We start from the raw sequence: 57671 nt of genomic DNA on the forward strand, positions 1-57671 counted from the left end.
AAGCGACTCATACGCGGGGAGCATTTCACCGACCAAAATGGTCTGCGAACTGCCATCCAAAATATCCGAATAGCGAATCCGGCTGTTCAGAAATAAGAGTCCGTTGTTATCCTCGTCGATCGGGGTTTCGGTGGAATGATGGCAACCGGCGTAGTCACTCAGCCCGACATGTGCCATTCCTTCACCCGGTTCTGCCGCCACCTTGACTCCGATATCCACCCACGGGCTCGATGGACACCGATACGTTGGTATCTGCAACGCTCGAACCGGGGCATTGACCGAAGCATAAACCCCCGCCTTTTGATCAAACCGTTTGTAGGCGGCTGTTTGTTCAAGGAAAGGCAAGATTTGAAGGGTCCAACTGACGTGCGTCCCGATCGGTTCGTTACGGATCGGTCCCGTATCATTGGTGACTCCCGACGGCAAGCGTTCATGGCTAAATTCATGATTGTGCATGGCCAATCCAATCTGAACGCTGTTGTTCAGACAGCTCGAGCGGCGAGCTGCTTCGCGAGCCGCTTGGACGGCTGGTAACAGCAACCCAACCAATACGCCAATGATCGCGATCACGACTAACAACTCGACCAAAGTAAATGCCAAAGGGGCACGTCTCATTCTTTCTCTATTCGGACTTTGCATCTTTGGATGACTCCAGTTTTGGGGATGCGGACAAGGTAAAGGTGTGACTTCGCTGAGTTCGGCTGGCTTGTGGCGTAAAACGATCGTCCGATGCGGCGGACAACCTGGCCGTGACGTGAACCCGGTAATCCTCGGACGTTTCCGTAGGGTCGACGACGATTTCCGCTTCAGCGATGGGCCATCGTTCGGTGAGCTCTGTGGCAATCCAAGTTTCGCCTCGGTACTCGGGTGATTGTTCCATCCGGCGAACCGCTCGGTGGACAGCTGCATCGAGCAGCCATTCCGTTTGCAACATCTGCTTGCGCATTTGCAACTCTCGTTGTGCCACTCTCGCAGAGCGAACCGCTGCCACCGCCAAACTGGTGGAAACAAGCAAGCAAACCATCGCAGCGATCAGGAAAGAGCCCTTGGGGGAAGACGATCTCATCGGGGCTTCTCCGCTGGTGTCATACGATCGGCCAATCGCCCCACGTTAGCGATTCCACGTCGATCGATTCTCGGCTTCTCGTTTTCGAAAACACATTGAATGACCACTTCCGCTTGCTGCTGGTCCGACGTCACGGCAAATGCTGCCGCAAAGGACTTGGCCAGCAGGTAGGATTCACGCCGGACTCGGCCATCAGGTCGAGTTTCCATGCGGTCGACCTGCTCGGTTTCCACCAAGTAAGTGATTTGCTGTTCGTCGGGCGTAATGATCTTCATCCCGTTGGCAACCGTTTCGATCGATCGGGCATGATGGACGTCGTCGCGGAAATGCTGGATCAATCGCTGTGTGGTCCGGTTTTGATCCGATCGTTCGTCCGAGATCGACTTGATCCTCATCGATTGATGGACCAAACCGACGGCCAAAACCATCAAGGAAGTGCCAACGGACATCGATACGACCATCTCAATCAACGTATGACCGAGGCAAGCTTTGGTGGTCACTGGGGCGTCTCCATGGTTGGAGTCGATTCGTCAAGGGTCTCGACCCATCCGGTCAGTCGAATCGGCTCGGGGTCGCCCATGCGATGCCAATCGATGGAAACCTGGATGCAGCAGGGTTGACGAGATTCGCCCAAAACTTCAGCTTGGACGATCACTTCCGGTAATCGGCCAAGGACCAAGTCGGATGCCGTCACCTTGCTGACTTCGGTCACCAACTCGTCGACGGGTAGGCGGACGAGGTGTTCAAGATGGTTGGATAGTTCGTCGAGAGCGAGTTGATGCTCTCGAGTCTGCATCCACGTTTGGCCACTGCGCACTGCCAACGGCGCGGCGACCGCCATCCCTGTGACCACGAGTGTCGCGGCAACAAGCAACTCGGTAAGGGTAGAACCTGATCGACACTTCATGGTTTGGCCAAGCTTTCAATCAAGTGGGTTAGAAACTGGAAATAGGAAAATCCGATCCAAAGGACGATGGCTGCCAATAGCAGCACGACCGCAGGTTGTACAAGTTGGGACCGTTTCTCGCGCGATCGGCCCACTTGTTCGCTTTTCCACGCCGCCAAATGGCGAAGGGTCCAAACGCGGTCGGGTTGAGTGTTCATTTTTTCGATCGCAATCGATTCGGCATCTGTAATCAGGTTTGCATCCGCCAAACTTGCCCAGGGCGGCGTTCCCTGTTCGACTTCGTTGCGAGCAAGTAGCAACTTTTGTCGGACACTCGAATCAAAGTGATAGCGGCCAAGGGTCGAAAGAGATCCGGCGATGGGGCGACCGGCTTCAAGGCTGTCGGCTAACAAACTCATCAGTCTCGCGGAACGCACTCTGGCGATGGAACCGACCCATCGTGAAGCAACGACGCGGCGTAGGTAGCGGCGAATCGGCCCCGCAAACAAAAGGATGCCCAATGCCACTGCGACGACGACGACGACATGAGCGTAGTTGACAAGGTACTCGCACGTCGCGACGAGCGATCGAAACGCCCACGGAAGTCGGGGATCTGGACTTTCATCGAGAATTTCGGAATTCAATTCTTCCATGACCGGTGTGATAAATGTCATCAAGAACACCAGAATCAATGCAGCGATCGCCGTGATCGCTGCCCCATAGATCATCGATTGACGAAGTCCAAGTTGTAGGCGGTTCTCCGTATCGTCGCGTTGATCGACCAAACGCTCGAGGGTTGGTTCGATCGTGCCGCATTGAGTGGCAAAGCGGATCGCTAAGACCGTGTCGTCATCGAGCACGTCGGGAGTCTGCTCCAGTGCATCGATCAGTGACATTCCTTCACCGAGTCGATTGGCAAGCCGTTTGAGTTGACGGCGGTAACCCCCTCGATGTTCCTCAGCCAAATTGCCAACCAATACCGCCGTGTCCAGTCGCTGCTTCCACGCGACGAAAAGGACTCGTAGCAGGGCTCGATGCTGTGCCACGCGAGTGTCGCCAGAGAACCGTGTCGAGATCCTCCAGCGGGGACAGAGTCGATGTTGCAATTCTGTGATGCTGGGAAAGTAATGGGTGAAGATGTCGGACATTAGCTCAACCCCGAAACGAGACTGACGAGCGGCGCAAACAGCGAGATGATGACAAAGAAGACGACCAAACCGACCACAAGGGTTGCAAGGTGAGAAGCAAATCCTCCCGTCCAGGCTGCTCGATAGGCGAGTCGCTCGCGATACATCGCGGATAGCTCTCTCAATAGCGGCACGCTGGGTTCGCCGCAGGGTCCCGCGTTGATGGCATGAATCACGTTCGCGGGCAACTGTTTGGCCCAAGTCGCATCCGAGATGGGGTCATGGGTGGTTTGGCAATGGTTTGCGAGTCGATAGGAAAGAGTGCGGTAGTAACGGTGCCCACACTGATCGCCAGCAAACCGAAACGCCTCGTCGGTTGACGCTCCGAGGTCGAACATGTCAGCCAACATTGCCGTCATGCTGGCCATCGCTCGGACACTCGAGGAGTTCCCAACGAAGAAAAAGCCCAGCAAACCACTCGACAATGCGTAGTGGTTCCACACTCGCACCGCGAAATAGGTGATCGCGGATGCCGCGGCCATTCCCACCAGGGTGACAAGCGGGGCGTCACTCAATTGACTTGATATCCACAGCAACAACTGTGTCGACGCTGGCAAACGAATGCCAAACTCTTCAAACATGGAACGAAAACTGGGTACGATCATCACACTGATGGCGGTCAGGACCAAGAAGGCCAAGACGATCACGGTGATCGGATAGACCCAAACACGTTGACGTTGAGTGCGAAGCTGTGTTTCCTCGGCCGCATGACGAATCGCATCGCTAAGCGTTGCGGAAACCTTCTCGCCGCTTGCGACACTTGCCAAATGGGGAAGCCACGCCAGCGTCGACGGGTCTTGTACGAGCTCCGCTACGGTCGTGCCACCTTCCAGCCGTTTGGCGAGTGCTTGCAGTTCGCGACGACTACTGCCGCTTGGGACTTCATCTGCCAGGGCGAGCAACGCAGGCACAAGTGATTGACGGTGGGTCAACACTCGTGAGGCATGGGCTTCAATGGCAGAGGACATGGGATGGGACCTAAGCGGGACGGCAAGTGGTGGTGTAAGAAAAGCTTCGAGAGTTCAAGACTCACGTCAATGCTTCGAGGAAGTGCAGCCAAGGCAGAAACAACGCTAACGCATAGGCGAGGACGATAGCGCCACCAACAACGGAAGCAGCCACCGCGGGGACGACAAACCGCCAGAGCGTGGCAATGTATGCCGCTTTTTGCTGATAGGTTTTCGCAACAAACTGCAGGGCTCGGTCACGAGGTTCGCCTTCAAGATCACCTTGTACCGCCCATCGCAGCAGTGGAGGCATCGAGTCGGTGGTACGACCTGACATCAGCAATGCGTCATCAAGTGAAATCTCTCGTTGCATGAGATTTGCAAGGTGACTCGCCGTGTCCGCGTTGTCGCAGGCGTCTTGGTACCGTTTTCCACCCGGAAAGACACTCCAGACGATCTGGTTTGCGTGCTTTCGCCAAAGCCAAACTGCAGCAGCAAATCCTGCTATCAGCAGCAAGAGCCAGCCCCAAAACGTTTCCCGTGCGAAGGTCAAAAAGGCTAACGGTCCATCGCTCAGACCCAACGACCCAAAGTACGCTCGTATTCGTGGTGCGGCGGCAAAAATCAAGTAGATGAAACCAAGCAGCGCAAGTGCAAAAACTAAGCCTACCTGGAAGAACCATCGCGATAGATTCATCGTCAGTTCGCGTTGTGTTCGAGCGGGTGTGGTCAGCATGTCGAGGGGCACCGTCGCATCCGCCGTGCGCAGCAGGGTCAACGCAGCTTGTCGATAACGGTCTGGGATCAGGGCTTCATGTTCGATAGCGTGTGCGACCGTTTGCCCCCGAGCGACCGCGAGCGTCAAGGCTGCATTGATCTTCTCGACAGAACTCGTGACCGATTCTGATGCCGAAGCGCCGCCAAAATCAATCGGGATCCCCGCAGCGGACAATCCGAGAAGTTGGTCGTTCCATGTCAGAATGCGATCGAGGGGTTTCGAGGTGGTCTGCATTGTGTTGCGAAGTTGGGGAGGCCGGTTTGGCGATCAACGCCAGGATCAAACACTCGGTTTGGCTACTCACCCGAACAATGCTTCGGCGGCAAGGATTTGTCTAACAAAACGAAAAAGAAAAGCAACCAATCACGCTGACTAACTGGACAGCGCGCGTTTTGTGAGCGGCAAGGCGCTAGCCGCCGGTTATGCCCACGAAATACCGGCGGCTATCGCCTTGCCGCTCAGTCCGAGATTGATTCGTAAGATTACGGAAAATCGCCACACTAAGTGGCGCTGGTCAATTAAGCCTTGAGCGGTGACAAGAAAACCAATAGCACACATCAAAGCCACCGCATCCAAGGGATGTGGCACAAGCCAAGACATCCGAGTTAGGGAGCGGTTCCAAATTGCTCGGCCTGGTCCCTGCGCCATTGGCTAAATGCTTCGTACATGCCCCATTGCGGCCCCACATTCGCTTGCAGGGAAAACGCGGATGCTTTTTGTTGCAATTCCGATGAGGTCGGTCCCTGGAATCGCGGCCGGTAGGTGTCAAGAAACCCCAACACGGGAACGCTGACCAAAAACAGCAGCATGGCGCAAGCAAAGAACCTTCCCAGCGTTTCTTGAGCCTTCAGGTTCTCGCATTGTTGCTGGGCAGCCTCGAGCGTGCGCGGGCGATGGTCTTCACTCGGGTGAACGTACCGACCCGCCGATTGGATTAACCGTTCCAACTCGGTCGGTGCCTCGTGGTGATGGCTGAACCGCTCGGGTCGATGAGAATCACTCATGGATCACCTCCGCGTCCGAAGAACGCAGTTTGCCCGAGAGTTTCTCGATCGCGTAGCGGTAGCGACTTGCGGCGGTTGAGGGGCTCACTTCCAGCACTTCCGAAATCTGAGCAAACGTCATGTCTTCCCAGATTTTCAGTACCACCACTTCGCTTTGCTCGGTCGGCAGCGATCGCAGTGCGGACCAGACGGCTCGTTGCTGGTCTTCGATTTCGATCGGGTCGCTTGAACGCCGAGTCAATAAGTCTGAAAGGTCACCCAGCAACGACCATCGTTTCTTTTTCCGCAGAATCAAGAGCGACTCATTTCGGACCATTCGCAGCAGGTAGGCCCACGGACGTTCCGCTCGGCACAACAATCGCGGCTCTCGGGCCACCCGTACCAAGGCCGCCGAGACAGCGTCTTCGGCATCGTGCTGGTTTGCGGTGATCGTCGTCGCGTAGCGCACTAACCGCTGGGCGGTTAAATCATACAACCCCGCAAGTGCGGCAGCACTGCTTTCGGCAATCCGTTCGGCGCGACGTCGAACTTGGTCGGAAAAACTGTCAAAGGTGGCCATTAACCGTTAGAATGCGCCACGGAAGCCGGTTTGTCTAACCATTTGAACCTTTTTGACCAACTTTTCGTAGATCTTTGCACGATCCTCCGAACCTACTCGCTTCCCCCCCCCTGTTCTGCATATCTTTCGGAAAACGATCCATGGCCCCGAGCTCTGCAACGGATACAAGACCAGCGGTAAAAAAAAAGAAATATGTTCGCGCCGTAGGACCTCGGTTGCGAAAACTGTTGTACGTGGTGTTCGTTCTCGTCGCATTGTTGTTTGCGAATTCAGGCTACCTCGCCAGCATCACGCTGATGGAGTGGTCTCGTAACGAAACCTATCAAGACTATTACTACCAGTACATGTTTCTTGCACATCTTGTGATGGGCTTGTTGCTGGTTTTGCCCTTGGTGGTTTTTGGCTTCATCCATATGTGGAACACCCGCAACCGCCGCAATCGGCGTGCACTGCGTATTGGTTATGCGCTGTTTGCGGTCAGTGTGACGGTGTTGGCGACGGGGATTTTGTTGATGCGGGTGAGCGGTTTCGATTTGAAGCAACCGATGGCACGCAGTACCGTTTACTGGTTGCACGTCGCTTGCCCACTTGCGGCCATTTGGTTGTATTGGCTGCATCGCCTCGTCGGTCCGAAGATCAAATGGAAGGTTGGCTTCGGGTTTGCTGGCGTCGCCGCGGCATCGATTTTAGGTCTCGTCGTGATGCAAATGCAGGATCCTCGACAATGGAACGCGGTGGGGCCCGAATCGGGGTCAGAGTACTTTAAGCCTTCGTTGGCCAGGACATCGTCGGGAAACTTCATTCCGGCGAAGACGTTGATGCAAGATCAATACTGCATAAAATGCCACGCCGACGTTCACCAGCAGTGGAGTGACAGCGTTCATCGTTTCAGTTCGTTTAACAATCCACCCTACTTGGCGAGTGTCATCGATACTCGAGCGGTGTCGATGCAACGCGATGGGAATGTCAAGGGAGCACGCTTTTGTGCCGGTTGTCATGATCCGGTCCCCTTCTTTTCTGGGGCGTTTGATGATCCTGACTTTGATTTGTTGAATCATGACACGGCCACCGCCGGGATCACTTGCACGGCTTGCCATGCGATCACCCATGTCAACGGTGTCCGCGGCAATGGTGACTACACCATCGAAGAACCACTGCATTACCCGTTTGCCTATAGCGACAACTCGGTGCTGCAGTGGATCAACAACCAGTTGGTCAAGGCCAAACCGTCATTTCACAAAAAGACCTTTCTGAAGCCGCTGCACAAGACGGCCGAGTTCTGTTCGACGTGTCACAAAGTCCATTTGCCCTACGCGTTGAACCACTACAAAGAGTTTCTTAGAGGTCAAAACCACTACGATTCGTATTTGTTTAGCGGCGTATCAGGCCATGGCGCAAGAAGTTTTTACTACCCCGCTCAGGCAGAGCACAATTGCAACCAATGCCACATGCCCTTGAAGGAGTCAGACGATTTTGGAGCACAGAGGTTTGCCGGTTCCCATTCGTTGAGTGTTCACGATCACTTGTTTCCGTCAGCCAATACGGGCATCTCGTGGTTGAGAGATCGTAAGGAAGTGACGGCGGCCCACCAAGCTTTTCTGAAAGATAACTTACGAGTTGACATCTTTGGACTTCGCGAAGGGGGTGAAATTGATGGGAAACGGATCGCGCCGCTGCGTCCCGCTGTCCCCATGCTGAAGCCGGGAAGCAAGTATTTGCTCGATGCGGTCGTACGGACCCTGAAACTTGGCCATCATTTTACCCAGGGAACGACGGATTCGAACGAGATTTGGATTGATGTGAAGGTGAGTGTGGGGGACCGTGTCATTGGACGTAGCGGAGAAGTGAATGCCGACAAGCAGAACGAAGTGGACCCGTGGTCCCATTTCTTGAACGTGTTCATGCTCGACAAGAACGGACGACGTATCGACCGACGTAATGCGGAGGACATTTTCACGCCCTTGTACAATCACCAAATTCCACCGGGGGCGGCCCAGACGGTTCACTATGAACTTGAAGTCCCCGTTGACGTCGACGCGCCGGTGAAGGTCGAAGTGAAAGTGTTGTACCGCAAGTTCGATCAGTTCTATATGAACTTCGTTGCCGAGAAGATGCAGACACTTGGTCAATCGATTCGCGGCCAACAACCAGGAAAACCCTATCTCAACCAACTGCCGATTACGACCCTTGCCAGCGATTCAATCCTATTTCCCGTGGAGGGCGTTGCGGAAACCGTCGAAAACGCGGACAGTGAAATCCCCGTTTGGCAACGCTGGAACGACTACGGGATCGGTTTGCTGCTGAAAGGGAAAGCGGAACTGCGGCAAGCTGAGGAAGCTTTTCTCGAAGTTGAAAAACTCGATCGTTGGGATGGCCCGTTGAATTTGGCGAGAGTCTTCAATACCGAAGGGCGATTGGATGACGCGGTCGATGCGCTGAACCGAGCCACTCGGTTTCGTGAGCAGGCAGGGTTTCCGCGTTGGACTTGGGCATGGTTGTCGGGCGCGGTCAATGCCCAACAAGGCCGACTCGAAGAGGCCGAATTGAACCTTCGCAGTGTGCTCGAGGATCGCACCGAAGAGATGCAGCGACGCGGCTTCGACTTCAGTTTGGATATCGAAGTGATCAACCTGCTGGGCCGAACGCTTTTTGATCTCGGCAACGTTCGCGCTCGGCAAGATCGTGCTGACCAGGCAGAAGCTTACTACGGAGAAGCGGTTTCGCGGTTTGAACGGACGCTGGCGATTGATCCCGAAAATGTCTCCGCTCATCACAACCTGCAACAGTTGTACGAAAAGCTCGGTGACGAGGAAAGGTCCGCGTTCCATCGCCAAGCTCACTTAAAGTACAAACCCGATGACAATGCACAGGGACGGGCGATCCGCTTGGCGCGAGAGCGATACCCCGCGGCGAATCATGCGGCCGAAGCGGTGGTGAAGTACTCGCTGACACGCTCTATCGCTCAGCCCTAAGTCGACCTCTTTTGAAATGGCACGTTGGCTTGTACCTGACTCACATGGAAAGTATCGAATCGTGAATCCCAATCCTGACCACGATCCACGAGACCTCGAAACCGAACATCATGATGATGCTGTGATCGGACGAGCGTTCCGGAGTTCGCTTGCGGCGATCGTGGCATTGTTTGCAGTGGGAGGGGGGATCGCCTATTTGGTTTCCCGCCCCGAACCGCCACCGGAGCTGAAGCAGACACGGTTGGCTCCGGTGCGAATCCGTGAAATGCCAAAGGTAGAGATACCGACGGTCTCGTTCACCGACGTAACGAAGGAAGTCGGGATCGACTTTGTCCATAATAACGGTGCGACGGGGGAAAAGTTGCTGCCTGAGACGATGGGTGGCGGCTGCGCGGCCTTCGATTTTGATAACGATGGCGATCAAGATATCTTGTTCGTCAACTCGAAGGATTGGCCTCAGACGCCATCGGGGAATCCGCCGAGCACGATGGGGCTCTATCGGAACGACGGCGGGAAATTTACCAACGTGACGGTTGGCTCAGGTCTGGATGTTTCGTGCTACGGAATGGGAACTGCGGTCGGCGACTATGACAATGACGGTTGGGTCGACGTCTTCATCACCGCGCTGGGGCCCAACCACTTGTTTCGAAATCTTGGTGATGGCCATTTTGAAGAAGTCACGTCAACGGCAGGGTTGGCCGGCGCTGACGATGCATGGAGCTGCGGCGCAGGGTGGTTTGATTATGACAACGATAGTGATCTGGACTTGTTCGTTGGCAACTATGTCAAATGGACTCGCGATTATGATGTCTCGCAGAACTTCCAACTCGTTGGTGGGGGCCGTGCCTATGGCCGACCTCAAAATTTCGAGGGTGTGTTTCCATACTTTTATCGCAACGACGGTGGCGGGAAGTTCAGCGATATCTCCGAGCAAGCGGGCGTCCAAGTTCGCAATCCGGCAACGGGGGTCGAGCAACCCAAATCGCTGGGCGTGACGATTTGCGACGTCGACGATAATGGGACACTTGATTTGATCGTCGCCAACGATACCGTGCAAAACCTGTTGTTCAACAACACCGGCGACGGCAAATTTCAAGAGTATGGCGTGTTGTCGGGGATCGCCTTCGATTCAGGCGGAAATGCGCGTGGTGCGATGGGGATCGATGTGACCCCGTTTCGTGACAACAAGGCAATCGCGATAGCGATAGGAAACTTTGCCAACGAAATGACAGCGATGTTTGTTTCGCGGAAAGGAAAAATGCAGTTCTTCGATGAAGCCGTTTCGACGGGGCTCGGGCCGAGTACGCGACTCGAACTGACGTTTGGTATCTTCTACTTCGACTACGATCTGGATGGCCGGGTGGACTTGTTCTGTGCCAATGGACATCTCGAAGACGAGATCAACCGAGTGCAGCCGAGTCAACACTACGAACAACCGCCTCAGTTGTTTTGGAACGCGGGTGCGCAATACGGCACGGAGTTTTTAAAAGTGAATCGGGAACATTGCGGAGACGATTTACTTCAGCCGATGGTGGGACGTGGTGCGGTTTATCTGGACTATGATCTCGATGGGGATCTGGATGTCTTGATCACATCGGTTGGACGCAAGCCGCGTCTGCTGCGCAACGAATTGACGCCGGGTCAGCATTGGTTGCGATTGAAATTGGTGGGCGATGGCTCAGCGGTCAACCGTGATGCTATCGGTGCCTGGGCCGAGGTGATCGTCGGGGAAAAGACGTACCGTAAACAAGTGATGCCAACTCGCAGCTATTTGTCGCAAGTCGAGTTGCCCGTCACGTTTGGGCTCGGTGACACGGATCAAGTGGAGAATGTCGTGGTGCAATGGCCCGATGGCCGGCGGCAAGAATTTGGGCCACTGCAGGTGGATCAGGTTCACCGCTTGGTGCGGTGATGCACTCAGACCATTAACAGGTTTTCGGCGACATTCCAGGTGATGGATGCCATTTGCGAAACGGGAACTCGCATTTGTGGGATCCCAGGAACCGCCAACGGGCGAGCGATCTGGTTTTCCTGCACCGTGGCATCCAATCGTTCTCCGTCAGCGTCGACCAAGACGGGTGCCGCGTAATTATCGGGCGATCGGCGAATCACGGTCGCTTGCTGTCCACTACGCAACTCGACCAAACTGCCGAGCGGAAACATGGATTCGGTCTTGAGGAAAGCGCGAATGACTTGCGGATCGAAGATCCCGCGTCCCGCATGATGCAAAATTAATCCAAGCGCATCGTGAGGCAAGATCGCACAGCGGTTGCTTGCGGGAGTCGTCAACTGCAAGTAGGCGTCGACCACGTTGAGCACCCTGGCGTACAAGTGAATCCGTGGCCCTCGCAAAGCCCGTGGAAATCCCGATCCATCAAACTGTTCATGAACTTGTTGGATCGCTAACTGCACACTATGGGGAATGTCTCGCAGATTCGCGATGCTGTCCTTCGAGATGAGCGGGTGCTTTTCATATTCCCAGCGATCCTCAGACGACAAGTTTGAACTTGGATCACGAAGCTTTGGATCCATGACCAGCAAACCGATGTCATGCAAGAGTCCCGTGAGACCAATTTCGAGCGTCGTTGGACCATCGAGTCCCATCTCGGTTCCCACGGCCATGCCGAGCACTGCAAACCGTACGGATCGGCGCGTCAAATCGTGATTTGCGTCCGGGCCACCAATCACACCAACGGTTTGGTCGTGGTCGTCAAGCATGGCTCGAGCGTAGGCTTCGGAGATCGTGGTGATCGGATTGATGGAATGAGCGTCATGGTCGAGCAACATTTGTTGGAGTTGATCGAAGCGCGCTCGCGCGCCGACGAGACCTCGTTGCAAGGATGCGGTCCGCTTCTCACTGAGTGGCTCGTCAAAACGATTGATCAGAAACTCTTTCAGCGCCACGTTCGGCTCCCAAACACCTGTAAACCCTGACGGGGTTTCTCGCTGGGGTTTCGCCGCTGCCTTGGCTCCCGAGCGTGGGTTCCCCGTCAGCGCTGCGAGGTCGCTTGGGTGGACTTCGATCGAGCTAACGTTCCGGTCGAGTAATCCGGCGATCACTTGTTCGGTGATGCGTGTACCGGAACCGAGCAGCAGGATGCCGGCGTCATCTTCGATCGCATGGCTACAGGTTACGCCGGGACGTAACTGATCCACCGAAACAGAAACTGACCCCATAGTTGACATCGCCCTCATGTCCTACGCGTGGATTGCAACAAGCTCTTGTGGGACAGCGTGCTGTCCAGCTATCAAAACCTAAGTCGCGTTCGAATCCTTGCCAAACGTCGTCTTGCTACGGGGCTCGGGTTCGCCGGTAATTGAGGCGTTTTAGCCGGTCGTTCCGATCAAATGGAGGGGAGTCGTGAGGGTCATGACGATGGCGCCAGCCGAATCGGGTGCGGCGTGGAGTGCGGGGTGCCAAAGCGAGGCCCTGTTTTCTAGAATGGAAAAATGATGGCAACAGGAAAATCGCAGCGAGCAACAGCCGACGTGGTCGTGGTCGGTGGCGGGATCGTCGGCTTGGCAACGGCGATGCAGTTGATTCAGCGCCATGGCGCATTGTCCGTGACGGTGGTCGAAGCAGAATCACGCGTCGCAGGACACCAAAGCGGCCACAACTCGGGGGTGCTGCATTCGGGGATTTACTACAAACCGGGTTCGAATAAGGCGAAAACCTGCCGCGCGGGCAAGGCGGCGATGGAAGCGTTTTGCGACGACTCTGGCATCATGTGGGATCGCTGCGGCAAGGTGGTCGTTGCAACCAGCGAGTTGGAACTTGCTGGACTCAATCGCATTGCGGAAAACGCGACGGCCAATGGCGTCGAGTTCGAACGCATCGATACCGACCAGCTTCGACAACTTGAACCTGCTGCTGCCGGAATTGCGGCCTTGCATGTGCCAGCGACGGGGATCGTCAATTATGTCGACGTCTGTGCCGCCATGCATCGATGGATTGTCGATCACGGAGGCAAGGTGGTCTTAGGATTCCGGGTTGCCAAGATCCATCCGACAAAACGATCGATTCGTGTTTCAAGTTCGTTAGGGTCTGAGATGGATTGCGGCCGTCTTATCAATTGTGCGGGGCTGCAAAGTGATCGGGTCTTACAATTGGCCGGTGGCCAACCGAGCGTTCGGATTGTTCCGTTTCGTGGCGAGTACTACGAATTGAACCAAGGCAGAGAGTCGTTGTGTCGCAACCTAATCTACCCGGTGCCTGATCCCGCTTTCCCCTTCCTCGGTGTCCACTTTACTCGGATGATTGGTGGTGGAGTCGAGTGTGGCCCCAATGCGGTGTTAGCCCTATCGCGACACGGATATGACTGGAAGACCATGAATCCGAAGGACCTGGCGGGGACGCTTCTGTACCCTGGTTTCCTAAGGATGGCGAAAACCCATTGGCGGATGGGGGTCGGTGAAATCCATCGCTCGCTCCGCAAGACTGCTTTTGTGCGAGCGTTGCAAAGGTTAATTCCTTCGGTGAACGCGGCCGACCTGAAACCGGGACGCGCGGGGGTTCGTGCACAAGCTGTCGCACCGGAGGGCGGGTTACTGGACGATTTTTTGATCGAACCGACGGAGCATGCCATTCATGTGCTGAATGCTCCCTCGCCGGCCGCGACCGCGTCGATCGCGATCGCGGATCAAATTGTTGATCACTTTGAAGCGATGTGAGCAGGCACCTAGATGTCGATACAGGTCTCGAGGAATCGGGCCAGTTTGTGGAAGTCGCTGTTGAGTTCGATGTAGCGTACTTTTGTTACCAAAGTTTGCGGATCCACCAGCTGCTCGAATGGCACGAAGTGAAGATCAAGTTGTCCTGAGACGGACACCATGACGCCATTGAGCTTTTCTTCGACGAGTGCTCGATAGGCACCGACGCCGAGCTGAGCGCCGAGCATCACGTCGTAAGCGTGGGGCGGTGCGCATCTTGCTTCGTATCCGAGCTGCAAGCCGTTGACTTTACGCGTGCGGCCGGTCCGTTCGTTGTAGCGATGCGAAATGAGCTTTGCGATCAACGCGGAAAGATTGATCGACGAGATGTTGATGTGGCCATGATCATCACGTTCAACCCCCTCGAGGTAGATTGCCGGCAAATATTCTGCCAAACCCTCGGCGACCACGATCGTTCCGTATTCGCGGCCTTCGCGTTCTCGGGCGATCATCATGTCGACCATGCGGTCGATCACGCGGTCGAGCGCCATGATCTTCTTTGTTTCACCGGTATCTTGATTGACGATTTCTTCTTCCGCTAACGCACCGGTGATGTCTTCGACACTCAGCACCATGCTTGCTTCACCTGCGATCGCCGCGCCATAAGCGAGCCAACCAGCACTTCGGCCCATTGCCTCGCAGAGGAAATAGGCGCGACTGGCGGCGGCGTCAAAGTTGAGGTTGCGAATTTCTTCGGCCAACGTCTCCACTGCGGTGAAGAAGCCAAAGGTGAAGTCGATGCCGGAATAATCGTTGTCGATCGTTTTCGGCAAGTGCACGACCGGAAACCGCCGGGCATCCGCAGGTAAGTTGTCCTGGAACATCTTCAGCTTGTTGGCGGTTTTTAGCGTGTCATCGCCGCCGATCGAAATCAACGCATCCACCTCTAAGGAGCAGAGACCTTCGTAGACGCGGCGCAAGGGAGCGACCAGTTCGGGGTTCTTCAAATGGTCAGGCGAACAGACGTGCTTCCCAGGATTGGTTCGTGCCGTTCCGATCATGATGCCGCGGCTGCTGCGCGCATTCGTCAAGGAATCCTGCGTGAAATTGATGTAGTCGACACCTTCTTGAAGCGGGCCCGCAGCGGTGTATTCTACCAATCGGCTGTAGCCATGCTTGATTCCAAAGACCTGAGCCCCCTCTTCGAGGAACGAGAAAGCGGCGGTTGAGATCACCGCATTCGCAGCCGGTGCAGGACCGCCAGCAAACAAGATGGCGATGCGTTTGATGTCGTGGGGCTGTCTATTTGGCATGGGGGGTCATGTGATTGGGAAAGAAGGAACGAGCCTATCGGAGTCGACGATTCTAGGGATCTGTCGGCTGACGCCAAGATGGCGATCTTATTCATAGGTCAACGCTTCCTCGATCGCCGATTCGTACTGCGGGTCGGTCAGCTCCAAGAGTTCTTTCATTTGGGTCAAGATCGCCAACTGCTCGGTCCCCAACTCGCCAGTGGCCGATGCGGCTAAGAACATGGCCTGCAACGCTTTACGCTTCTGAGGCTGACTCCAACGACGCGAAATCGTGAGCACATAGTTGGTCGCCTTGACTCGATTCTCGGCCGCGATTGAACTCAATCGTCCCAGCGTCTCGCGGTCGGTGGGCGTTTCCAGCAGCCCACTGGCAATCTGCAGCAGCGCCGCGATTTCCTGTTCGGAAACGTGACCGTCCGCCAGCACGATCAGCACGCACGCGCGCAGGGCCTCCTCACGAAACTGCTCTTCCTGGACCCTCTCGTGGCCTTTCTGGTCCATTTCAAGCACGCTGAGATCCCACGTGCTGCGACATCCATCGCATTGAACGAAGGCTTCCGCCGACCCGATCGGCACCGTGGGAATGAAGTAGATCGTCAAGAACGGTCGTCGGGTGCGCAAGCGGTAAGACTGCGGCGTCCGGCACGTGGGGCAGTAGAAATTGCCACGATCGCGAGTGCGCGTCAAATTCATGGTGCCAATCAAGATCATTTCCAATACTCAAAGAGGTGGGCGGCTGTCGACTTCCTCGCGGGCCAGGTCGCCGCAGGGATTGCGTGACCATGGTTGTTTGTTCTCATTTTAGAGAAAGCCTGCCATTTGAAACGTTTACTGACGCCGATTATTCCGATCACGGTGGTTTTTCTGGCGCCGCACCCGCCACGGACCCGATAATCACTTTATCCGTTTTCTCGTCCGAATCCTTTCGCCGACGGCTCCCGAGCAGCGTTATGTCACTATTGCCTGTTTCTGCGAATCGGACCAGTTCGGCGTTGACGACTCAGCGTCTACTGTACCAATTGTCATCCGATCAATTGGCGATTCAGAAGCAATACGATCAGCTGTCCTCTGGGCGGCGAGTGTTGCGGCTCTCGGATGACCCGGCAGCAGCCAATCGCGCCCTGGGGCTGAATCGCTCGATTGACCGTGGCGAACAATTGGTCCGCAATGCGAACTCGGTCAGTGGTTTCTATGATTCGTCGGATGATGCCTTGTCGAGGATTGATAACGCCTTGATCCAAGCACGTGGCGCGGCGGTCGAGGGAGTTGAGACCGTTATTTCCGACGATGTGCGGACGGCGATTGCAACGACGGTGCGAGAAGCCATCCAGAGCGTTTTTGCAGCCGGCAACGCGATGTTTCGCGACCAACAACTGCTCGGTGGAATCCTTAATTCCGACGCAGCATTTCAATACGACGGCAACGAAATCGTTTACGGTGGCAACAGCGCGGTGGGCCGCACCGAAGTGGGGCTCGGGACGCCATCGTCGATCAATGTCACCGCAGCGGAATCGTTAGGCGCCTATTCGATGATTCTTGAGGGCGACCCGCTGAACGCGTCGCTTGACCATGCCACGCGGCTCGTCGACATGCGTGGTGGAAAAGGCGTCACGCCGGGAGTCATTCGGATTTCGGGCGGCGCTGAATACACCACGGTCGATCTACGCACCGCAGGCACGATAGGCGACGTGGCCGATGTGTTATCGTCCCTCGAAATCAGCGGACGAAAGTTGGACGTGACCTTGCTGGATGATTCGATTCGAGTTGCTTATGCCGATGGATTGGCCGGGACCTTGGCGATTGAGGACTCCGCGGGTAGCACGTTGGCGCACGACCTTTCGATCGAAAATCCAGGTGGTTTTTCGGCTCCGCCCATCATTGGCGACAAGTTGATGCCTCGTGTGACCACGAGCACGAAGATCGAAGATTTGGATTATGGAGCGGGGGTCGATCTTAGCAGCGGCATCACCATCCAACAGGGCCAGCAAACCTTCAACATCGATCTCTCGGACGTCGAGACGATGGGGGACGTGTTGATTGCGATCAACCGCAGCGGTGCCGATGTGCATGCATCGCTCAATGAAGCCGAAGGCCGAGTCCAACTGCGTTCGCTTCGCAGTGGTGTTGACTATTCGATTGGCGAAAATGGCGGGTCGGCCGCTCGGTCGCTCGGAATCCGTTCGGCGACCGAAACCACCCGTCTGAGCGAACTGGGGCGGGGTCGCGGGTTGGTGCTCAACAACGATAGCGTGGACCTGACCATCACACGACCGGATGGGACGGAGCTGGGGCTTGATTTGGAGGGTGCCGAGACAATCGAGGACGTTCTTACCTTGATTCGCAATCATCCACAGAACCAAGACACGTCGCGCGTCTTGGTGAGCTTAAACCAAATGGGGAACGGGATCGAATTGCAGGCACCTCCCGGTGCTGCGCCGATCAGGGTGAGTCAGAATCAATTCAGTAACGCCGGCACTCGGCTTGGCTTGATTGCCGAGGGAGAATCCGAAGCCTTCGGGGTCATGGACGGAAGCGTCAACAAAGTGGCCGGTGTGGACTACTTGCCACTCGAAGCCGGCGGCGCGCTCGACACGTTGATGCGACTGGAAGCCGCGATCTTGAGCGGAAATGAAGGGGAGATTGGGCGATTGCAAAGCCGACTCGATGAGGACCTCGACCGAGCCTCCGGCGCCCGATCCCGGGTGGGCATCTGGTCACGGAACCTGCTCGACATGAAAGCGGCCACCGAGACGGAGATCGTCCAGATGAAATCTCAGCTTTCCAACGAAGTCGATGCAGATTTAGCAACCGTGATCAGCGACCTAAGCCAGCGTCAAATTGCCATGGAAGCCTCGATGCGGATCATTGGCCAAACGTCCCAAATGACACTCTTGAACTTCTTGTAACGATTTTGTCGATTCTGCCGATTCGATTGCCGATATGAAAGGTGGATATCGATTTGCCAGGTCAAACTTTCCTTGGAAGCCGCATGATGCGAATGAACACGAACCGCTTTGGGATTCTGCAAATCAATGCGGACGAACTGTTTCTGTTTCCACAAGGATTGATCGGAATGGAAGCGCTTCGCCAATGGGCGTTGTTGCCGGACCCACAGACGCCCAACGTCGCTTGGCTGCAAAGTGTTTCACGCGGCGACCGAGCGATTCCGTTGATCAGCCCTCGAGCGTTCTTTGAAGACTATCGAGTGCACCTGGGGCGGCGTGAGCTTGGCAGTTTGCATCTTCGCCCGGGCGCCGAACTCTATATCATGACCACGATTTCTGGACGCGAAGATAAAATCACGACGAACCTTCGCGCGCCGATCCTGTTGAACCTTGATCGACGGCTTGGGTGTCAGGTCATTGCCGACAACGAAATGCCCATTCAGCAAACGCTGCCCCTCAAACGACAATTGGTGATGCCAGCACCGTCGTTCTTAAAACGGGCTGCCTAGAGCAGGTTTCCATCGGACTTGCCGGCCGGAAATGTCTGGGGCATGGATCAAAGCCATCGTCGGTCGGAACAAGCAAACGTCACAAAAGAAAACGCCGCTGGCATGAACCAGCGGCGTTTTTCGTAAACGATCAAGAAGTGACTCCGCAGCGTGACGAACTATTCTCCGCCGGGGAACAGTGGGCCTTCGCCACTTCCGAGTCCACCCTTCAGCTCGCCATCGACGCTGGAGGCTGGGATCTCGTTCTCGGCCGCTTCCGCAGCTGCAGCCGCCTTTTCTTGATCTTCGTCCCATTCGACTCGCTTGAGCGACAAGCCAATCTTGCGCTCGCCGGTATCGACGCGAAGAACCTTGACTTCGATCTCGTCGCCAACCTTCACGACCTCTTCCGGATCCTCGACTTTTTGATCCGCGAGCTCGCTGATGTGAAGAAGCCCTTCGAGGCCATCTTCAAGTCCGATGAAGACGCCAAAGTTGGTGATCTTGGTGACTTTGCCCTTCACCAATTGGCCGGGCTGATACTTGTCGGGAATGTCACCATCCCACGGGTCGTTATCAAGCTGCTTCAACCCCAGTGCGATGCGGCGACGTTCTTCGTCGACGCTCAGCACGCGGCAGGCGATTTCTTGTCCCTTTTCAAGCATTTCGCTCGGATGGCCAATCTTTCGTGTCCACGACATATCGCTGACGTGTAGCAACCCGTCGATACCCTCTTCCAGTTCGATGAAGGCGCCGTAGTTGGTCAAGTTACGCACCTTGCCGGTGACGTCCGAGCCTTCGGGGTAACGTTCGAGGACTTCGTCCCAGGGGTTCTTTTGCGTCTGTTTCATGCCCAGCGACAATTGCTGGCCTTCGGGATCGACACCGAGAATCTTGACTTCGATCTCGTCGCCGATGTTGACCAGTTCGCTTGGATGATTGACACGTTTGGTCCAACTCATTTCGCTGATGTGGACCAAACCTTCGATGCCCGGTTCGAGTTTGACGAACGCACCGTAGCTCATCACGTTGACCACTTCGCCCTTGTGATCGCTGTTGACCGGGTACTTCTCTTCGATGTTTTCCCACGGGTTGCGATCTTTCTGCTTGAGCCCCAAAGCAATCTTTTGCTTTTCCCGGTCGATGTGCAGCACCTTGACCTCGATTTCTTGATCGATCGAAACCATTTCGGTGGGGTGACCGATTCGTTCCCAGGCCATATCGGTGATGTGCAGCAGTCCGTCGATGCCGCCAAGGTCCACGAACGCACCAAAGTCGGCGATGTTCTTGACCACACCTTTGCGAATTTGGCCGACTTCGAGTTCCTTCATCAGGTAGGCGCGATCTTCTTCGCGTTGGCGTTCGATGAGCGAACGGCGGCTGATGACGATGTTGCGACGGGTATCGTCAATCTTCAGCACTTCGGCTTGGATCACGCGACCGATGAAATCGCCAATATCGCCGGGGCGTCGGATGTCGACTTGGCTGCCTGGCAGGAAGACATGGATCACGCCGAGTTCGACCAACAGGCCGCCCTTGATCTTTCGGACAACCGTACCGGTGACCACTTGGCCCTCGGCGACTTTGTCCATCATGTCTTCCCATTCGATGATCTTTTCCGCTTTGCGTTTGCTCAGCGAGATCATGCCGTAGGGGTCGTCAGCGGCCCCAATTTCGTCCTCCATCTCTTCGATCAGGACTTTGACGGTGTCGCCAACTTTGGGCGGATCTTCACCGCTCCATTCATCAAGGCTGACGGTTCCTTCACTTTTGAAACCGACGTCAATTAAGGCCCATTCGTCGTTGAGTTCAACGATATGCCCGTCGACGAGTTTTCCTTGGGCGTAATCTTGTTGTTCGGCCGCAAGGGCTTCCAGCAGCAGCTCTTCCCCTTGATCCTCAGGGACCAGGAGAGCCAATTCAGCAAAAATGTCGTCGTCTTCGAGACTGCGAATGAGGTTACGGTTGACCATGAAAAAAAACTACCAATTGAGCGTCGATAAAACTGGTCGGGAGACGTGTCGGCCAGATCTCGCTCGGGGGGTTAGGGTAAATTTGTCTCCTGCTCGGCACGACGCCGAGCGCGTAGCCCGGTAAGGTATCAAAGCCACAAAATCGTCACAACAGCTTTCGTCAAAGTTTCACGGTGAAACCTCAAGGAAAAGCGGGTTTTTTGCCGGGGATCCGCCTCGCAACTGTGAAAAACGAAGAAAGTACCAACTCCGCAAAGTCCCCCCGTAGCCCGTTTGGGCTTCGGTCGGTATCAATGGCGTCTCGCTTTCGCTCCCTCGATTCCTCGATAGACCCTCATGTCCAAACCACCCTTCCCCCCCGTCGCTATCGGTGGCGACCACGCTGGATTCCCGATCAAGACGATGCTTGTTGAGCGATTTCGGGATGCGACGCCTGCGATGATCGATTGTGGTACCCACAGCGAAGCGAGTTGTGACTACCCCGATTTTGCGGTTGCCGTGGCGAAGCAACTCCTCCGTGGGCAGGCGGTCAAAGGGATCATTGTCTGCGGCAGCGGCGTGGGTGTCAGTGTCGCAGCGAATAAGATCAAAGGCATCCGCGCCGCAATCTGTCACGATACCTACTCGGCCCGGCAAGGCGTCGAGCACGACGATATGAATGTGCTCTGTATCGGAGGCCGGATCATTGGTCCCGAATTAGCCTTCGAAATCGTCGAAGCCTTTCTAAATGCCAAGTACGTGCCCCAAGAGCGTCACGCCCGGCGACTCGATAAAGTGCTTGAGATCGAGCGAAACGGGATCGGGAAATAGGCAACGCTGTTAGTTTGTCCGGATCAGCAGTGCAGTGCAATCGTCGCGTCTTGGGGAGTGGCGATCAACGTTCGCAAACAATCGATCGAGGATGAAGCCAATCGGCTCGTCCGCAACGCCGTTGGCACGCTCCACGGTCGATTCAAAGGTTTCGGGCACGACGTCGTCGAGAATCGAATTGAGGATACCGTCGGTGAACAACAGCAGGGTTTGCGAGCGAGAGATCGTTACGGTCGAGGCTGTCGAAAAAACCTTGTCAAATTGAATGCCTAAAGGGGGGTCGGTCGACGTGAGCGGCAAGGGGGGGTTGGGTCCACGCAGCAGGTATCCCGGATGGCCTGCACTGGCATAGCGAAGGGTGCGTCGGTCGGAGGAGAGGATTCCCAAGTAGAGGGTGACGAAATAACGCATTTGGATGTCGCGGCAAAGCAATTGGTTGGCATGCGTTAGGATGACTCCGGGGTCATCACAGACGATGGACATGGCCCTGACAATCGCGCGAGTTTCCATCATCAACATGGCTGGATCGAGCCCATGCCCGCTGACGTCCGCGATCACAAATGCGAGCCCACCGCAGGGTAGGTCCATCAGGTCGTAAAAATCGCCTCCAGCTTGATCGGCCGGTTCACATCGGCCGCCCCACTGCACGTTCGCGAAGCGATGGTTGGGGTTCGGTAACGCCATCTGTTGCATGCGATGCGCCAAGTCCAGTTGATGTTCATAGGCAACCAGCGAGTGCTCCAGCGATTTTCGGCAATGACGCTCAATCGCTAAGTCGATCGGACGCGTGAGGTGCTCGGGGCTGGTCACTTCGTTTTTGAGAATATAGTCCTCTGCTCCACTTCGCACCGCTCGAATCGCCATTCCATGGTCGGCATAGCTGGTGAAGACGACGATCGGGATTTCCCCCGCATGATGACGGACCCGGTCGAGTGTCGTGAGTCCATCCGATTCGTAGAGCGTTAGATCGAGTAGAATCAAGTCGGGACGACGATCGGCGATGACACGGTACGCATCCTCGACGCATCGCACCACGCTCAATTCGTACTTCCTGTGGCTGTGACGTAGCCAACATTGTACCGCTCGAATATCGTCAACGTTTGCCTCGATCATCAGAATCAGCGGTATGGAATCAGCGATCATGCTTCGATCTCGACGGGGATTTCAGGACAGTACTTGGTCATCACGATTTCAGTGCCACCCCCGTGATGCTGAACTTCGTCCATGAAGGTATTGATCAGAAGCAACCCACGGCCACCTTCTTTTTCCAGATTGGCTGGGTCGGTCGCATCGGCCACGTCCTCGAGACAAAATCCGGGCCCCTGATCGCGGATCGTAAAGGTTGCCTGATTCCGACTGACTTGCAAACGAAAGACGACTCGCCGATCGCAATAGGGCTTCATTGCGATGCGTTCCTTGATCTTGTCAAGGTAAGGTTGGCCATCGTCGATCCGACGTAAATCCGAGCTCACCTCCAGATTCCCATGCACGATGGCGTTGACGATCGCTTCGTCCAACGCCATGGCGATTTGCATCTGTTGCCCCTGATCGTAGTTTGCGACTTCCTCCAGAATGGACTCCACACGACCAATCAGATTGGGAACGAGGGACTGATCGTTCGTCAGTTTCCATTCGATGGTCATGCTGCTCAAGCAGTCTGCCAGAGACTGGTTTTGCTGCGTTGCTTTGTGCAGTTCCAAAATTCGCCGGACGGTCGTCAGCAAGAGCCTTCCCAGCCCTGCTTTGGGAACATAGCTCGCGGCACCTGCATGAAGTGCTTCCGCAGCAACCATTTCGCTGCCCGCCGCCGTCGTCAGGATCACGGGGACATTTAGTTGCAATTGGGAAATTTCACGAACTAATTGCAGCCCATCCATGTGTGGCATTTTCAAGTCCGTGACGACCAGCTGAGGTGGATGCTCCTTGACGTAGGCTAACGCCTCAACCCCATCCGATGCCGTGTCGATTTGGTACCCGGCGGGTTTGAGAATCGACTGAAGAAGGCAACGTTGGGTGGCACTGTCATCAACAACCAAGACTCGGACGACATCTGACATAAAAGGAGCTTCGTAGCAGTTGGATTTTGCGATGGATGAGGTTTCACGAAGGAAACGAATCGATTGCTTTGATGTTGGTCTCGGCGATCCCCAGCAACGTCCCGTCGAGGTTCGTCACCTTAAATGCCATTCGAACGACAGGGCTCATGCAGCTCAATCTTAGTTCGCCCTCTTCGCTTCGTACATATTCACTGCATCGTAACATCGTGGTGATGAATTCGGACGAGATCGATTGTACTTCCTCAAAGCTAATGACCAACCGTTTTGGCGCTGCGGAGCGGATGTAATCGAGCAACTCGTCTTGAGTCTCTTGAATCAACAGCCGGTCGATGTATTTGGTTGCCGTAAGCGTCACGATCGGGACTCCTTCGACTGCACTGATTCGAAGGTGTGTGTAAGTTTTCATCGTTCGCATCCTCTCCAAAAAACATGATCAAGCGACACGGATCCCTCGCACCCGGTTAGCGTTTCCTACGCATCCCCCTCCGTATTGTAAGGCAAACCCCGTCGCTGATGTGGGTCAAGGGCATCCCGTCTGGACGATTTGCTCACCAGCGATTCAACTTTCGGCATGAACTTGATTTCCATTGATGAATTGACGATCGGCTTTCGCGGTCCCGCCTTGCTCGATTCGGTCTCAGCGAAGATCGATTCGGGTCAGCGTATCGGACTGTTGGGTCGCAACGGGGCCGGGAAAACCACGCTGATGCGCATTTTGACGGGGGACGTCGTGCCGGACCACGGCACCGTTACCATGCGAGCAGGTCTCCGGATTGACCGACTCTCGCAAAGCGTGCCCCGCGACTGGGCCGGCTCGATCAAATCGATCGTGCTGGGGGACGACTATGACCCGCACGACCATGACGAAGCCTGGCGGCTTGACCATGCCGTCGACTCGACGCTGTCTCGAATGCAGCTTGACGGGGATGCCAGCTTTGAGACACTCTCGAGCGGGTTAAAGCGTCGCGTGCTGCTGGCGAAGGCGATCTCTCGGGAACCGGATGTGCTGCTACTTGATGAACCGACCAACCATCTCGACATCGGTGCGATTCTATGGCTCGAGGACTTTCTCCGGCGATGGGAGAAGACGCTGATTTTCGTGACCCACGACCGGTCGTTCCTGCAAAATCTGGCCACACGAATCTGGGAGATTGACCGTGGGCGGCTGTTTGATTGGTCCTGCGACTATCAAACTTTCTTGAATCGAAAAGAACAGGCATTGGCAGCGGAGGAAAAGCAAAACGCCCTGTTTGATAAGAGGCTGGCCGAAGAGGAAGTTTGGATTCGGCAGGGCATCAAAGCTCGTCGAACTCGAAACGAAGGTCGTGTGCGTGCGCTCAAGGCGATGCGATTGGTTCGAAGCGAGCGGCGAACCAGTGACGGGAAGGCGAAGCTGAACTTGCAGGATGCTCAGCGCAGTGGGGCCTTGGTCGCGGAACTCAAGAATGTCACGTTTGCTTACGACGACAAGCCGATCGTAGATGACTTTTCGACGACGATCATGCGAGGCGAAAAAGTCGGGATCATCGGTCGCAATGGGGCTGGAAAGTCGACCTTGCTAAAGCTATTGCTCGGTTCGTTGAAGCCGACCGAAGGTGCCGTTCGTTTGGGGACGAATTTGGCAATTGCCTATTTTGATCAATTGCGTGACACGCTCGACCCCGAGAAAACGGTCGAGGAAAACGTGGGCGACGGCAGCGACCGAATCCAAATCGGCGACAAGACGAAACACATCATCGGCTACCTGCAAGATTTCTTGTTTACACCCGAACGCGTTCGCACTCAGGTCAAGTTTTTGTCCGGGGGTGAACGCAATCGCGTGCTTCTGGCAAAGTTGATGACGCAACCGGCTAACGTGATCGTGCTTGACGAGCCGACGAATGACCTTGATGCAGAAACGCTCGAGATGCTGGAAGACGAATTGGTTGAGTTTTCGGGGACGGTGCTGATGGTCAGCCACGACCGAACGTTTCTGAATAACGTGGTCAGCAGCACGATTGTGTTTGAAGACGATGGTGTCAACGAATACGTCGGTGGCTACGATGAATGGCAAGCAGCGGTCAAGCGGCGTGAGCAACAGCTCTCCGGTGCGATCGGGCCCGACAAGACGTCCGCAGACAAAAAGCCCCTCGACAAGCGGATCGAGAAGGGCAAGACGACCGCGCCCTCCGCGACGCCGCCTAGTAAAGCAACGGCGAAAAAACTGTCCTACAAGGATCAGCGGGAGCTGGCGGAATTGCCGGGCAAGATCGAACAATGGGAGGCGGAGATCGAGCAAATGCATGAGTTGATGGGGGATCCCGGTTTTTATCAAAAATCAGGTTCCCAGATTGCCGCTGCGACCGCTAAGTTGGCGGAGCTTGAACAGCAGTTGGCCACGGCCTTTGCTCGTTGGGAAGAACTCGATTCCTAACCCTTTGCAGACGCGTTTCACAGACCATGCGTCAAAGGAACGTGCGACGATGGTCGTGCACGCTAAAGCTGATTCTTGCACGAGCTGGATTCGGCGATTTCCGTGATGTTTCGCAGCGTCGTTTCCGCGATGCACATCATGGCTTCTTCCGTGAAAAACGCTTGGTGTCCCGTGATGATCACGTTGGGGAACGTCAGCAATCGGGACAATGCATCGTCCGGTATCACCTTGTTTGACAAGTCCTCGAAAAATACATCGGCTTCTTCTTCGTAGACATCCAATCCAAGGTGCCCAATCTTGCCGGTCTTTAGGCCTGCGATGACCGCTTGTGTGTCGATCACCGCCCCGCGGCTGGTGTTGATAATCATCACGCCCTCCTTCATCGATGCAATCGTTTGCTGGTTGATCAAGTGGTGCGTTTCCGGTGTGAGTGGGCAGTGCAGCGAGATGATGTCGGATTCCGAAAACAGCTCGTTTAGCTCAACGTACTGCATGCCCAAACCCCGGCATGTTTCGCTCGGAAATTTATCGTAGCCGAGCAGTCGGCAACCAAAGCCGGACATGATTTTGGCAAACACCGTTCCGATCTGTCCGGTGCCAACAATCCCTACGGTTCGATCAACCAGGTCAAATCCAAGTAGGCCATCGAGTGAAAAGTTTCCGTCACGTACGCGAGCATAAGCTCGGTGCAATTTGCGGTTCAACGTTAGCACCAAGCCCGCGGTATGCTCTGCAACGGCATGCGGCGAGTAGGCGGGGACGCGAACCACCACGATACCTAGTTGCTTTGCCGTTTGTAACGCGACGTTGTTGAATCCGGCGCAGCGTAAAGCAACGAAACGAATGCCCTGTTGGTGCATCGAGCTGAGCACTTCCGCATCGAGTTGATCGTTGACAAAAACACAGACTCCGTCACAGTTTTGCGCCAAGCCAACCGTCGCCGGCGTCAACCGAGTCTCGAGGAATGTCAATTCGTGGGGATACTTCTGACAGGCTTTTTCCAAGAACTTTCGGTCATAGGCTTTGGTGCTAAATACGGCAATCTTCATGGTGCGTTCCTTTGGGAGCGAGCAGAAAAGTCACAGTGCTTCGAGGTTGACTTGGCTAACCATTCCCGTCTGCAAGGATCGCAGACGAGGGTCACTCGGGCAGAATCAAACCTCTTTTTGTTTCCGTTGCGTTTCAATCTCTTCAAAGGTGTACAGCCTGCCGCTTCCGGATCCAGGGCAAACCTTGCAGGTATCTTTCCAGTCGCTCCGTTTTTTTAACGTGCTGTCCCAGAAAGGCCATGTGCGACATTGAATCGGCCGAGCTTCGTAGACGCCGCAGCCTCGACTTTCGGGATCGAGCAGAATGCAGTCGCCATCCGGGTATTCCTTGAGGCTCTTTTCGCGTCCTACGATACGAACGAACTGATGTTCGAAATCGTCGACGTCCATGTCCATCTTGGTTGCCATTGCCTGAATCTCGGTTTCCGAAACCCAAACGAATCCTGGGGCGCCACTGCAGCAATCACCACACTGCGTGCACTCGAATCGAAGTCCATCGGAGTACCAAGGCTTTTTGTTTTCCGATTTCTTTTTCGCTTTATCTTTCTTTGCCATTGCTAGTTTGGTTAGAGGGCGCTTGTATGGATAAGTTTTCATGAGGCGGAACAGGACGGCGAGTCTCGCTTCCCCACCCTCCGCCCCCTGGTGTTTCGAGGATTAGCCGATCGCCTTCCTCAACGTGGATCGTTGTGGCCCAGGGCAACTCGATCGAGCGACCTTGATGAACCAAAGTGTTTCGGCCTCGCTTTCCGCTGCTGCCTCCGTCGATTCCATAAGGATCTCGGGTTCGACGGCCGGTGATCAAGGAAAGCGTCAGCGGTCGCAAAAACTCCATTTCACGGATCATGCCGTCACCACCTCGGAACCGTCCTTCGCCGCCGCTACCGAGCCGAATCGCGAACCGATGCAGCCGCAGCGGCAAACGTTGCTCGATGACCTCAGGATCGGTAATTCGTGTGTTGGTCATATGAGTATGTACCGCGTCGACGCCATCGGCAAACGGGGTCGCGCCGCTGCCGCCACCGATGGTCTCGTAATAACCGAAGGTGGCGTCGCCGATCAACACATTGTTCATCGTCCCCTGAGACGCTGCGGCAACGTGTAACGCGCCGAGCAAGACGTCCACCACTCTCTGGCTCGTTTCAACATTCCCCGCGACCACCGCTGCACACTTGGTCGGATCCTCGTCGCCGGGTGGGTTCAGCAACCCTGGGGGGATCACCAGATCGATGTCGCGCAGGACTCCCTCGCAGAGTGGCAAGTTGGACCCGGAAACCGATCGCACGACATACAGCACGGCTGCGTTGACAATCGATGGCGTCGCATTGAATCCGAAAGGGTGTACCGTGTCGGTGCCGGTGAAATCGATCGTCAATCGTTGGTTGTCGCGTGTCAGACAAACCTTGATCGTCGTTCCGTCGTCAAGCTCGTCACAAAATCGCATCGGTTCATTCGGTAGCGACGCGATCCATGTCGCAGCGGTCTCTGCGGCCACATCGAGAAGTCGCTGCATGTATCGATCGATTTCTACGACCGAATGGACTCGTGACATTTCCACCAGACCACTCACGCCTTCGAGTCCTGCGGCTTGTTGGGCCGCAATGTCAGCGAGATTTTCCTCCACATTCCGGCTCGGGTAGGGTCCGTCTTGGAGTCGTTTGCGAAGTTCGTTCTCGTAGCGGGTGCCATCGCGAACGAAGGCGAAGTCGCGAAGGAGGACCCCCTCTTCGGCCAACGATCGGGCATCCGGGGGCATCGACCCAGGAGTGCGTCCACCGATTTCCGCGTGGTGGGCACGTGATGCGACAAAGAAATCGGGATGGCCCCTCTTGACGTGCTCGTCGCAAAAGACGGGCGTGACGGCCGTTACATCCGGTAAATGGGATCCGCCTGAAAACGGGTCGTTGCTGAGGTAACAATCGCCCGCCGACATGTTCGGATACCTTTTCATCACGTGACGAACCGTATGTCCCATGGCGCCGAGGTGGACGGGCACATGCGGTGCGTTGGCGATCAGTGATCCGTCGCCACGGAACACCGCACAACTGTAATCGCGTCGTTCCTTCACATTGACACTAACCGACGTTCGCCGCAACACCTCGCCCATCGCATCGGCAATGCCTTGCAGTCGTCGTGTGATGACTTCGAGCAAGACCGGATCATCGCTGGCGTGGGGCATCACGGCCTCTACATCGGCAACATCGGCTGGATCGTGGATGAGTCGTATGATTCCGCCGGGCAACACTTGCCCTACCCAATTCGGCTCGACGACAAGGGTGGAATCGTTGCTGATGATCATCGCCGGGGCTTCAATCTGGTCGCCTGCCTGCAAGTCCCTTCGCTCGATGGTTCCGTGATGAGTTGTGGGATGGAGCTTGTTGCTTTCGTGAACCGCGTCGGTTGCGACGATCGAGTTCAACGAGGATCCAAGCGTCGCTTCACATCGAAGTGCCACCAATTCGACTGCTCGGTGGGGACGATCATAGCCGAACGTTTTCAAGTGCATTCGATGAAAACGATCGACAAGCGATTCGCTCGGCTCCATTGGAATCGCGAGGGGTGATTCGGTACCGACGTAGCGGATGTCACACTCGTAGCGGAAACAAGCGGATTCCGCATTGCCCCATTCTGACTTGAGCTGTTGCAACGCGTCCTGGCGAAGTTCCGCAGAAATGCGTGTCAACAAGTGACGCGTCTGATGGCCGATCGGTTCGTAGATGCCTCGAGTCACGACGCGTCCGACATCGGCCAATCCCATTCCGAGTGCACTGAGTGTGCTGCAGTCGGGGTGGTCGATAATCGTGGTCATACCCAACGAATCTGCGATTCGGCATAGATGTTGTGCAGCGGCTCCACCGAATCCGACCAACGACATCTTTCGTACATCGTTTCCTTCGGCGGTGCTGACGGTTCGGACCGCTTCTGCCATGTGGGTGATGGCGATCTGTAGGAAGCCTTCGGCCAACGTGTCGAGGTCCTGGATGCCAGGCAATTTGGCAGCGACCTGTTCCAACCGGCGGAGGGCGGCATCTCGGTCCAAGGGGAACGGGAAGCGATCGACCGGTAATCGACCGAGCAGCACGTTGATGTCGGTAACGGTCAGCGGTCCGCCGCGGCCATAGCAGGCTGGGCCCGGGGCCGCACCGGCGCTGTCAGGGCCCACGGCCATGCGGCCATCGAGGACTTCACAGATGGACCCTCCGCCCGCAGCAACGGTTTGGATATCCATCATGGATGTCATCACTCGAAGCCCCGCCACGCGGGACTCAAAGCGGCGGCCAACGCGTCCATCGAACCGGCTGACGTCCGTGCTGGTTCCTCCCATGTCAAGTCCGATCGCGGCATCCACTGCGGCCGCCTTGGCGACATGAGCTAAGGCGACGACGCCTCCGGCAGGACCTGACAAAATGCTGTCGCGACCACGGAAATCTTCCGCCGTGACAAGATTTCCAGCACTAGTCATCAACTGCAAACGGCACGTTTGTAGGCCACCGAATTGTTGCAACACCCGTGCGACATAATCGGAAAGGATCGGGTTCAAGTACGCATCGAGCGTCGTTGTTTCCGCCCGTGAAACCAACTTGATCAGCGGCGCCACTTCGCTCGATCGGCTGATCTGATCGAATCCCAATTCGCGAGCCAATCGTTCGACCGCTTGTTCATGAACATCCGATACGTGAGCATGCATCAAACAGATAGCCAACGATTCAATACGAGCGGCTCTTAAGCCTTCTAGGTCGGTTCGTAATTTTTCCAGGTCGAGATCGACAAGGACGTTGCCGTGACCATCCAAGCGCTCGACCACTTCGACGGTTCGTTCCGTTAGCGGTGGCGGTTTACAGATGGCAAGTTCGAACAGATCGGGACGATCTTGTTCGCCGATTCGCAAAACGTCTGCGAAACCGGCCGTGACCAGTAACGCGGTGTTGGCACCACGACGTGTCAGAAGCGCGTTCGTCCCGCGAGTGGTGCCAAGTCGAACGTCCACCGGCGGTAAGGGGGTGGTCAATGCAGTGCCCAACAGCAAACGTGTTGCCAGCACCGGTGCTTCGATTTGTGGGGCCAATTCGATGACGTCGCCAGCCGCGATGGAAAACTCCCTTGGGCTGAGTCGCAGCGTCGACTCCGCTGCATCGAATTGGGTGACGATGCCAAGGAATGTGGTCTGGCCGTCCTTCTCCAATCGGCTCACGCGGCTGGTGTTCCAGAAGTCGTCGGGCAGATTCGGGAAGGTGGTGTCTGGATGAATCTTGATCGAGCCGTCTCGACTGCGAGCGACGACTGCGAACCGAATGACGCCACTGCTAAGCACCTTTGCGCTGCGTCGTCGCTGCGCGATGACGACAAAACAATCGGTAAAGGTGCCACCGACATCCGCCCACACTTGGATTCGCGGATCGCAGCTGGAGTCTTGTAGGGAAAGGGGGCCGGTCTTCACTCCCGAGGCGTCCGACAGACGACTGGGGGAGATGGAATTATTGCGCGACATTGAACAACGACAAGCAATCTTCGGCGGATGCTTGGTCAACCAACGCAACGACGATGTCACCCGGTTTCAATTGGTCATCTGCTCGCGGGACACGTACAAAACCGTCTCGCTGAATCGCGGCGATCAAACAGCGACCCGCCAGCGGCAATTCCGCTAGCGTTGCGGTGGTCACTCGAGTCCCTTGGACCACTTCCAACTCATACACCGTGATTTCACCGTTGGGCAATCGGCTTTGGCTGATCACCGCTCCTTCGTTCAAGAAACCAAGGATTTGTCGGGCCAGCACATCTCGCTCGCTGACGGCAAGGTCAATGCCCAATTTGCCAACCACATTCGCATAATCAGGTCGCCCGACAACGCACATCACTCGTGACGCCCCAAGTTCGCGTGCCTCCACGCCTGCCATGATGTTGCTTTCGTCGTTCCCGGTGCAGGCGACAAAGTAGTCGACGGTTCCGGCTCCCTCGTCTTCCAGGATGCTACGGCGGTTCGCGTTGGCGTGAATCACCGTGACCTCCGGTAGGAATTTTGACAACTGTTCACAGCGATCCATGTCTTGTTCAAGCATCACGATTCGGTAGTCGTGGGGGCTCAGTGAACCAGCCAGGTGATAGCCGGTCTCGCCTCCGCCAGCGATCATCACTCGCTTTTTCGAGGGGCGTTGGTCGCCGGCGCCGAACAGCACTCTCGCCTTACTGACCGCATCGGGTATGCCCACCAAACTGACCCGGTCGCCCGCGTGCAACTCGTCTTCGCCGCTGGCAATCCACATCCGGCCTTCGCGCGCTAGCGACCCGATGCGAACGCCTCCCGCTAATTTTAAATCACGAAGCCGTTGCCCAGCCGCGCTCGCTTTCTTGGCAACTTCCATTTCGTAGACTTCAAGTTGACCGCGCGCAAAATGTTCGAGCGGAATCGCATCGGGGTTCCGAATCGCTCGTGTCAACTCGAATGCAGTCAGTTGTTCCAAGCTAAGGATGCTATCGATATTGAAGTGCTTTTGATAATCGAACGTGCTCAGGTCGCGAAACGCCGGTGCATAGACTCGTGCGATGCTGCGGCGTGCTCCGAGTGCCTTGGCCATACTGGCGGCGACGATATTGACTTCGTCATCACCGGTGACGGCGAGACAAATATCGGCACCGCACACGTCCGCCTGGAACAGCACGGTGCTCTGGGAACCGCTACCTTCGATGGCACGGACATCCAATTCACTGTTGATTCGCCGGACGTTGTGAGGATCAATGTCGACCACGGTGACACTGTGCCCGCGACGACAAAGGATGTCGGCGATCCAGCGGCCGACGGTGCCGGCGCCAAGGGTGAGAATGCGCATCGTTCCTACCTAGACCATCCAGTTGATTGCGAGCAAAACAAAAAAGATGATCGCCATGAATCCGAAGATCCAACGGGCCGTGCCAATAGCGTGCTGGATAATCAATTGGTTGTCTTCATGACGCGTGGCACCAAAAACCAGTGAAATGGAAACGACCAGAGGTACGAAGTACAGCAGGTACGAGGGAGAGATGGAAAGTGTTGCAATCAGCATGGCAGTTAGTCAGTGTTGGAGTGCACGCATTCGCGTGCGGTGAGGGTGACGTTCGATCCTTCCGCGAGCCTCGTAGCCGACGGGTCCATCCGCCGAGGGTCATGTGACGCGTTAACTCACACCCGTTTCGTCGTCGACTTTGTCCTCTTTTCGTTTGCCACTGATCGGCACCGCCAAGGGGCCGCCATAGGCGTCGTAGATCACCAGAATATTCAGAAGACCTGCAATCACCGTGTACCACGTCCCCATTTCATAACCCGCTCCGTGTCGGGCGTACCAGGCGGAAACGTCGTCGGCTTGGTCTTCAATCACGGGCCGACGAGGTGGAGCCATGAAGCCCCCCCAATAAGGCGAGTAACTCTCGAGCGTCCGGCCGCTGCGTCGGTCGGTTTGCGAATTCATGAATTTGCCTTGCACGAGTGCCGGCAAGGCTGCCGCGCCGACTCCCGCTTGCAGAACATAATGCCACCGTTTGTCGCCAGGCTGCCAGGACGCGTAAACGACATGGCCACCCCCAAGGGCAAACCCGAGGATCCAGGTGGAAAAAATGCAAACGAAGAACAGCCCTGCCTTGGTCGTTCGGCCTTGATAATAGTGCCCCGCTCCGGGGAGCAACCACGCCAAGAATGCGGCCAGGGTGCGATTTCGCAGGTCAACTTCTTTTCCGTCGACCTCGATCACGGTTTCAGCGTCAGCGGGCATGGGGTTCTTTTCGGGGCATGGGAGACATTTTGCTGCACGCGGAAGTCGCTTTGACTTCTGCTGTTTTGCCCATTGTGCGGGAAAACAGCCGCGATGGGTAGATGAATCTAATGACTTGTTCGGAAACTACGACGACATCTTGTGGATCGCGTCCGAAAACTCGTCGTAAGGGGGCTCGCCGCCGAGACCCTTGCCGAGATTCGTAGCGACTTTGCTTGTTGTTCTTAGGAACTTGTTTAATGCGACAGAATTGCCAGCACCACGGCGATCGTCAAGAGCACCGCTCCGGCTGCCCTTTGCAGCATAATGCGATGGCCGTGCTCCGCTTCGGCGCCACCCCAAATTCGGGCCGCCAACCATGCCAGCCCGACTCCCCAAAGCCCTCGCAGTGCGTACACCACGTTGACTCGTGCTGCGTCACCAAACACCGAGACGGCCAAGACAATGCAGAGTGCCTGCATCGCCACCAACGTCGTGCCTGGCAACAGCGATCGGCGAACCGCCGGATCACGAAATCGGGACCATTGGACCCAAGGGATCATGGCAAGGGACATCACGCCCACGATCCAGTAGACGATGGGAACAAAACGCCCCGCCCCCCAGGCTGGTGACCATCGTTGGACCAAGCAATCGAAAGTGGCGAATGACATGGCCGCCCCCAGTGCAAAGACCAGGGTAAAGACGATTCGTCGACGATGCCCGCGGCTCGTCCATTGAATCAAAACGATCCCAGCGAACGCTAACAAGGCGGCAACCCAGACGGGGGTGGACAATGATTCCTCGGTCGTCAACGTCAACAAGAAGGCCACAAAGACGACCTTGACACCAAACACAGGGGTCGCGATCGACACGTCCCCGTGTTCGACCGCCGAGAAGGTGCAGGTCAAACCAATCATGTAGATGACGGCGATCAGAAACGGCTGCCAAAGCATCGTCCAGGGTTGGCCGGGCCCACCGAAAAGCCAAAGCAACGAGAAGGCCGCAGACGAAACCATGTTGCTGCAGAACAAGATCGTGATGGGGCCGATACGGGCCTCGCTTGCGCGCTTGACAAAAATCAAGCCGCAAACAAACAGCACGCTCGCGGCGAAGGGAAGCAGTAGGTACATCGTCGCGCTAACATACCCTGTTGGGCCCCCTGTCAGGAACCCGGTCCTGGGCAAGCGGAACAGCGATGCCCTACAATGACGGTTCTTAGCCTAAGAACCTATCCGAAAAGGGGTCTGACCCTTTGTCGACCGACGTTTCGATTGCTCAAAACTCGTTGTTTTCCAATGGATTCGCTACCGATACGCTCAGACCAAGAGAGGGTCACACCCCTTTTCGGATAGGTTCTCAACCCAAAACGGAGTCCCAGTCCCATGAGAGCTCTCGTCAAGCGGCATCGCGACGTTGGTTTGGTGATGGAAGACGTCCCGATCCCGACGATCGGGATCAACGATGTTTTGATTCGTGTTGATCGAACCGGCATTTGCGGGACGGACGTGCACATTTACCAATGGGATGATTGGGCACAGAAAACGATTCCGGTTCCGATGGTGGTCGGCCACGAGTTTGTCGGCGAGATCGTCGAAATCGGATCGAACGTGGTGGAGTTTAGCGTCGGTGATTTGGTCAGCGGCGAAGGGCACGTTGTGTGTGGGCATTGCCGCAACTGTTTAGCGGGGCGGCGACATCTGTGTGCAAAAACCAGTGGAGTCGGCGTCAATCGACCGGGGGCCTTTGCGGAATACATTTCGTTGCCGATGACCAATGTTTGGGAACATGATCGTCAGATCGATCGAGACGTCGCGTCCATTTTCGACCCGCTTGGAAATGCGGTGCACACGGCATTGTCGTTTCCGCTTGTCGGTGAAGATGTGTTGATCACCGGCGCCGGCCCGATCGGATGCATGGCGACCGCCGTCGCTCAGTACGCCGGTGCTCGCTACGTTGTGGTGACGGACGTCAATCCGTGGCGATTGAAGCTTGCGGCTAAAATGGGGGCCACTCGTGTGATCGATGTGCGAACCGAATCGCTTGCCGACGTCATGCAAGAGCTTGGCATGAAGGAAGGATTCGATGTCGGGCTCGAGATGTCGGGCAATCCGAGCGCGTTTCGATCGATGCTCGAAACGATGTGTCACGGCGGCAAGATTGCGATGCTTGGAATTCCTTCGGTTGAAATGGCCATCGATTGGAATCTTGTCATTTTCAACATGCTTCACCTGAAAGGAATCTACGGGCGAGAAATGTACGAAACGTGGTACAAAATGACGGTGATGGTCCAAGGAGGACTCGATGTTTCGCCGGTGATCACGCATCGCTACGACTGCGAAGATTTTCAAAAAGGCTTTGACACGATGCTCTCGGGGCAATCCGGCAAGGTGATTCTCAATTGGTAATCCGTCATGACGAGTAACAGACTCACTCAGGTTCTTGGGGACACGATCGATCAAATCCGCGAGGAAGGATTGTACAAGTCCGAACGCGTGATCACGACGGCCCAAGACGCTCGTGTGCAAGTCGAGCCGGGGGGCGAGGTCTTGAACCTTTGCGCGAACAATTATTTGGGATTGGCAAACCACCCACGCATTGTCAACGCCGCCCATGCAGCATTAGATGATTGGGGGTATGGGCTCGCCTCGGTACGTTTTATTTGTGGGACGCAAACGATTCATCATCAACTGGAGCAGCGGATCTCCGAATTTCTCGGCTCCGAGGCGACGATTTTGTACTCGTCCTGTTTTGACGCCAATGGCGGTCTTTTTGAAACGTTGTTGACCGAAGAAGATGCGATCCTGTCGGACGCCTTGAATCATGCCTCGATCATTGATGGGGTCCGGTTGTGCAAGGCAAAGCGATTTCGCTATCGCAACAACGACATGGCGGACTTGAAGGCTCAACTCGAAGCGGCCGCAACGAGTCGAATTCGCTTGATTGCGACCGATGGTGTGTTTTCGATGGATGGTTCGATCGCCAAGTTAGCAGAGATTTGCGAGCTTGCCGATCGTTATGACGCCTCGGTCATGGTCGATGATTGCCACGCGACAGGGTTCCTCGGAAACAGCGGGCGTGGAACCCATGAGCATTGTGATTGTATCGGCCGAATCGATATTCTGACCGGAACGTTAGGCAAGGCGCTGGGGGGGGCAAGCGGCGGATACACCAGCGGACGGGCCGAAGTGATCGAATTGCTGCGACAGCGGTCCCGACCCTACCTGTTTTCCAACTCGATCGCACCGCCGATTGCTGCCGGAGCCATCGAGGCATTGGATTTGCTGAGCGAATCGACAGCGCTTCGCGATCGTTTGATGGGCAACGCCCGATTTTTCCGCCAAGCGATGACGGAGCATGGGTTTGATTTGCGTCCAGGCGAACATCCGATCATTCCCATCATGCTCGGTGACGCTCGCGTGGCGGCCGAGATGTCACGTCGGCTGTTGCAGAAAGGGGTCTACGTGGTCGGGTTTTCCTACCCCGTCGTTCCCAAAGGCCAGGCGCGAATCCGCACGCAGATGTCGGCCGCCCATGCGCAAGACGATCTTGCGCTGGCCGTTGAGAAGTTCGCGGAAGTCAAATCCGAAATGGGGCTTGCTTAAGCGTGCTGCGTTTCAACCACGGCACCCTTCGGTTGGTTGATCGCGCCAAGCAGTTCGCCGAACCATGCGCAGTCAATATTGAAGGGCTTGCCACCTTTGATTCGCTCAAACTCGATGGCTCGGAGTTCGTCGCCGCGATCTTGGTCTTCACCGATCACGCCACCCTCACCTTTGAGTGCACATTCAACCGCCTTGGACGCGCACCTTCCGATCAGTTCAATATCTTGATCGTTTGCTCGAGCCGCCCTGCTGTAATAGCCGCTCTTTTGGATCAAGGTCTTTTCTGCGCCGATCATTTTCGCGAATTGCTCGCCAAACCATTTTCCCGGGTTCACCGCGTCGAGTTTGTAATGCCCAAAGGCATCGCGCGGAACGTCTTCACCCCGCGATTCCATTTCTTGCACGATCGTGTCGACGCCAGCACCTTCCGAAATGAAGAGGTTGACGCAGTCGATTTCGTCCATGATCGTACGCAGCCGACTGGCTTCCCGCTCCAGATCAAAGTGCATTTCAGGGACAAAGATGCCGTGCACCTCTTTGCGATCGCGGCTCAATCCCGTCTCGGGAAGAAAATCGAGTGCATTCAAGCGATCGCGGTATTTTTCGGCCGTTGCAGCGGTCAGCCATCCGCAATTGCGCCCCATCACCTCATGGACAATGAGCATCCTTGGGTTGGCGTTGTGTTCGGCAACGACGTTCTCAAAGAACCGAGCACCCTGTTCCGCGGCCGTCCATGCTCCCAAGCTTTGGCGGATCGGAATCACGTCGTTGTCGATCGTCTTGGGCAATCCGACGACGGTCAAAGCGTAATCGTTCTTTGCAAGAAACGCGGCTAAGTCCGCAGCGGTTGTATTGGTGTCATCACCGCCAATGGTGTGCAACACATCGACACGATCGGTTCGCAATTGCTCGGCAGCAACCTCCAACGGGTCTTGCCCCTTTTTGACCAAGCCACGCTCGACACAATCGTCAACGTTGGTCAACTTCACGCGGCTGTTGCCGATCGGGCTGCCACCATGCTGGTGCAACACCTTCGCTTTTTGGCGAACCGCGGGAGTGACCAAAAAGCTATCACCGAGTAGCAGGCCTTTGTAGCCAGAGCGGTAGCAAATGATTTCCACTTCGGGCGCCTGTGCGGTGTAGCTTTCGATCAAAGCGCCGATGGCAGAGGAGAGACAGGGGGCTAGCCCGCCGGCGGTGAGGATTCCGACTCGTTTAACAGTCATGATTGGGACTCCAATTGGGGATGTTCGGTGAATTGCCGCAAGTGCGAACGACGAAAACCGCCTCTGCGCTAGCAATCGATAGCCAAGAAAATAGCGAGTGGATGGAAAACCGTCGCCGGGGGACGACGCGAGCTTGGGCCGGCCGGCAGCAGCAGTGTCGCGTTTTGTTCCGCAAACGGGGGTTAAGGAAGCGGCCCTGCGCGAAACCGCCGGCCAGGATTAAAAAGTCGCAGCCAAAAAACGCAAGCTGGCAACGATCAATCTGTCGCGACTTCTGTTCTTCGCACTCACGGGCTGGTCTTTGGCAAATCGATGGCGGGACGTGCTTTGGCAGCCGGCGGGTGGTCGTAACGTTGTTGCGGTGGCACGACAACGCCGCAACTGACGATGAACTGGATGGCCTCGTCGACGGTCAGATTCAAGTCAATCGCGTCGCTCCGCTTCACCGTGACGGTAAAGCCTGTCATCGGCATCGGGCTGGTCGGCATCAACACGCTCAGCATCGGTTCTCCGTTGGCGATCGAGATTTCCTTCATGCCGTTTCCCGTTACAAAACCCAAGGACCAAATTCCTTTAGAGGGGTACTCGATGGCGACGACGCGATTGAATTCGATCTCGCGATCGCTGAAGGCGAAATCGGTCACCTGTTTCACGCCACCGTAGACTTTGTTGACAATTGGGATCCGCAGGATTCCAGCATCGAACGACCGAACCAACCAATGCCCCAGCCCGAATGTGAACAAACGTCCCACAAAGTACAGCACCGTCAAGAAAACGAGCAAGAAGACCGGAACCACGACCGAGCGAGGCATGTAGCTGATCTCGACATAACGATGCCAGTACGCGTTGGCACTTGCCGGGGCAGGCGTGTAGGGACCGAATCGATCGGCATTCTCGTTGACCGTGTTGACGACTTCCTCGGGAAGAAAACGGCGGTTGGTCGGGTCGGGGACGTAACGCTCACCACGCAGTGTAAACCCGTCGAGTCGTCGTTCACCGGTCGGAATCGCACCTTGGGGAACCGCCGAGTAGGTTCGACTCGGTGCAATCGCTTTGACGATTGCCGAGCGGATACTCGATTCGATGGGTCGGAGCACGTAACTCTCAATCGTGCCCCAGGCCCAAATCAGGACCGCAATCGTCAGCAGCGGCGGCAAGACCACTCCGAGCCCGCGCAGCACCGCACGCCGAAAACCACCAGTCCGTTTTCGCTTCAGTTCACCCGGTTCTTGCGTCTCGGGATCGGTTTCGGATGCGTTCTCTTTTGGGGGCAGTTGCATCTTGGAATCGTTGTGGACCTGGGGAGGAGTGTGCTGAGCGAACCGAGCGGGCGACAACCGCGACGCTGACCTTCGAAACGCCACCCGACCGCAAAACGCGAGCCACCTCGTTGGTGGTCGCTCCCGTCGTGAACACATCGTCGACCAACAAAATATGCCGGTGGCACAAATCGGGCGAACTACCGAAAGCATAGCTTTTTTTTAAACGGAACGCATCGCGGACATTGTGAACCCGGCTGGCATCGTCGAGCCAAGCCTGTTTGGCGATGCGCCGGGTGGCTTTTAGCAGGGATTTACATGGAGTTCCCATCCTTTTCGCGACCGCAGTGGCCAACGTTTGAACACCAATCCCCCCACGAGAGAGCTGCCGAGTGAAATGGGACGGAACAAAAGTCACCGCGTCGACGCGATCCTCCGCCAATCGCTCGGAGACGATTCCACCGAGCCGCCGGCCAAGTGTGTCCGCGAGCGAGGATTGGCTGAAATACTTGGCCGCCACGACTGCGTCACAGACCATACCCTGATACATCCACATCGGAATGACCCGATCAAAATGGAAGGACTGATCCTTGCATTGCGGGCATTCGGTCGGAAGTCGTGTCTCTTCGGCGGGCATTCGCCCGAGGGGCCACCCGCAGCGACCGCAACCGCATCGCATCTGCGGCTCGCTGGCGGTCAATCCGACGCGGCACGACCGGCAGAAATCCTGATTCGAGGCGACCAATCGTTGGCAGAATCGGCAGCAGGGCGGAAATGCAAGGTCGCGAACCGATTCCGTCGCCGCTCGGGCCGTCGATCGGCACCGCTCGAGCATCTCGTCGAGAAAGGTGGCCATTGGCGAGCGTGGAAAAAGTTTCTGAAAAAAAAGACTTTTCGATTTTACCCGCGAACCTTGAACTTCGGGCCCTGTCTATTCGATCATTACCAAGAGTCGAGGAAACTTTTCACTGGTTTTCCTTGCCCGGGGTGGATATTGTTCATCTAGGGAACCTAGTAGCTCTCGTTTTGCGATTAGGTTGATTCTGTTTTATTCCGTTGCTCCGCCGCCGCACCCAGCTTTAGAGGTGCCGGGAGGATTGAAATGCGTACCGTATCGATTACCGCCGTCGTCGCACGTTTCTTCGCCGCTGTCGAAGTCCGTGAGATCATTGCCGTCGAATCGTTCACAGCCGCGTTTCGTCTCCATCTCAATGCATGGCGGATGCGACTAGGGATGCTGTGTTACCCAGGCTTATCCCCGCTGCGCGTCGTCACGCTTGATGACGGCACGATGGACAAGATGAGTTGGATGCACGGCATAAAACGCGGCAGTCAACTCGGCATCCGGAGAGGCTCCTTGCAACCGCAATGGATCCCCTCGCGTTGCGTTTCGGATCGCGGCCGAGCTTAAGGCTCAAGCCCCGTTCCACGTTCTCGCCTCGTTTTGACCTTCGAAACAAGAACGAGAACGACGACTGAAAACGCTTCTCGGATGTTTCGCGAGCCGGAAATGCATTGCTTGCAATTTCCTCAGCTTGCGATTCCAGCGATCCGACGAACCGTTTTCCCATGCTGGCCATCCAAGCTCACTTTGAACGAGAAAGGTTCAAGGTCTTTGGTTAGCCACTCCCTAAACAAAACAGAAACACTGCGGTCGCGCGTCATGCCGTACCGCCTCCGTTCGGCCCATTTCACTGAAGCGATGGGAACGAAAGCACCCACCACCCGAGTGGTCGAGCGGATCGGAGAGGAACCGAACATGAACATTACGGAAAACAGCTACTTGAACGTCCAGGACGAAACTCGGACCGTCGCACAATTGGTGATTGCGGCCCAAGGTGGCGATCGGGACGCGTTTGGCGCGTTGTTCGAGCGGTACCGGTCGGGCATCGTTGCGCTGGCGATGCGTCGGGTCCGCAACGCCGACGAAGCCGAAGAACTCGCGCAAGACGTTTTCATCCAAGCGATGCAAAAAATCGATCAATTGCGGGTCCCTGAAGCTTTCGGTGGATGGCTTCGCCAGATCGTGCACCGAATGGCAATCAACCGGTTGACGCGGAGCCGAGTCGCGGTGGCCTGCGATCCCGAAACGCTCGAAGCAACCTGCTATGCGGTCGGAACGCCTGACGTTTTTGCCCAGGACCGTGAGCAAGCCGAAGCGGTTCGCAGCAGCATTGATCGACTTGGTGCATTGGATCAACAAACGCTCAAGGCGTTTTACTTGCACAGCAAGTCGTTGATCGAAATGAGCAACGAGTTTGATGCTCCCGTAGGAACGATCAAGCGGCGATTGCACGTTGCACGAAAGCGATTGCAAAAGGAAATGGAAGAAGACACGCTGCAAGCGGTCTAGCTTCGGTTTCTCGTTGCCGTTCTGGCTTTTGTGCGACCGTTTGCAGCTTGGAACCTATCCAAAAAGGGGGCTGACCCTCTTTTGGTCTGAGCGTATCGGTAGCGAATCCATTGGAAAACAACGAATTTTTGAGGAATCGAAACGTCGGTCGACAAAGGGTCAGACCCCTTTTCGGGTAGGTTCTTAGCGGTGCGTGTTCCAACGTCTTTCGTCCAATTCGGCGGTTTGGACTTGCTCGTCCACGCCGAATTGCTTCATGTAGCGGCTCGTTTCATTCGTGAAATTCACCTCCACGTCGCGGTTTTCAAAACGAAACCGCTCGACCGGTGGCGCGGTGATCTCGCGGATGGCATACAACTCGACCAACGAAATCAGTCGTTCGGCATGGTCGGTGTTGTTCTTGGTCGTTGACGTTTCCGCAGCGGGAGCAGCAGAATAGTATTCAAAACGAACCGGCAGGAATTTGCCGAATCCTGTTTTGCTGTTCCCCGTTTTCGAAATGGCGATTCGAATCTTGGCCGGGTAGAGTTCGGGCCACTCGCTGCGGCCACTTCGTTTCATCAGCTCGTCACGCTGTGATTGTGGCATCACTGCGGTAATCACCCACACGGGTTGTCCCGTCATCGTTGCGCTGTTGACCTGTAATTGATGATCTTGTTCGATGGATTCGAGCATCTCGATCCAACCACCGACGCGGAGTCGCAACGGCAATTGGTCCTCTGGCAGATCTGGGTGAGTCCATTCATCGAGTCGGCTGACATCCACTCGTTTCAAGGTCACCTTGTCGGCGATCGCGGTGCGGGTCCAACTCAACCGGCCATCGCTGATCTGTTGCAGCGTGTGTTTGCCGTCTCCGTCGAACATGGTCATTTGCAAATGAAACTGGCCGGTTTGGTAGCCCGATTGCTCGTAGGTTCCCACACCGATGCCTTCGCGACCGGTTGTCCAAACACGCTGACGAAATTTCGATTCGAATGCCGGTCCGCTGGCGAGTCCAAAAACGACTCGGCGCAACAATTTTTTTGCGGCGTCATGCGACTTTGGTAAATCATTTTGTGTTTTTTTTTCGCTTGTCGCCTGCTGCGTCGCTGCGGCGGATTCGCTGGCATTGCCAACGGCCTCAAATGGAGCGAACGGCAAAAAGGCCGCAAAAACGAGGGTCACCAACGATGGGAGGGTGCCCCAACGCGTGAAACGTCTGACCGGGAAACCGCATCGCCGCTCCGAGGACGGGTGGGTTTGGTTGTAGCGATCGATCTTCATGGTCGGGTTATGTCGGTTTTTTCAAAGATGACGCCTGTTTTGTGCCGATGACCAACTACGAAGAAAGGTCTGGCCGTATGCCATGCGGATCCTAATCGGTTTCTTGGCAGCGCGTCCACCCAGATCATTCATAGTTACAGAACAATTATCAGTCGGTGTCGCCCGCGGCTTGTTGCTTTCTTAAGCAAGACAGACCACTAGGTACATCACCCAAGGAACGGGGGGAAAGATGAAACGGATCGTCACTCATTTGTCGCTATTGGCGGCCACGGCGGTGTTCGCCACCGGGTGCGTGCCGGTTCGCCACAACTTGCCACCGGAACAGCGATTGCTGGAACCCGGTCCAGGTGTTGGCGGTCCGGGACCAGGCGTTTTAGGACCACCTGCGATGCAACCAGGCATGGGCGGGGGAATGCCCATGATGATGGGAGCCGGTGGAATGATGGGAGCCGGTGGGTACGGTATGAATGGTCCGATGCCCCAAGGCGCAATCGGTGCCGCGGGGCCCGACGTGATGCGGAGTGCTCCGTTGGCTCAAAACGGTGGCGGGGGAGAAATCCAACTTGCCAGTTGTGGCCCCGAATGTGGATCTTGTGGTGGCAGCGGAGCGTGTGGCGACGGCGGATTGCTCGGGATCGGCGGTGGAGCCTATTCGAACATTCCTGCGGGTGGCGGTGTCACCTCAGGCATGCCCATGATGCCGGCCATCCCCGCGACGGTTCAAGTCACCCTTGGACAACCCGAAGGGATGCATGTTCGCTACGATGCGACGGGCGCGGGCATGTTCGACAGCGAACCGCTTGTCGTTCCCGCTCGCCAAAACTTCCCTCAAGGTGGACTGTATCGTCTGAAACTGACGAACATTCCATCGCGTGAGGGAGTTGAACTCTACCCAACGGTTGAGCTTGCCTACGCAAACCCACGAACGGGTGCCTACTTGGCACACAATTCGATCCCACTTCAGTTCACGGCCGAAGACTTCGACCAAGTGCTGACCGGAAACTTCGTGACCAAAGTCATCTACCTTCCCGATCCCGATTTCCAAGGTCCTGCCTTGGCCGGTATCGACACCTTGGTCAGCACACGGCTTGACCCAAGCATCGACCCGATCGTGGAAGCGGACCGTCGCGGTTCGATCCTGGCGATCATTCGCTTGGGCGACAAGGATATCGAAATGGCGGGAGCCGGTGGAATGGGCGGCGGCGTGATGGCACCTCCGATCGCTGGACTCCCTTCGCCCTTCGCAGCTGCGATGACCGAAGGATGTGGCGGACCCGGTGGCGGCGCAGGATGTGTTTCGACTCCGATGGGACTTCCAGGAATGATCGCGGGGGTGAACGCTCCTCAGTACGGCATGCCAATCACAGGCACACCGATCGGGTTGCCCGGACCACCTCACATTCCACTTGGAAGTCCAGCGGGATTGAAGAAGCATGTGATCAAGAATCACACGCCGATGCACATCCCACAACCTGTTGACACGATGAAGATCGGCGTGCGAATGCAACCTGGATACAGCTATCCTAACCCCGTCAGTCGCATCAACATCACCGAGCAGAACATTCATCCCGGTGTGCCGAATCAGCGTGGCTTGTATCAGCACGCCAGCCAGCAAGTGGATCCCGATTGTCGTCAGTAATCGGATCTTCACGCAAGCATGAAATGAAACGCGGCGATGAATCGAAAGATACGCCGCGTTTCTTTTGCTCTAAAGTTGGAGCTCAGGCTTTCGCCTGCGTCCGAGTGTCTTCCTGGCTTTCACGGAACCGCCCGAGGCCCCGGCAGCCCGAACCTGCAACGGACACTGGTCTGTCTATCGAATGATTGGTTATCCCATGACATCTCGCCGAAACTCCTGTTTGCGAACCGCCGCAACGATCACTGCGATCATCGCGTGCTTTTCGCAAACCTCCGCAGCCGACCCGAGTCAGTATCTTCGCGGTTACGGCAACCAGCATCGGATTGTCTCGGGCGACATGCCACCCGGCCAGGTAGGCCAAGCACGATTGACCGGCCGCGGCCCTGTTCAAGGCTACTTTCAACCGGTCGCCTTTTCGGGGCCCAAGGGCGTCGGTTTCTCGATGCCTGAACACGGGAACCTATTTGGCAAGGAAGATCCGACGCTTCAACTGGGATTGATGGTCGGAGGCGTCTATCGTTTTCGCATTACCGGTATTCCAAACGCCGAAGGTGCTGAGCTTTACCCGACCATCGAATTGATCGATCGAATTTATCCGCCCCCAGGCTTGGCCACGTCCTTTCCGATTTTGATCAACCTCGATCAAGACGATCTTGATGCTGCACTTGACGGACGTATGGTCACTCGGGTGATTTACCTTGAAGATCCCGACACCGCCATCGCACTTCCAGAGACCCCGAAAACTTCACGCGCCATCGAAATCTCGGAGCATCAAGATGCACTCGAGGTGGCAGATCGTTTTGGTCGTCCCGTTGCAATCGTCCGAATCGGGTCGGTCGCGCCGCCCACCGCCGAGGCCTTGATGCCACAGTTTTTCTTCGGCTATCCGATCTGGGCTCCGATTTACAAACCTGAGCAACCTGAACACGCGGTAACACGATGAACCGAACAACACAAAGCTTCCGTCTTGTAAGCTGCGTTGTGCTCGCCATGGCGGTAGGCTGTCAATTGCCTCAGCCACGACAAACTCAACCTGTTGCTCCGACGCCGCTACGTGTCCCTGCGCCGGCACCGACTGCCCAGGCAGCGGCGCCGACGACGATTCAGCAAGTTGGATTTGTCTCTCCGAGCAGTGGAGGGTCTACCTTTTGCGAAGATACGGCCTGTCAGGGTGAAACGTTCTGTCAGGGAGAAACGTTCTCGATCAGCGATTGCGGTGGCCCGACGCCCTCTTGCCAATCGGGCGGATGCTTGGCTTGCCAGCAAGATTGCAAAGTCGTTCCACACGGGTATGCCGATTGCGGTCCAGTCGATTGGAACGCGTATGGGATCGATCCCAACGAGTTCCTTTGTGATGGCGGCGATCAACCTCCCAAGGCGATTCTGCAAAAGAACGATCGGTTCGCGGGGCTGAACCTTGAGGACACCGTTGCCCACTACACAACCGAAGCAGGGGACGTCCATGTGCAACCAAGCAACCGGACTTGTATCTACTCACCTCGCTTTGCTTCGGTCCGTAAGATCACGGGCGCGGTTTCAGGAGGCAGAGCCGTTGGTGCGGCTGGATTGAATCTGCCCGTTGGCCCCAACCGCGTTCAGTACGATCAACCTCAGCTAACCATGACCGACCTGACCGAACTGGGGCACGCAGATGTCACCCGTCGGATCGACGCGATGCGTGACCGCAACCGCGGTGTCCGCATCGAAGGGATCCTCCAGCCCGAAATGGCTGAAGACGTTCTCGTTGCCTTGGTGGGCTTGTCGGCACTCGAAATCAATCTGCTACAAGAAAACCAACTTGCCCTGTTGCAAGAGGCAGCCAATGCTGCGGTCGCTTGGACCCTTGACGAATCCGTCGAGGTGGCCATCGAAGACATGGCGCCACCGACTTTGACGCGTGATCAACGGGTCGAAGAACTGACGATTTACGAGTTCCCCGACGCTGGCCGATTGCAGATCTGCAAGCTCGCCGACAAAAAGCATGCACAGCCGGGCGAGATCGTGACGTTCATGATACGAGTGGAAAACGTTGGCGATTCCGCTGTTAGCCAAGTGACCTTGACCGACAACTTAACCACAAGGCTTGAGTACGTCGAAGAGAGCCAAACGTGTAGTGGCGGTGCAGAGTTCACGTCCGAAGCAAACGAGGGTGAATCGCTGCGGTTGCAGTGGCGGTTGACGGACCAACTTCGCGTCGGTGAAAGCGTGACCATGCGATTTAGGTGCAAGGTGCGGTAAGGGATGCGAGAATCATCCCGATGAGCGCTCGGCGGCGGGCTATCCTTTTTTGGCCTCAGCAAGTTCTTTTCGCTCGGGCATGTCTTTGTAGAAAGGATCAAGTGGATAACAACCACTGACGATTCCGTTTCGTGGGGCTGTGGTGCAATCGCTAAACGTTCGGCAAACCTTCTTGCGAACCAGCGTCTTGCCGCTGAGCACATCGGCGGGCAGATCAGGATACGACAACACCATGCGGCCGAGCCCAACCGAATCGACCATGCCGGTGCGAACGACCGCCTGTGCTACATTCGGTAGCCAATCTTGCAAGTAGGTGTAGCCCGATCCAACGATGGTCAAATTTGGGTGTAAACGCGTCAGTTCAGCGGTTGCAAGGATTTGTCGCGTTACTCCCACCAAGGGATCCTCGGGTGGTTGGTAACCATCACTCGGCGGGAAATAGGCGGGCCGCTGAATGTGCGGGTTGTAATAGGGGCTTCCCGCCGTGCTGCACACCAACTCGATGCCCAATTCTTCCAACAGGGTCATGAACAGCGATGGCTCGCTCAAATCGATCCCCAGCCCGCTGCCATCGCCACCAAACGTCAGCCGCGGGTCGGCTTTTTCGTCCGGAATTCCGATCCGGTCTTCGTCCGAGGGGCGATACGGAACAAAGTCAAACACGCTGACGCGCACCCCCATTTCCAATCCAGGGGCTTCGGCGCGGATGCCGGCGATGATGTCGCGGGCGAACCGCGTCCGGTTTTCGAACGATCCACCAAATTGGCCAGGTCGATCAAACCCGCTAAGCAATTCGTGCCCCAAGTAGCCATGACAGTGTTTGATGTCGACAAAGGCATAGCCTGCTTTTTTCGCCAACACCGCCGCCGCGACGAAATCGTCGATCAGCTTCTTTAGCTCATCGTCACTAAGCATTTTGGAATCGTCGCTGATCCCGAATCGTGGATCGAGAGCGGGGTTCCGCTGAGCGGTGCGTGGCTCGGCAAGCGTCTTTTGGTTGGGGCGAGCAAATCGGCCTGAATGGGTTAGTTGTAAGCCGACCAGCAAATCATCGGTTCGATCGAAACGCTCTTGGTGTGCGCCGACAAGCTCGGTTCGCAACGATTCAATCGAGGACAAATTCGCGTCATTGATCATCAATTGGTTCGGGTTGGCCCGACCATCATGACGCACCGCAACCGCTTCGCCGCCCCAAATGAGCTTGGCTCCGCTGATGCCAAAATTGACCCAGCGGCGACGAGTCAACTCGGTGGGTTTTCCATCCGACGTCCCATCCCATCCTTCCATCGGCAGAATGCAGAACCGGTTACCAACCTTCCCCGACTTCAGCGTGATCGTTTGCCCGAGCGGCGAATCGTCGCCGGATTGAACCTCCGCATCACTTGGCAAGTCCAGACCCAATTCCTTGAGCCGGCCGGTGAAGTCTTCGTGCGATTTGAAACTAGCGATTCGAGGATAAGCCATGATGTAAAAAAGGCGAGAGGGGTGGCAAGGATAGTGGGCTGCGAGAGATCGGGTCACCGAGGAATCCGGTATCCCACCCGAGTCGTTTGAATGACCGTGGAATGCGGGTGCCTTCGATTCCCTCCATTGTTACGTTTAGGGATTCTCGCACAATCGGGGGGAATGTTAGCAAATCGCCAAGCCACACCGGATGTTAAATTCTACCGATTATTCGGATTTGTTGGACTTTGACGGTTGGGATGGACGATCACTGCTACGGTCACGTCCCCAATCGGTCATAGGATTCTGAACATGTCTTTGTTGCGGAAATTGTCAATCATTCTCGTCTCGGTTTCACTTCTTGGTGCGGCCGGGTGCGTCGGCCCGATGGCATGTGGTCCGATGGGATGCGAATCCGGCGGTGCCTGTGGACCGATTGCATGGGGGGCCGCCTGTGGTGGCTGCGGCGAGTGCGAAGGATGCGGCGAATTGTATGTCGACCCCTGGATCAACGAGCCCGCGGATTGCTGTGACCCCTGCGACCAATGCGGCAACTACAACGGACAATCGTGCGGTAAATGCCGGTCGGTCTTCTCGGGGATCGAAAGTCTGTGGGGATACCGTTGCGGCAACGATTGCAGTTGTTCGGACATGGCCTGCGGCGGCAGTTGCGGTGGATGCGGCGGATGTGATTCGTGTGGCAGCGGCGAGACTTATATCTCGGGTGAGACCTACATGTCGGGCGTTCCAACACCCGCTGGCGATCCAATCGTCGAAGGAAACGTTGTCGAACCCCCTTACCAGCCGGCTCGGCAACGGCAAATCTTTCGACCCAAGCCACAAGTCGCCGGTCGGACGACCAGCAAGGCTTACTAAAGGATCAGGATGAAGGCCGTGGGCATCGAAGGGCCGGCTCCGGCCCTCAACCGACGTGTCGAAGGGCTTCGATAGGGTTCATCGCCGCGGCACGCAGGGCGGGGTAGATCCCGAAGATGATTCCGACGGTGACCGAGATTCCAAACGCGATCGGAATCGACCAGGGGATGATCACGGGTTCCATCGACTGAACCGTTTCGGGTAACGATTTCATCAAGTCTGGGAAGGTTGTCTCCGCCATCCAACGCAACGAATCCATCAGTTTGCCACAGGTCAGCCCGCCCAGGATTCCGGTGATACCGCCGCCGACCGACAGCAAAATCGTTTCGATCAAGAATTGGCGAGTGATATCTCGGCGTCGTGCACCGAGCGCCCGGCGGATACCGATTTCGCGAGTCCGTTCGGTCACGGTTGCCAACATGATGTTCATGATGCCAATCCCTCCGACGAGCAGCGAAATGCTGGCCAACAGCCCCATCATGGCCATGAACATCAATCGCGTGTTTTGAGCTTGCTCGAGCAATTCCAGCGGGATTCCAACGGTGTAATCCTCATACAAGTGAGTGCGTTTGAGCGTCTGTTCGACTGCCTTGCCGGTCGCGACCGCGTCTTCGGCATCACGGAGCCGCAAGGTGATTTGCGAAACCGCTCGCTCGCCGTTGTTTCCAAACGACGTTGAATCGCCATATCGCAACCAATACGTATTGAGCGGAATGTAAATGTTGTCCGAGAAATCCTGGCCGCGACTGGTTCCCTTGACGGTTTCAAGTTCCGTGCGCGAACCGACCACTCCGACGACACGATAAAAATCGGCGACGATTTGGACCGATTTCCCGATCGGATCTTCGTGCCGAAACAATGTTCGAGCGAGTTCCTGGGTCACGACGCAAACGTTGGATGAGTTCTCGTTGTCCTTGTCCACCAGGAATCGGCCGCGAGCGATGTGCAGCGAATACAGATCCTTGTATTCGGGGGTGCAGGCGTTGATTTCGCCCAGCGCGACTCGGTCGGCATATCGAAATTCGCGCGAATTGCGCCGGCAAAATGCGATCGCCATCTCGACCGACGGGATGGAGGCTTCGAGATGATCGCAATCGATTTCGGTCAACCCGTAGAAGTAGATCTTCTTGCCTTGCGTGTCATCGCCCGAGGGGCGTGAGGTGGTCAACAGGATGTTGTTTGCTCCAAGTTCTTCAATCTGCTGGTTCGCTTTTGACGCGATCCCTTCGCTGATCGCCAGCAACCAGATCACACTTGCAACGCCAATAAAGATCCCCAATACCGTCAACATCGATCGCAGCGGATGCATCAACAGTGTTTTGATCCCGACGCGAATATCGCGAGCGCGAAGACGTAGCTGCGATGGGCGACCGGACCGCACCTTGCCTTGACCTGCACCCGCTTTTCCTGCATCGGCGTCCGCTGCACTGGGTGGCCGAAGTCGCTCGTCTTGTTCGACCACGCCGTCACGTAGCCGTACAATACGCCTCGCACGCTGGGCAACTTCTTCCTCGTGCGTGACCATGACAATCGTGGCACCTTGATCGTTGAGATTGTCGAATAAGTCCAAGATCTCTTCGGTCGTGCCCGTATCGAGGTTTCCGGTGGCTTCGTCCGCGAGGATGAACTCCGGTTGATTGATCAGACTTCGCGCGATCCCAGCCCGCTGTTGTTGGCCACCTGAAAGCTCGGTCGGCCGATGGTCGACTCGGTCGTCCAGTCCCACCAACTTTGCAAGCTGCACGGTTCGATCTCGATCGCCGGCAGTCATTCCTCCGTTGTATGCCAGCGGCACTTCCATGTTTTCCAGCACGTTCAACTGGGGCAACAAGTTGTAAGCCTGGAAAACAAATCCAATCCGTTGCGCGCGAATCGCGGACAGTTCATCATCGCTGAGCTGCGCAACATCGCAATGGCCAATCAGGTACTGACCGGAGGTCGGGGTGTCGAGTCCACCAAGAAGATTCAGCAGCGTGCTCTTGCCCGATCCCGACGGCCCCATGATCGCGATGTAGTCGCCACGCGGCACATCAAGATTGATGCCCTTCAAGACATGGACCGTTTCGCTGCTAAGCTGATAATCCTTGCGCAGGTCGCGAATGCAGAGTGCCAACGATGGTTCGTCGACGACGCTCGCAGCCGACTCGATCGGCCGCGATTGACTGGGTTCGATGAGCGACTCCGCGGTGGACATGGAGGCCTCGCAGCCTGTGGGAAAAAGGGGGCTCAGGAATCTTTTGCTGCGATCGTCTCTTCTTCAACCGGCAGGTCAAGGAGCCCAAGGACCTCTTCGTCACCAAGACTCAGCACGACTTGGTCGGACTCGGTCAGCCCCGAGGTGATCACGACGTCGGTTTCATTCGTTTTGCCAATCGTGACCTCGCGTGTTTCGAGCGTTCCATCGTCGAGCGGCAACGCACAAAAACAATGCTCCCCTCGCTCAATGATCGATTCAATCGGCACTTGCAACGCATCTTCAATCCGCTGGATCATAAGGTTCACCTCGGCGGTCATTCCCGGTCGCAGTTCCAAAGGCGGATCGGTGATTTCGACGAGCACCGCGTACTCTTTCACATGAGCGGTGTAGACGTTCAGCGCGGGCAGCGGGTACTCACTGACCTCGGTCACACGGCCGCGAAGCGTCCCTTCGGGGATATTGCGAACACTCAGTTCGGCGTCTAAGCCTGGGCGAACATCGCCAATACGAGACTCGTGGACTTTCACCATCACCTGCATGTTGTTTGGATCAGGCAAATAGATGATCGCTTGCCGTTCGCGAACGGAGAGTCCTTCGGCGATCAGCAACGTGTTGCTGGAACTGCTGCGGCCATCGCGGTTGTTTGCATAAACGACTTGTCCGGCAACCGGGGCAACGATCGTGCATTTTGCGATCAGATCCTCGGTTTCTTTGCGTTGCAGTTTGTCGAGTTCCCATGTTTTGCGGCGAGCATCGAGACGGGCTTCGGCGGTTTTGATGTCCGCTTTCAGTTCGGTGAGTTTCTTTTCTTTCGTGTAAGTCTCAATCACCTCCAATTTCGTCACGGCGACACCCAACTCCTTGCGCGCCTTTTCTACCGCAAACGTATCGGCTTCCAACTGCGCTTCGGGGATGTAGCCTCGTTCAGCCAACCGTTTGCTGTAAGCCAAATACTCTTCGGCACGACGCATGTTTTCACGAGCGATAAAGACGGCGCTTTCCTGTTGCTCGATCTGTTCCGGCAACGTTCCCTGTTCATACTCATCCAGACCCAATCTCGCTGCGTCGAGCGTCGCCTGGGCTTCGATGAAGGAGGATTCGCTGTTACTGCAAACAATTTGCTGCTGGATCAACTGCGTTTGCAAGGCCGCATCGTCCAATCGCACCAAGAAGTCCCCCTTTTCGACCCAACTGCCTTCAGGAACAATTTCCAAAATGTCGATGCTCGATGAATTTCGCGAACGAACTTCGCAGCGGACTTCAACATTGCTTGAGCTTTCGATTTCGCCACGTTCCAACACCGTGTAAACAAAGGGCTGGCGGATCACCGGGGTGGTCAAGAATTCGATCGAAGCTGTCTCGGAAAAGAAACTCGAAAACAAGCCCGCAACACCGCCCCAAACCGCTTGGACAATCAGCCCGGAGACCAGCAATAATGCGGCAGCAGCCAATAGCGGAGTACCGATGGAACCACGGCGGAGACGAGCTCGTTTGCGAGCCAATCGGGCGAGGTGGCATTCGGATGCGGCATGCTCGCAGCCGGTAGGTTCACAAATGGCAAGCGTCATCGGTCGAGCCAATCGTCATTGGAAGGAGGAATGGCCGTCAGGTGTGGGCAGGATTTGCGACGGCCGTGGTAGGATCTCCTGATTATAGCCAAACAGCCGCTCGGTGCTAGTCGAGAGAACGGTTGGCCATATTTTGTACAGGAGCCTTACTCCATCGTCACAGAGACCGCCAAGAATGGATGATTTCGCCGCGGAAACCAGCATCGGCAGACCCCTTCCGTCGGAATTTGCCTGTTCTTCCGCATGCAACGGTCTGTAGCGGCGGCGAACGGTTGAGGGCACTCAACTGAGGGACACCCATGCTTGCTTGCGATGGCTTTCAAGAATGGCTTCGCACAACACGATTTCGCGATGCCCATCGGCAAAGCTTGGGAACGTCGCTTCCCCCGCATCCTCACCCAACAAGATCTGACCATAGAAATCGAGGAAGATCTGCTTGAAAGCGTCGGGAAATCCCTCGTTGTGACCGCCCGGGTAGCTGGTCACGTTCGAGGCGGGGGTGCTCATCAAAGCAGGATCGCGAATCAACACCTCGTTGGGCTCGTCCCGATGTCCGATCCACAACTCGTTGGGGGACTCGCTGTTGAATGCCAACGCCTGCTTCGATCCGGCGAGTTCGAAACGCAGACAGTTCTTTCTGCCTGCCGTGACTTGCGAAACCGTCATCACGCCTCGCGCGCCATTCTCGAAACGCAGCATGACGTTGCCAGCGTCCTCGGTGTCAATCGCAACGGATTCGGTGTTGTCAGGGGTTATCTGCTTGCCACTGAATGTTTCTGTGGCGCCGATTGGGCGTTGCCGTGTTGGGAAGACGGTGTGCAAGTCCGCACACACCGAGACGATTTCTTGGCCGGTGATGAATTGGATCAAATCTAACCAATGCGTTCCAATATCGGCGACCGCCCTCAACTCGCCGCCTTCCGAAGCAAGCACTCGCCAATTGAAATCGGTTTCCTTGAACAGCCAATCTTGCACATAGCCACCGGAGACATGATGCAGTGCCCCGACGCGACCCTTGCGAACGCGATCGGCACTTTCCACACACAAGGGATAGTACCGCAAATTGTAGTTGACCCCTGCACAAACACCCGCCGACTCTGCTAACGCCACCAGCTTTGCGGACTCGTCCGAGTTCATGGCCAGGGGTTTTTCACAGAGGGTATGCTTGCCAGCTTTCAAACATGCTGATGCGTGTTCAAAGTGAAAGCGATTGGGTGTGGCAATGTGTACGGAGTCAATTTCGTCATCGTCAAGCAGTTCGTTCAGGTCTTTATAAACTCGCGGGATTCCAAGTTGCGTTGCAGCCATCTCGGACTGTTCGACGGTTGCATCCAAGATGCCCACCACCGGGACTCCGATGCGACGCAATGCCTCGACGTGAATCGGACCGATGAATCCCGTTCCGATCACCGCTGCTTTGAGTTCATGGAGATACGCCTTGGATGCCATGGTTGTTTGCCTCTCTATTGGGGTGGACGGTGCGCGACACTCAACTATATCGCTAATCCGATTCAAGTTCCAGCAACAGCCGCTTTGTTTCCAAGCCCCCCGGTGCACTGAATCCAGACAGACCGCCGCTGGACGAAACGACCCGGTGGCAAGGGATCACGATTGGAACCCGATTACGAGCCATTGCGGATCCAACCGCTCGGCTGGCACGCTCGTTGCCTGCGCGTTGAGCCAGCTGTTTGTAGGTCATCGTGCTGCCAGGCTTGATTTCGCGACATTTTCGGTAGACCTTGTCGGCGAAAGGCGTCCACCCCAACGAGTCAATGCGGACCCACGCGAAATCCTCCGCGTGCCCGGCAAAGAATGCGATCAAGGCAACGTCAAGTTTGTCAGCAGCGGATTTTGCGGACGCGGAACCGAGTGTCTCGTCAACGATCCATTCGGGCTGTGCCGTGTCAGCCCATTGCAGTCGATACAAACCGCGTTTCGTCCAATAGGACCATAGCGGCCCAATCGGCGAGTCGTGTTTTAGGGCGTAGCACAAATTTTGCATGGCTCGGCTCAGAAGGCGGGACGTCCTCGACAAGCAAATGCGATGTCGGTATCAAGGATACCCCTTTTCTAGCGAGTTGTTTGACTATCTGATAGGATGGTCCGACTCCCGCCTCCGCTCCGCTCGATCCCCCACCCCCTTCGAACAACAATCGAATTCTTCCTTGTTGTTTCTCAATCCCCGTTTGGCGGCATCACCCTTTCACGATATGAATCAATGAACAGCAACGTTTTCTCAAAGATTGAGGTTGGCAGGTTGCCAAAGACCGGCCTTACAAGGACCGGCGAAAAAGACACCGTCTTTGTGAATCGTAAATGGATTCGGGGATACCGGAACCGTTGGCGATTCCCGCTTCAGGTTTTGGCAGTCGTTTTGCTTGTTGGCTGTTTCCACGTGACGCCCTCCCATGCGCAAATCAACCTCGGCACACCATGGCCAGCCACCGATGCTCTTGGCCGAACGTTGCCCTCCGACTCCGAAGTTCCCTCGCCTCGTGGTGATCGATTCGTTGGCATTTTTTACTTCCTAACCGCTGGGCGAGACATCCACCTGCTGCCAAATGATCTTGCCAAGATCTTGCCGCAAGACCCTGATCTTCTGAGTAAGCCAGACTCTCCGTTGTGGGGACCGCGAGGGCCGTACTATTGGGGAGAACCGATCTACGGCTACTACAACGCACGCGACCCCTGGGTGATTCGTCGGCATGCGACGCTGTTGGCTGATGCGGGGGTGGATACCGTCATCTTTGATACGACCAATCGGCTGACGTACCCCGATGTCTACATGCAGATCTGCAAGGTTTGGTCGCAGATGCTTCGCGACGGCGAACAAGTGCCGCGACTCTGTTTTATGGTCAACACCAAGGCGGGGCAAACCGCAGACGAGCTTTATCACGATCTGTACGAGCCGAGGCGGTATCCCGAACTCTGGTTTCATTGGCAGGGTAAGCCGCTGTTGATTTGTGATCCCGAGCTCGCCAGCGAGGACGTGAAGCAGTTCTTTACGCTCCGCAAAGCGCATTGGCCGTTTACGATGGAGGACACGCATAACGCTTGGCACTGGGAAGCGACTTACCCGCAACCTTACAGCTACGATGAATCGCCGGATCGGCCCGAGCAGGTTAACGTGTCTGTTGCTCAGAACTTGGATGTGACCAGCGGCAAGCCAGTCAACATGAGTCAGAAAATGGCGCGGGGTCGGAGCTTCCATGATGGTCAGCAAAACATTGGACCCGACTCGGTCAATCGAGGTGCCAACTTCAACGAGCAGTGGCGCCGAGCCTACCAGTTGGATCCACCTTTCGTGATGGTCACGGGCTGGAACGAGTGGACGGCAGGCAAGTACTCGCGTCCGGGCGTGCCGGTGGTGTTCGTCGATCAATTTGATCAAGAGTTCAGCCGCGACATTGAACCGGTTACTGGATTGCACGGTGATAACTACTATTACCAATTGGTCGCGGGAATCCGTCGGTACAAAGGCCTGCCAGCCTTGCCGAAGGCTTCATCCCCGAAGACGATTCAATTGGACGCCGGCTTTGATCAGTGGCAAGGCGTTAGCCCCGAATTCACCGATCACGTTTTTGATACCGGTCATCGTGACTTTGGAAAAGGAGAAGTGCATTACACGAACACCAGCGGACGCAATGATTTTGTGACCATGAAAGTGTCGCGTGATTCGGAAAACCTTTACTTCTATGCAAAGTCTCGCCTGCCACTCACGGCTCGCTCGGATCCCAATTGGATGTGGCTGATGATTGATATGGACCGCGATAGAAACACGGGGTGGGAAGGGTACGACTTCCTTTTAAATCGCACGATCGATGGTGATCAATCCTGGCTGGAAAAACACTTGGATGGGTGGCAGTGGCAGAAAGTATCCCAAGTTGAAATTCGCGTCGAAGACAACGAGTTGATGTTAGCGGTGCCTCGTGAATCGCTTGGACTGTCTGCCAACGGCGCGATAGAGTTTGATTTTAAGTGGTGGGACAATCCTCAAAGCCCAGGCGAGATCATGGATACGTACTCCAGCGGCGATACCGCTCCGGACGCTCGGTTCAACTTCCGTTATTCCGCAGCAAAGTTTTGAGTAGATTGAATCGCGTTTCCTTCATGCTATTTTAGTTTTCGCAAAGACCTTCTTTTTTAAGGAAAATGAAATGTTTCAAACACGTAAGAGATTTGTCATTGGGT

General features: G+C 55.9%; 49 protein-coding genes (2 of these 49 cut by a window edge). 17 read left to right on the forward strand and 32 right to left on the reverse strand.

Annotated elements, in window-relative coordinates; genetic code table 11:
- The 9 genes from Poly41_RS25290 to Poly41_RS25330 form a co-directional block, all read right to left on the reverse strand.
- On the reverse strand, positions 1-615 hold the 5' portion of the coding sequence (locus Poly41_RS25290) for a DUF1559 domain-containing protein (protein WP_146530152.1). Its footprint begins 264 nt before the window's first position; 615 of the gene's 879 nt are visible here — the first part of the coding sequence; it begins with the start codon at positions 613-615; its stop codon lies off the left edge, out of view.
- Positions 616-622: 7 nt separating this feature from the next.
- The gene (locus Poly41_RS25295; protein WP_146530153.1) at positions 623-1066 is read right to left on the reverse strand and encodes a hypothetical protein; all 444 of its coding nucleotides are present in this window, start codon (positions 1064-1066) and stop codon (positions 623-625) included.
- A complete protein-coding gene (locus tag Poly41_RS25300; protein WP_146530154.1) occupies positions 1063-1566 on the reverse strand; it encodes a PulJ/GspJ family protein in 504 nt (167 codons plus the stop codon). Before Poly41_RS25300 ends, Poly41_RS25295 begins: the two co-directional genes overlap by 4 nt.
- Complete coding sequence (locus Poly41_RS25305) at positions 1563-1973, reverse strand: pilus assembly FimT family protein (RefSeq protein ID WP_146530155.1); 411 nt, start codon at positions 1971-1973, stop codon at positions 1563-1565. The genes Poly41_RS25300 and Poly41_RS25305 overlap by 4 nt, the downstream gene beginning before the upstream one ends.
- The gene (locus tag Poly41_RS25310; protein ID WP_146530156.1) at positions 1970-3100 is read right to left on the reverse strand and encodes a type II secretion system F family protein; all 1131 of its coding nucleotides are present in this window, start codon (positions 3098-3100) and stop codon (positions 1970-1972) included. Before Poly41_RS25310 ends, Poly41_RS25305 begins: the two co-directional genes overlap by 4 nt.
- Positions 3100-4107 (reverse strand): type II secretion system F family protein, encoded by a 1008-nt coding sequence (locus Poly41_RS25315; protein ID WP_146530157.1) that lies wholly within the window; start codon positions 4105-4107, stop codon positions 3100-3102. Before Poly41_RS25315 ends, Poly41_RS25310 begins: the two co-directional genes overlap by 1 nt.
- Positions 4108-4168: 61 nt before the next feature.
- On the reverse strand, positions 4169-5098 hold the full coding sequence (locus tag Poly41_RS25320) for a hypothetical protein (RefSeq protein WP_146530158.1): 930 nt from the start codon (positions 5096-5098) through the stop codon (positions 4169-4171).
- Positions 5099-5469: 371 nt separating this feature from the next.
- Positions 5470-5868, reverse strand: coding sequence for a hypothetical protein (locus Poly41_RS25325; protein WP_146530159.1), 399 nt, complete (start codon positions 5866-5868; stop codon positions 5470-5472).
- Positions 5861-6427: an RNA polymerase sigma factor gene (locus tag Poly41_RS25330; protein ID WP_146530160.1), complete on the reverse strand. Its 567-nt coding sequence runs from the start codon at positions 6425-6427 to the stop codon at positions 5861-5863. The genes Poly41_RS25325 and Poly41_RS25330 overlap by 8 nt, the downstream gene beginning before the upstream one ends.
- A 140-nt stretch (positions 6428-6567) precedes the next feature.
- Between Poly41_RS25330 and Poly41_RS25335 the strand changes: the two genes are divergently transcribed.
- Positions 6568-9399, forward strand: coding sequence for a multiheme c-type cytochrome (locus tag Poly41_RS25335; RefSeq protein WP_146530161.1), 2832 nt, complete (start codon positions 6568-6570; stop codon positions 9397-9399).
- Between the two features lie 16 nt (positions 9400-9415).
- Positions 9416-11311, forward strand: coding sequence for a CRTAC1 family protein (locus Poly41_RS25340; protein WP_146530162.1), 1896 nt, complete (start codon positions 9416-9418; stop codon positions 11309-11311).
- A gap of 5 nt (positions 11312-11316) precedes the next feature.
- On the opposite strand, the gene Poly41_RS25345 is transcribed toward Poly41_RS25340, so the two are convergent.
- Complete coding sequence (locus tag Poly41_RS25345; protein ID WP_197231621.1) at positions 11317-12576, reverse strand: HD-GYP domain-containing protein; 1260 nt, start codon at positions 12574-12576, stop codon at positions 11317-11319.
- A gap of 273 nt (positions 12577-12849) precedes the next feature.
- On the opposite strand from Poly41_RS25345, the gene lhgO reads away from it, so the two are divergent.
- Complete coding sequence (gene lhgO, locus Poly41_RS25350) at positions 12850-14070, forward strand: L-2-hydroxyglutarate oxidase (RefSeq protein ID WP_231615920.1); 1221 nt, start codon at positions 12850-12852, stop codon at positions 14068-14070.
- 8 nt (positions 14071-14078) lie between these two features.
- On the opposite strand, the gene Poly41_RS25355 is transcribed toward lhgO, so the two are convergent.
- On the reverse strand, positions 14079-15362 hold the full coding sequence (locus Poly41_RS25355) for a 6-phosphofructokinase (protein ID WP_146530164.1): 1284 nt from the start codon (positions 15360-15362) through the stop codon (positions 14079-14081).
- 87 nt (positions 15363-15449) lie between these two features.
- Complete coding sequence (locus Poly41_RS25360) at positions 15450-16073, reverse strand: tellurite resistance TerB family protein (RefSeq protein WP_146530165.1); 624 nt, start codon at positions 16071-16073, stop codon at positions 15450-15452.
- A 239-nt stretch (positions 16074-16312) separates the two neighbouring features.
- On the opposite strand from Poly41_RS25360, the gene Poly41_RS25365 reads away from it, so the two are divergent.
- Both Poly41_RS25365 and fliW read left to right on the forward strand, forming a co-directional pair.
- Positions 16313-18268 carry a flagellin N-terminal helical domain-containing protein gene (locus Poly41_RS25365; protein ID WP_146530166.1) on the forward strand — a complete coding sequence of 652 codons (1956 nt, stop codon included), beginning with the start codon at positions 16313-16315 and terminating at the stop codon, positions 18266-18268.
- Between the two features lie 86 nt (positions 18269-18354).
- Complete coding sequence (fliW, locus tag Poly41_RS25370; RefSeq protein WP_146530223.1) at positions 18355-18816, forward strand: flagellar assembly protein FliW; 462 nt, start codon at positions 18355-18357, stop codon at positions 18814-18816.
- 158 nt (positions 18817-18974) lie between these two features.
- Here the strand turns inward: fliW and Poly41_RS25375 are convergent, their stop codons facing one another.
- Positions 18975-20768: a 30S ribosomal protein S1 gene (locus tag Poly41_RS25375; RefSeq protein ID WP_146530167.1), complete on the reverse strand. Its 1794-nt coding sequence runs from the start codon at positions 20766-20768 to the stop codon at positions 18975-18977.
- Between the two features lie 336 nt (positions 20769-21104).
- On the opposite strand from Poly41_RS25375, the gene rpiB reads away from it, so the two are divergent.
- Complete coding sequence (gene rpiB / locus Poly41_RS25380; protein ID WP_146530168.1) at positions 21105-21578, forward strand: ribose 5-phosphate isomerase B; 474 nt, start codon at positions 21105-21107, stop codon at positions 21576-21578.
- Between the two features lie 9 nt (positions 21579-21587).
- Here the strand turns inward: rpiB and Poly41_RS25385 are convergent, their stop codons facing one another.
- The 3 genes from Poly41_RS25385 to Poly41_RS25395 are packed head-to-tail and all read right to left on the reverse strand — an operon-like array spanning position 21588 to position 24041.
- Complete coding sequence (locus tag Poly41_RS25385; protein WP_146530169.1) at positions 21588-22721, reverse strand: PP2C family protein-serine/threonine phosphatase; 1134 nt, start codon at positions 22719-22721, stop codon at positions 21588-21590.
- A complete protein-coding gene (locus Poly41_RS25390; RefSeq protein WP_146530170.1) occupies positions 22718-23635 on the reverse strand; it encodes a response regulator in 918 nt (305 codons plus the stop codon). Before Poly41_RS25390 ends, Poly41_RS25385 begins: the two co-directional genes overlap by 4 nt.
- A 43-nt stretch (positions 23636-23678) precedes the next feature.
- Positions 23679-24041: an STAS domain-containing protein gene (locus tag Poly41_RS25395; protein ID WP_146530171.1), complete on the reverse strand. Its 363-nt coding sequence runs from the start codon at positions 24039-24041 to the stop codon at positions 23679-23681.
- A gap of 171 nt (positions 24042-24212) precedes the next feature.
- Here Poly41_RS25395 and Poly41_RS25400 point away from each other — a divergent pair, with 171 nt between their 5' ends.
- Positions 24213-26048, forward strand: a complete 1836-nt coding sequence (locus Poly41_RS25400) for an ATP-binding cassette domain-containing protein (RefSeq protein ID WP_146530224.1) — start codon at positions 24213-24215, stop codon at positions 26046-26048.
- A 62-nt stretch (positions 26049-26110) separates the two neighbouring features.
- Here the strand turns inward: Poly41_RS25400 and Poly41_RS25405 are convergent, their stop codons facing one another.
- The 7 genes from Poly41_RS25405 to Poly41_RS25435 form a co-directional block, all read right to left on the reverse strand.
- Positions 26111-27097, reverse strand: a complete 987-nt coding sequence (locus Poly41_RS25405; RefSeq protein WP_146530172.1) for a 2-hydroxyacid dehydrogenase — start codon at positions 27095-27097, stop codon at positions 26111-26113.
- A gap of 105 nt (positions 27098-27202) precedes the next feature.
- On the reverse strand, positions 27203-27652 hold the full coding sequence (locus Poly41_RS25410; RefSeq protein ID WP_146530173.1) for a YkgJ family cysteine cluster protein: 450 nt from the start codon (positions 27650-27652) through the stop codon (positions 27203-27205).
- Positions 27636-31586: a hydantoinase B/oxoprolinase family protein gene (locus Poly41_RS25415; RefSeq protein ID WP_146530174.1), complete on the reverse strand. Its 3951-nt coding sequence runs from the start codon at positions 31584-31586 to the stop codon at positions 27636-27638. Before Poly41_RS25415 ends, Poly41_RS25410 begins: the two co-directional genes overlap by 17 nt.
- Positions 31573-32922, reverse strand: coding sequence for a Trk system potassium transporter TrkA (trkA, locus tag Poly41_RS25420; RefSeq protein WP_146530175.1), 1350 nt, complete (start codon positions 32920-32922; stop codon positions 31573-31575). Before trkA ends, Poly41_RS25415 begins: the two co-directional genes overlap by 14 nt.
- Before the next feature lie 9 nt (positions 32923-32931).
- A complete protein-coding gene (locus Poly41_RS25425; protein WP_146530176.1) occupies positions 32932-33135 on the reverse strand; it encodes a hypothetical protein in 204 nt (67 codons plus the stop codon).
- 111 nt (positions 33136-33246) lie between these two features.
- Positions 33247-33837 (reverse strand): DUF6677 family protein, encoded by a 591-nt coding sequence (locus tag Poly41_RS25430; RefSeq protein WP_231615921.1) that lies wholly within the window; start codon positions 33835-33837, stop codon positions 33247-33249.
- A gap of 236 nt (positions 33838-34073) precedes the next feature.
- Positions 34074-34946: a DMT family transporter gene (locus tag Poly41_RS25435; protein ID WP_146530177.1), complete on the reverse strand. Its 873-nt coding sequence runs from the start codon at positions 34944-34946 to the stop codon at positions 34074-34076.
- Between the two features lie 252 nt (positions 34947-35198).
- Between Poly41_RS25435 and tdh the strand changes: the two genes are divergently transcribed.
- Complete coding sequence (gene tdh / locus Poly41_RS25440) at positions 35199-36221, forward strand: L-threonine 3-dehydrogenase (RefSeq protein ID WP_146530178.1); 1023 nt, start codon at positions 35199-35201, stop codon at positions 36219-36221.
- A 6-nt stretch (positions 36222-36227) separates the two neighbouring features.
- Positions 36228-37418, forward strand: coding sequence for a glycine C-acetyltransferase (locus Poly41_RS25445; RefSeq protein WP_146530179.1), 1191 nt, complete (start codon positions 36228-36230; stop codon positions 37416-37418).
- On the opposite strand, the gene Poly41_RS25450 is transcribed toward Poly41_RS25445, so the two are convergent.
- The 3 genes from Poly41_RS25450 to Poly41_RS25460 form a co-directional block, all read right to left on the reverse strand.
- Positions 37415-38644, reverse strand: coding sequence for a pyrophosphate--fructose-6-phosphate 1-phosphotransferase (locus tag Poly41_RS25450; RefSeq protein WP_146530180.1), 1230 nt, complete (start codon positions 38642-38644; stop codon positions 37415-37417). The genes Poly41_RS25445 and Poly41_RS25450 overlap by 4 nt on opposite strands.
- Positions 38645-38931: 287 nt before the next feature.
- A complete protein-coding gene (locus Poly41_RS25455; protein ID WP_146530181.1) occupies positions 38932-39924 on the reverse strand; it encodes a DUF502 domain-containing protein in 993 nt (330 codons plus the stop codon).
- The gene (locus Poly41_RS25460; protein ID WP_146530182.1) at positions 39863-40759 is read right to left on the reverse strand and encodes a ComF family protein; all 897 of its coding nucleotides are present in this window, start codon (positions 40757-40759) and stop codon (positions 39863-39865) included. The genes Poly41_RS25455 and Poly41_RS25460 overlap by 62 nt, the downstream gene beginning before the upstream one ends.
- Positions 40760-41005: 246 nt before the next feature.
- On the opposite strand from Poly41_RS25460, the gene Poly41_RS25465 reads away from it, so the two are divergent.
- Together Poly41_RS25465 and Poly41_RS25470 are read left to right on the forward strand one after the other, a co-directional pair.
- Entirely contained in the window at positions 41006-41314 is a 309-nt protein-coding gene (locus Poly41_RS25465) for a hypothetical protein (RefSeq protein ID WP_146530183.1), read from the forward strand.
- 348 nt (positions 41315-41662) lie between these two features.
- Positions 41663-42256, forward strand: a complete 594-nt coding sequence (locus Poly41_RS25470) for an RNA polymerase sigma factor (RefSeq protein ID WP_146530184.1) — start codon at positions 41663-41665, stop codon at positions 42254-42256.
- 183 nt (positions 42257-42439) lie between these two features.
- On the opposite strand, the gene Poly41_RS25475 is transcribed toward Poly41_RS25470, so the two are convergent.
- The gene (locus Poly41_RS25475) at positions 42440-43519 is read right to left on the reverse strand and encodes a hypothetical protein (protein ID WP_146530185.1); all 1080 of its coding nucleotides are present in this window, start codon (positions 43517-43519) and stop codon (positions 42440-42442) included.
- A 229-nt stretch (positions 43520-43748) separates the two neighbouring features.
- On the opposite strand from Poly41_RS25475, the gene Poly41_RS25480 reads away from it, so the two are divergent.
- The 3 genes from Poly41_RS25480 (at position 43749) to Poly41_RS25490 (ending at position 47396) form a co-directional block, all read left to right on the forward strand.
- Complete coding sequence (locus Poly41_RS25480) at positions 43749-45158, forward strand: hypothetical protein (protein WP_146530186.1); 1410 nt, start codon at positions 43749-43751, stop codon at positions 45156-45158.
- Positions 45159-45354: 196 nt separating this feature from the next.
- Positions 45355-46101 carry a hypothetical protein gene (locus tag Poly41_RS25485; protein ID WP_231615922.1) on the forward strand — a complete coding sequence of 249 codons (747 nt, stop codon included), beginning with the start codon at positions 45355-45357 and terminating at the stop codon, positions 46099-46101.
- Complete coding sequence (locus tag Poly41_RS25490; RefSeq protein ID WP_146530187.1) at positions 46098-47396, forward strand: DUF11 domain-containing protein; 1299 nt, start codon at positions 46098-46100, stop codon at positions 47394-47396. Before Poly41_RS25485 ends, Poly41_RS25490 begins: the two co-directional genes overlap by 4 nt.
- Positions 47397-47435: 39 nt before the next feature.
- Here Poly41_RS25490 and Poly41_RS25495 read toward each other — a convergent pair whose 3' ends face one another.
- Entirely contained in the window at positions 47436-48860 is a 1425-nt protein-coding gene (locus Poly41_RS25495; protein WP_146530188.1) for an oxidoreductase, read from the reverse strand.
- 291 nt (positions 48861-49151) lie between these two features.
- Here Poly41_RS25495 and Poly41_RS25500 point away from each other — a divergent pair, with 291 nt between their 5' ends.
- On the forward strand, positions 49152-49715 hold the full coding sequence (locus Poly41_RS25500) for a hypothetical protein (protein ID WP_231615923.1): 564 nt from the start codon (positions 49152-49154) through the stop codon (positions 49713-49715).
- A gap of 46 nt (positions 49716-49761) precedes the next feature.
- Here the strand turns inward: Poly41_RS25500 and Poly41_RS35530 are convergent, their stop codons facing one another.
- The 4 genes from Poly41_RS35530 to Poly41_RS25520 form a co-directional block, all read right to left on the reverse strand.
- A complete protein-coding gene (locus Poly41_RS35530; protein ID WP_146530189.1) occupies positions 49762-51909 on the reverse strand; it encodes an ABC transporter permease in 2148 nt (715 codons plus the stop codon).
- A 32-nt stretch (positions 51910-51941) separates the two neighbouring features.
- Positions 51942-53480 (reverse strand): efflux RND transporter periplasmic adaptor subunit, encoded by a 1539-nt coding sequence (locus Poly41_RS25510; protein WP_146530190.1) that lies wholly within the window; start codon positions 53478-53480, stop codon positions 51942-51944.
- 282 nt (positions 53481-53762) lie between these two features.
- A complete protein-coding gene (locus Poly41_RS25515) occupies positions 53763-54929 on the reverse strand; it encodes a Gfo/Idh/MocA family protein (protein WP_146530191.1) in 1167 nt (388 codons plus the stop codon).
- 52 nt (positions 54930-54981) lie between these two features.
- Positions 54982-55482: a methylated-DNA--[protein]-cysteine S-methyltransferase gene (locus tag Poly41_RS25520; RefSeq protein ID WP_146530192.1), complete on the reverse strand. Its 501-nt coding sequence runs from the start codon at positions 55480-55482 to the stop codon at positions 54982-54984.
- A gap of 216 nt (positions 55483-55698) precedes the next feature.
- On the opposite strand from Poly41_RS25520, the gene Poly41_RS25525 reads away from it, so the two are divergent.
- Positions 55699-57567, forward strand: coding sequence for a glycoside hydrolase family 71/99 protein (locus Poly41_RS25525; protein WP_146530193.1), 1869 nt, complete (start codon positions 55699-55701; stop codon positions 57565-57567).
- A gap of 70 nt (positions 57568-57637) precedes the next feature.
- On the forward strand, positions 57638-57671 hold the beginning of the coding sequence (locus tag Poly41_RS25530; protein WP_231615924.1) for a 3-keto-disaccharide hydrolase. It continues 749 nt past the right edge of the window; only the first 34 of its 783 coding nucleotides appear in the window; the start codon lies at positions 57638-57640; its stop codon lies beyond the right edge, outside the window.

Origin of the sequence: Novipirellula artificiosorum, assembly GCF_007860135.1 — a bacterium.
GTDB classification, from domain to species: domain Bacteria; phylum Planctomycetota; class Planctomycetia; order Pirellulales; family Pirellulaceae; genus Novipirellula_A; species Novipirellula_A artificiosorum.

Coding starts and splice junctions, on each gene's coding strand:
- Poly41_RS25295 (WP_146530153.1), bottom strand. CDS start 1,066: ATGAGATCGTCTTCCCCCAAGGGCTCTTTCCTGATCGCTGCGATGGTT.
- Poly41_RS25305 (WP_146530155.1), bottom strand. CDS start 1,973: ATGAAGTGTCGATCAGGTTCTACCCTTACCGAGTTGCTTGTTGCCGCG.
- Poly41_RS25310 (WP_146530156.1), bottom strand. CDS start 3,100: ATGTCCGACATCTTCACCCATTACTTTCCCAGCATCACAGAATTGCAA.
- Poly41_RS25315 (WP_146530157.1), bottom strand. CDS start 4,107: ATGTCCTCTGCCATTGAAGCCCATGCCTCACGAGTGTTGACCCACCGT.
- Poly41_RS25320 (WP_146530158.1), bottom strand. CDS start 5,098: ATGCAGACCACCTCGAAACCCCTCGATCGCATTCTGACATGGAACGAC.
- Poly41_RS25325 (WP_146530159.1), bottom strand. CDS start 5,868: ATGAGTGATTCTCATCGACCCGAGCGGTTCAGCCATCACCACGAGGCA.
- Poly41_RS25330 (WP_146530160.1), bottom strand. CDS start 6,427: ATGGCCACCTTTGACAGTTTTTCCGACCAAGTTCGACGTCGCGCCGAA.
- Poly41_RS25335 (WP_146530161.1), top strand. CDS start 6,568: ATGGCCCCGAGCTCTGCAACGGATACAAGACCAGCGGTAAAAAAAAAG.
- Poly41_RS25340 (WP_146530162.1), top strand. CDS start 9,416: ATGGCACGTTGGCTTGTACCTGACTCACATGGAAAGTATCGAATCGTG.
- Poly41_RS25345 (WP_197231621.1), bottom strand. CDS start 12,576: ATGGGGTCAGTTTCTGTTTCGGTGGATCAGTTACGTCCCGGCGTAACC.
- lhgO (WP_231615920.1), top strand. CDS start 12,850: ATGATGGCAACAGGAAAATCGCAGCGAGCAACAGCCGACGTGGTCGTG.
- Poly41_RS25355 (WP_146530164.1), bottom strand. CDS start 15,362: ATGCCAAATAGACAGCCCCACGACATCAAACGCATCGCCATCTTGTTT.
- Poly41_RS25360 (WP_146530165.1), bottom strand. CDS start 16,073: ATGATCTTGATTGGCACCATGAATTTGACGCGCACTCGCGATCGTGGC.
- Poly41_RS25365 (WP_146530166.1), top strand. CDS start 16,313: ATGTCACTATTGCCTGTTTCTGCGAATCGGACCAGTTCGGCGTTGACG.
- fliW (WP_146530223.1), top strand. CDS start 18,355: ATGCGAATGAACACGAACCGCTTTGGGATTCTGCAAATCAATGCGGAC.
- Poly41_RS25375 (WP_146530167.1), bottom strand. CDS start 20,768: ATGGTCAACCGTAACCTCATTCGCAGTCTCGAAGACGACGACATTTTT.
- rpiB (WP_146530168.1), top strand. CDS start 21,105: ATGTCCAAACCACCCTTCCCCCCCGTCGCTATCGGTGGCGACCACGCT.
- Poly41_RS25385 (WP_146530169.1), bottom strand. CDS start 22,721: ATGATCGCTGATTCCATACCGCTGATTCTGATGATCGAGGCAAACGTT.
- Poly41_RS25390 (WP_146530170.1), bottom strand. CDS start 23,635: ATGTCAGATGTCGTCCGAGTCTTGGTTGTTGATGACAGTGCCACCCAA.
- Poly41_RS25395 (WP_146530171.1), bottom strand. CDS start 24,041: ATGAAAACTTACACACACCTTCGAATCAGTGCAGTCGAAGGAGTCCCG.
- Poly41_RS25405 (WP_146530172.1), bottom strand. CDS start 27,097: ATGAAGATTGCCGTATTTAGCACCAAAGCCTATGACCGAAAGTTCTTG.
- Poly41_RS25410 (WP_146530173.1), bottom strand. CDS start 27,652: ATGGCAAAGAAAGATAAAGCGAAAAAGAAATCGGAAAACAAAAAGCCT.
- Poly41_RS25415 (WP_146530174.1), bottom strand. CDS start 31,586: ATGTCGCGCAATAATTCCATCTCCCCCAGTCGTCTGTCGGACGCCTCG.
- trkA (WP_146530175.1), bottom strand. CDS start 32,922: ATGCGCATTCTCACCCTTGGCGCCGGCACCGTCGGCCGCTGGATCGCC.
- Poly41_RS25425 (WP_146530176.1), bottom strand. CDS start 33,135: ATGCTGATTGCAACACTTTCCATCTCTCCCTCGTACCTGCTGTACTTC.
- Poly41_RS25430 (WP_231615921.1), bottom strand. CDS start 33,837: ATGCCCGCTGACGCTGAAACCGTGATCGAGGTCGACGGAAAAGAAGTT.
- Poly41_RS25435 (WP_146530177.1), bottom strand. CDS start 34,946: ATGTACCTACTGCTTCCCTTCGCCGCGAGCGTGCTGTTTGTTTGCGGC.
- tdh (WP_146530178.1), top strand. CDS start 35,199: ATGAGAGCTCTCGTCAAGCGGCATCGCGACGTTGGTTTGGTGATGGAA.
- Poly41_RS25445 (WP_146530179.1), top strand. CDS start 36,228: ATGACGAGTAACAGACTCACTCAGGTTCTTGGGGACACGATCGATCAA.
- Poly41_RS25450 (WP_146530180.1), bottom strand. CDS start 38,644: ATGACTGTTAAACGAGTCGGAATCCTCACCGCCGGCGGGCTAGCCCCC.
- Poly41_RS25455 (WP_146530181.1), bottom strand. CDS start 39,924: ATGCAACTGCCCCCAAAAGAGAACGCATCCGAAACCGATCCCGAGACG.
- Poly41_RS25460 (WP_146530182.1), bottom strand. CDS start 40,759: ATGGCCACCTTTCTCGACGAGATGCTCGAGCGGTGCCGATCGACGGCC.
- Poly41_RS25465 (WP_146530183.1), top strand. CDS start 41,006: ATGCGTACCGTATCGATTACCGCCGTCGTCGCACGTTTCTTCGCCGCT.
- Poly41_RS25470 (WP_146530184.1), top strand. CDS start 41,663: ATGAACATTACGGAAAACAGCTACTTGAACGTCCAGGACGAAACTCGG.
- Poly41_RS25475 (WP_146530185.1), bottom strand. CDS start 43,519: ATGAAGATCGATCGCTACAACCAAACCCACCCGTCCTCGGAGCGGCGA.
- Poly41_RS25480 (WP_146530186.1), top strand. CDS start 43,749: ATGAAACGGATCGTCACTCATTTGTCGCTATTGGCGGCCACGGCGGTG.
- Poly41_RS25485 (WP_231615922.1), top strand. CDS start 45,355: ATGACATCTCGCCGAAACTCCTGTTTGCGAACCGCCGCAACGATCACT.
- Poly41_RS25490 (WP_146530187.1), top strand. CDS start 46,098: ATGAACCGAACAACACAAAGCTTCCGTCTTGTAAGCTGCGTTGTGCTC.
- Poly41_RS25495 (WP_146530188.1), bottom strand. CDS start 48,860: ATGGCTTATCCTCGAATCGCTAGTTTCAAATCGCACGAAGACTTCACC.
- Poly41_RS25500 (WP_231615923.1), top strand. CDS start 49,152: ATGTCTTTGTTGCGGAAATTGTCAATCATTCTCGTCTCGGTTTCACTT.
- Poly41_RS35530 (WP_146530189.1), bottom strand. CDS start 51,909: ATGTCCACCGCGGAGTCGCTCATCGAACCCAGTCAATCGCGGCCGATC.
- Poly41_RS25510 (WP_146530190.1), bottom strand. CDS start 53,480: ATGACGCTTGCCATTTGTGAACCTACCGGCTGCGAGCATGCCGCATCC.
- Poly41_RS25515 (WP_146530191.1), bottom strand. CDS start 54,929: ATGGCATCCAAGGCGTATCTCCATGAACTCAAAGCAGCGGTGATCGGA.
- Poly41_RS25520 (WP_146530192.1), bottom strand. CDS start 55,482: ATGCAAAATTTGTGCTACGCCCTAAAACACGACTCGCCGATTGGGCCG.
- Poly41_RS25525 (WP_146530193.1), top strand. CDS start 55,699: ATGAACAGCAACGTTTTCTCAAAGATTGAGGTTGGCAGGTTGCCAAAG.